This is a genomic window from Furfurilactobacillus milii, assembly GCF_009863985.1.
Taxonomy (GTDB): domain Bacteria; phylum Bacillota; class Bacilli; order Lactobacillales; family Lactobacillaceae; genus Furfurilactobacillus; species Furfurilactobacillus milii_A.
Genome location: NZ_WEZT01000001.1, coordinates 1 through 47147, shown reverse-complemented (window position 1 = coordinate 47147; position 47147 = coordinate 1). Strand labels below are relative to the sequence as shown.

Here is a 47147-nt window from a genome sequence, read left to right as displayed (position 1 = left end):
TAATCACTCCTTATAGCTGGTTGGGATTAACTACTATCATTGTAAGAGATTGCTTTGGGCCTTTTTTTTTTTTTGTTCGGATTAATTATAGAATTTGCCAGACATAAAAATAGTGATCATCCAAAATTTCTGGATGATCACTATTTTCAGTTACTACTCAATTTCGAAAAACTCTTACTAAAGTTTATTTAGCGTCGTAAGCTGCTTGGAATATCTTGATGATATCTTCTTTAGTACCTTTACGAGGGTTGGAGAAGGCGTTCCCATCCTTCAAGGCGTTTTCAGCCATCAATTCAAAGTCTTCAGGCTTTGCACCAATTTCCTTGATGGACTTTGGAATACCAACATCTTGTGACATTTGCTTCATGGCCTTGATGGACAATTCAGCGGCGTCACGAGTTGACAAACCATCAGTGTTTTCGCCCATGATCTTAGCTAATTCAGCAAACCGTTCTGGGTCAGCAACGATGTTGTATTCTTCAACGTAAGGCAATAGCAATGCACAGCAGACACCATGTGGGGCGTCATATTGACCACCAAGTTGGTGAGCCATGGCGTGAACGTAACCTAAGTTGGCATTGTTGAAGGCCATTCCGGCTAACATTTCAGCTTCGACCATCTTAGTCCGTGCTTCTAGGTTATGACCGTTTGCAACGGCTTCACGTAAGGAAGTTTCGATCAATTTGATCGCTTCCATACATTGTGAGTCTGTGATTGGGTTGTGGTCAACGGAAACGTAAGGTTCGATGGATTGAACGAAGGCATCCATCCCAGTTGCGGCAGTTAAACCGGCTGGTACGTCCAACATCAAAGTTGGGTCGTTGAAGGAAACCAACGGAATGTTACGCCATGAAACAACAACGAACTTCAAGTGTGTTTCTTCGTTCGTGATAACGGCGTGACGGGTCAATTCTGAACCAGTTCCGGCAGTCGTGTTAACGGCAATCAATGGTGGCAAAGCCTTGTCCAAGGTTTCAATACCGGCCAATTTAGTAATGTCGTCACCGTTTGTCAGGATGATACCGGCACCTTTACCAGTATCATGAGCAGAACCACCACCAACAGTGATGATTGAGTCGGCACCAGATTCTTCATATAACTTCTTAACTTCTTTGATGTTACGGATCTTCGGGTTTGGTTCAACATTGTTGTAAACAACGTAATCAACGCCAGCTTTGTCCAATGAAGCCAAAGTTTGTTGAACGGCACCATCTTTCAAACCTTCCAAAAACTTGTCAGTGACGATAACAGGTTTCTTCATGCCTAACATCTTGGCACGGTCACCAATCTTTTCAATGACACCAGGGCCAAAGAAATTAACACTTGGCATTAAGAAATCGTAACTACGTTCAGCCATAACTGAAAAACCTTCTTTCATTATTTGTGAAAACATTTAACAACTCATTCACAAATAAACTATAACTATAAAAGTTACAATTATCAAGACCATTTTTAATGATTCACAAACTCGATTATTGCAAGGATTATATGCTAGTTATTATCTTGCTGTTTTCACGGAATCGCTTTCATAGATAATAAACAAAATTCACAAGCGTGACTATTTATTTGTTGCGTAATTTAACTGTTAATAAGCACTACACATTTGAAATAGCGACGCGATTTTTAAGAAACAAGCTGTTTGAGACCTCTTAATGTTGAAATGATTTGGTATTTTGCTGGTCGTAAAATCTTGGTAAATTCACCAATTTCTTCCGCTGGATAACCATTAAATCCTTTTTTGAACTCAAACACGCCATCAGAGCCATCGAACTCACCGGCAATACCAAGAAAATTGTACGTTTGGATGTGCTGCCGGATTGCCTCGTGCATCATGGCATCCTGAATGAGAAATGGGCCACGAAACATCTTGAATTCTTCGTTTGTGTAACTGAAAACATAGTCCATTTCTTGTGGTTGGATGATAAACATTGCACCGGCGATATTTAACGTCGTGCCATATTCGTCAGCAAACATTTTAGCCTGGGCGATTTTTCGCGTGTGATTGTTTGATTGACGTTTGAGTTCAGCAATCTTGGCTTCGTTGTAACCTTTATGCTTGGCAGTCAGTTCGTTGATTTGTGCATCGTTGTGCGTGATTTTTTTCTGATAAATGGCAATATAATTATCCAAATTCAGTTCCGCAACGACAAACTGAACCCGGTTGCCATACGTTTCAAAAGCATCTTGGTAATAGGTGAGTGGCTTGTCTGCAAAGTGTAACCGCTCAGCCGTTTTATTAGTGTTGTATTTAAACTCACTGAGTTCATCAAATGGAATTTGTCGGAGGGTGACGCCAAACTCTTTGGCTTTATTGAGGCTATAGCGCGTTTTAGACCCGTAACTTTTAGTCAGAGTATCAGCGTTCAAGTGACTTAGATCCTTTTTATAAACGTAGTGATTAGCGTGCATAGCGGTCTTATACCCAACTGACTTGAAGTCAGCGTATCGGTAGCCGATTTCAGAGAGTGCTTGCGCTAGTGCTTCATTTTGCGAATCAATGATCGTGCCGTTGTTGTCTAGGATGTGAAAGTCTAAATTCGGTACTAGCTTCAATTCGAGTCCTTGATGCTGGAAGGCATATTGCTCCAAGTCGGCAAGAAAGACGCGCAATCGATCGGCGCTGGCTTTGTCCGGTGCAATTACTGGTCCACCGTATACTTCGAACCGATAACCGAAATGAATTTTTCGACCAACCAACAGTGCGGCCATAACTAATTCATCGTCTTCATATAGGCCACGAAACGTGGTGAGGTTATGCTCCCGTAATAAGAGTCGTTGTTGCCAGACGGTTTGATAAAAATTGCCGGTCGGACAATGTTGTTCAAACGACATAAATTCGGTAGGATCAATTTCTTTTACAGTTAACATAGGCAAACCTCCATCAAATCAAGATTAGACTCACTATCAGGGTTCGACCTTTAAATGGCCTTAAAGTTGATTATTAAAACGGTAACAAGAAATTTTCTTAAGAAAATTATCTGTAGTTTTAAAAGATGGTGACCTAACTATGCACCAGAAATATTAATACTGTTATTTATTGAAATGAAAACGTTTTTAATGCGAGCGCCGTTTGCTGCGGTTTAGCATGTGTCTGAAAAGATGATTGTTAAACATATCTGACAAATGGGGTGGGAAAAATGAAACAATTTAAAGTTGATGAGGCTTTTGTCGATCAGTTAACACTGGCTGAAAAGGCCGCCTTCGTTTCTGGTAAAGATTTTTGGTATACCGCTGGCGTTCAGCGTCTCAATGTTGGGCGGATGATGATGACAGACGGGCCTTCCGGATTGCGCAAACAGGAAGAAGGAACAGATGCGACGGGCGTTAATAAGAGTGTAACGGCCGTTAATTTTCCTGGGTCGGCGTTGGCCGCTAGTACGTTTGATCGCGAGATGATGCATGACACCGGTAAAGCGCTCGGAACTGCCGCCAGTCACGAGCAGATCAGCTTATTGCTGGGGCCAGGCATGAATATCAAACGAAGTCCGTTGGCTGGCCGCAACTTTGAGTACTTCTCTGAAGATCCATATTTGACGGGAGAAATAGCGGCTGCATATGTGCGCGGTGTTCAAGAGATGGGTGTCGGTGTCAGCATCAAACACTTTGCGGCTAATAATCGTGAAAGCCAACGCTTTACCAACTCCTCCAACATGAGTGAACGAGTATTGCGGGAAATTTACCTGGCGGCGTTTGAAAAAGTCGTGGTCGAAGCCCATCCAGCTAGCGTAATGGTGTCGTATAACGCCATTAATGGGACATTAAATTCCCAAAATCAGTGGTTATTAACAGATGTTTTGCGACACGAGTGGGGATTCGATGGTCTAATTCTGTCGGATTGGGGCGCCGTGGTTGACCAAGTGGCGGCCCTGAGAGCTGGTTTGGATTTAGAGATGCCAGGGCACTCACCAGAATCAGAAGATGCTGTAATTAACGGTGTCAAAAGTGGTGAGCTAACCATGGCAACGTTGAATCGGGCTGTGCTGTACGTCTTAAAAACCGTTGAAAAGTGGGGCAGTACTCAAGAAGTCTCGCCGTATCCCATGGACGAGCAACATATTAAGGCCCGTGAAGCGGCCGACGATGGGCTCATTTTGTTGAAGAACGAGTCGGACATGCTGCCGATCAAACCGCAAGATCGGTTAGCTATCATTGGTGCGTTTGCTAACCAACCGCGTTATCAGGGCAGTGGTAGTTCCCACGTGAATGCTTATCAGGTCGTCACACCATTGGATGTCGCCCGCGCATTGCCAAACGACATCACTTATGCACCCGGATATGCAATTGAAGGCGACGGTGCAGACCAATCCATGATAGATGAAGCGGTGGCCAATGCTCAGGATGCCGATAAGGTCGTGTTCTTTGCCGGTTTTCCAGAATCCATGGAATCTGAGGGATTCGATAAAACGACGATGTCCTTGCCGGAAGCACAAGTAAAGTTACTTAACCAGATTTTGAGCGTCAACCCACATGTCGTTGTTGTACTTCAAAACGGGTCTGTTGTTGAAATGCCGTGGGCCGATCAGGTACCCGCTATTTTGGAAACTTATTTAGCTGGTGAAGCGGTTGGCGAGGCAACTTGGGATATTTTATCCGGAGCAGTGAATCCATCTGGTAAATTAGCGGAAACCTTTCCGTTAAAGCTAGCGGACAATCCAACCTATGGCACGTTTGCGCGGAGCTACAGTGAAGAAAATTATCATGAAGGGCTATTTGTCGGTTATCGCTATTATGACGTAAAACAGCAGCCGATTAGATTTGCGTTTGGGCACGGCCTTAGCTACACGACTTTTAAGTACTCTGGATTGAAAATCGTGGACCAGGGTGATTCAGTGGCCGTGACGTTTAAGCTCACGAACACTGGCAAACGAAGTGGTCGCGAAGCTGTTCAAGTTTATGTTGCCAATCATGCCAGCACCGTTGAAATGCCAGTTAAAACGCTGGCAGGGTTTGAAAAACCAATGCTGGCCGCAGGTGAAAGTCAGTTAGTCAGCATAACGTTGCCACGTCGTGCGTTCAGTTGGTATGACGAAAGTAAGCCAGGGTGGCGGGTCGACAATGGCAGTTACGACATTCTGGTCGGCTCTGCCTCAGATGACATCCGCATGCAAAAGACGGTTCGGTTGAACTGGGCTGCCGCACAGGACCGGGTAACATTAGATAGTTACATCAATGACGTGATGGATGATTCGTCACTGGCCCCGGCTGCTACCAAGTCAGGATTAGATGCCGTGTTTGAAAAGTTGCGGGCTGCTGGTCCAGGAGCGGCATTTCTGATGAATATGCCAATACGGCATGTACTGACACTCGGCGCTACAGGTGATCAACTATCGCAATTTTTGAAGCTTGCTAATCGTTCAACCCACAGTAAAAGGGAGTGATTCTGATGGCAAAGAAGAAAACGAAATTTGATTTTGATCCCGTCATTTCCGCACTTGGTGGGCGGGATAACGTGATGTCGGTCTCAGCGTCGACAGATTTAATGAAAATCACCACGAAGACCAAACTGACGGATGAGCAAGTTGCAGCGTTAAAAGCAATCCCCGTCTGGGACGATGTTAGCTTTAAGGGCCCGGACCTAAAGTTGGTACCGAATGACGACATTGAATTTGATGATTATGGCAGCCAGTTGACACAAGCGTTAACGCGGAACAACGCTAATATTAAAACGAAAAATGTGGTTGGCAGAGTACTCGACTTTGTTTCCCAAATATTCATTCCAATTATTCCGATGTTTGCTGGTTCCGGTATTCTGCGTGGTTTACTGGTTCTCTCAACTGAACTCCACTGGCTAAGCGCGAATAGTAGTACTTACCACATTCTGTATGCGGCTTCTAATGCAGTATTCTACTTTCTTCCAATCCTGCTGGCATTTTCAGCAGGACGAGCTTTCAAGGTTGACCAGATTAGTAGTGCTGTGATCGTAGCGGCATTGATGGAACCGAATATTGTCAATCTCCTTCACCACGGTGCGACCACCGGGATAACACACTTCTTTACCATTCCGGTGGTTCTGCAGCAATATTCTTCAACCGTGATTCCTGCATTCTTAGCAATTTGGTTATATGGTAGATTGTAAAATTAATCCGAACGCTGTTCGGACAAAAAAGATCAGCTTCCTTTAAAATGGTGTTTACCACAAACCCATCTTTTAGGAGCTGACCAGCGACCGCTTAAAATACTCGACTGGCAAACACCGTATCAGGTTATGCTGACAAATTTGTCCAAAAATTCGGATTAAATTTGCAATCTACCATATAGCTATGCTGAAAAAGGTCTCAAACGTATTATTACGCCTACCTTACAAGTTATCTTTGTGCCGCTGCTAGCACTAGTTGTCGTTGTGCCTTTAGTCTTGATCGTTGTGGGCCCAATCGGCATATATCTAGGACAAGGATTAGCTGCAATTATGGCTTGGCTGGTAAAGGCAAACTCCACGATTACTGGAGCAGTGATCGGTGGATTGTGGCCGGTCTTCGTTATCTTTGGTCTACATTGGTCAATCATTCCGATTATCTGGGGCAACTTAGCTAGTGCAGGGCACGACTTCATCATTCCGATGGCGGCCACCTCTAACTTTGGTATTGCCGGTGCCGCAATGGGTGTGCTGATTCGAGCACGGATGGCTAAAACACGTTCCCTAGCCAGTTCAGGTTTGATCTCACTGCTAGTAGCCGGAATTGGCGAGCCAACTATTTGGGGATTTGCCATTCCAATGCGCCGTCCATTTATCGCCGCCTGCTTAGGTGGAGCTTCCGGGGGTGCCGTTATCGGATTTTTCCACGTTGATGGCGTCGCCGCAGTTTTCGGTGCTTTGACTACGCTCCCCGGTTTCGCCACACCAACTTTCATTTGGTACATTGTTGGCATTTCAGTGGCCTTTGTCGTCAGCACCTTATTGACGGTAATCTTTGGCTTCGATGAGACGAAATTAGGCGTTAACAAATAGCTAATAGTGCGAAATATGCTGTGTTGGGTTGGTACATTTCCTGGGAAATAAATAGAAGTGCCGGTTGAATGCTGGCGCTTTTTTCATGTTTGCAGCGCCACAGTGGAATACCCTAAAAGCGTGGAAAGCTGAGCAACAACCACCAACAAATGGCAGTGTAAAAACGATTTAGAGTGACTGATAAACATCTTAGATGGTAAAATTTGAGTATCCTGAGACAATTCAAAATGAGAGGTGCCAACATGCATATTGGTAAGCAGATTCAGTCTCATCGTCAGCAACTAAGATTAACCCAAGATGAGCTTGCCGAGCGACTATATGTGTCGCGACAAACGATTTCCAACTGGGAAAATGGGCGACATTACCCAGACATTGAAAATCTGCTATTGCTTAGCAATCTGTTTGACACCTCTCTAGATGAATTAGTGAAAGGAGATGTGGCGGTGATGCAACATAAAGTGTATACCGACAAAACAGATCGTGATGTGAAATGGATGTTTGGATTGACGGCTGCTGGGTTTATTGCGATAGTGCCATCGATGTTCTTACCAAGAGGAGGATGGGTGCTTCTAGCTCCCGGATTTTTCTTCGTTGCGGCTTTCCTGGTCAGTTGCCATATAGATTATCTAAATCGCAAAGCTGATGTGCACACATATAAAGAAATTATCGCTTATATGAATGGCGAAAATGTTGATCAGTTACGCCAGCAACGTAATCGGCGGCGTGATGGATGGGACAAAACAAAAATTGTCCTGGCCTTCACGCTGAGTTGTGCAATTTTAGCGTTAGTTGCTATGGTTCCATATTTTATTTATCGTTTTATCGTTCAGCTAAGTTGATTACTGAGTGTTTAACTTTTCAAATTTCGAAGTCTCATAAAAAAATCGTTGACGTGCTGAACTGAAATGGTTATGCTTACTTTCAGTTAGTCATGGGCTAATAAATTTTAAGCAAAAGGAGTGCCAAACATGTCGTTAAAACAATTCTGTTGTTGTCAAAACTGTTTATCAACCAAGTCGATGACCATGGTGAACAATGTCTGTTGACACAACGGGATTTCTTTAATGACGATGGCACGCTAGTTTGAAGTTTGGCGGTCAACGTAAAAAAGAATCATGTGACAACGCATTTTGTCCATTCGTGGATAAGATGCGTTTTTTGTGCATGCTGGACGATTTAAAAATATTGTCGTTCATGTTTCACTGATGCAAATCTTATCCACATCAATTAATAAATTTGAGGGGTATGACAAGCATGAAATTACATTTAAAGCGACGTGGACGAGTTCTCACGTTAATGACGGTATTACTGGCACTTATGGCATTGGTACTAACGGCATGTGGCAAGAAAAACACTAGCAGTGATCGGCAGACTCTTAAACTGTCGGCCCAAGCACCGCTAGATACAATTGATTTGTCTAAAGCCACTGGTTATGGTCAAACCGGTAACGTATTCGAGAGCTTTTATCGGTTAGGTAAGAAGGGTAGTCTTACGCCCGGTTTGGCAAAGTCCGCTGAGGTTAGTCAGGATGGGAAAACTTACACTTTCCATTTGCGACCAAACTTAAAGTGGAGCAACGGCGATGCGCTGACGGCAAAGGACTTTGTTTATTCATGGCGGCGCACACTAACACCATCAACTAAGTCGCAATACGCATACCTGTTTGACGGCATTAAGAACGCAAACCGTGTAAATGCTGGTCAAGCGTCCGTCAAATCGTTGGGGATTAGTGCACCGAATAAAAACACGGTTGTTGTGCAGTTAGAGCGGCCAATTGCGTATTTTAAACTGTTGATGGCGTATCCGCTATTTGCGCCGCAGAACCAACGAATCGTTGATAAATATGGTAAGAAGTATGCCACCTCTTCAAAGCATATGGTATACAGTGGTCCGTTTAAGATGACGGGTTGGAACGGTACCGGTAACCATTGGCAATTCGTCAAGAACAATCAGTACTGGGATAAAAAAGTCGTTAAGTTGCACAAAATTACGTACCAAGTTATTGGCAACAACACGACTGGTGTAGAAATTTTTGATCAAAAGAAATTAAGTTTGACGTTATTGTCTAACCAGCAGGTTAAAAACTACAAAGATGACCCGCGATTCCGTCAGTATCCATATTCTTACATGACGTATTTGAAATGGAATTTTCATGATTCTGATGCCACAAATAACAAGGCAACAAATAATTTAAACATTCGTCAAGCGATCGCGCTGTCTGTTAACCGAGCTCAGTTGACTGAAAAGGTTTTGGGTGATGGTTCACGCGTGCCAACTGGGTTTGTTCCAGGTGGATTAGCCACTGATGCCAAGAACAAAAAGGACTTTGCTAGTGAGCAGAAAGTTGCCCATACAGTCGCTTATGAACCGGCATTAGCCAAGAAGAAGTTTGCCACAGGTTTGAAAGAAATTGATCAGAAAAAAATCACACTTACCCTGCTGTCAACGGATGACGATGGCACGAGTCCGATGGTGGCACAATTCCTTAAGAGCCAGCTTGAGAAAAACTTGCCCGGACTGACATTGAACATTCGCTCAATTCCTTCTAAAGCTGCTAACCAGCAAGGTCAAAAGGGCGATTTCGATATCATGCTTTCAGGTTGGGGCGGTGATTTTAACGATCCAATTACCTTTTTACAAATTCCTCAGACAAATACGGCGTATAATTACGGTAAGTGGTCAGACACAAAGTACGATGATTTGATTGATCGCGCCCAAAATATAGATGCTAACGATTCTGAGAAGCGGTGGCAAGATCTGATTCAGGCCAGTCAATATTTAAATCAGGTACAAAGTTTCACACCACTGTATCAGGCAAACTATGCTTATTTGCAACAAAACAACGTTCAGGGAATCATTCATAACACGGCTGGTACTCAGTGGAACTACAAGTACACTAGTATCAAGTAACAAAAGTCTGGCAAATGTCATGAATGATTCTCAATTATGTAACTGGATTTTTAAGGGTCCTGTGTGATAGTCTTGTTGATATTAAAAAGGATCTTTAAGTGGCATTGTAAATGGAGGAATCACCATGGCAGCAGACGTTAAACCACGTTTGATCGACGACCAGCTTTGTGTCGCCGTTTATAACGCGAATAAATTATTTAATCATTTTTATATTGAAACACTGAAGCCTTACGGACTAACATTCCCACAATACATTGCCCTATGCGTGTTATGGGAACAGGACAAGTTAACGGTCAATGAAATTGGTGAACGTGTCAGCTTGGACAGCGGTACTTTAACGCCGCTATTACGTCGTTTGGAAGCCAATGGTTGGGTCAAACGGACACGGTCAAAGGTTGACGAACGTCAGGTTGTCGTTAAATTGACGGCTAAGGCGAAGTCCAAACGCGATGAAATTTACCAACATGTAACTGACTGTCAGGATTTGCTGAATTACGATGACGATACTTACGTAAACTCACGTTCAGCAATGTTCGATTTGTCAGATCGGTTAAAAGCTGTCGAAGGCGAAGATTTGTCCGCCAAGTAGTTGTTGCCGACAGTCAGAAATAAGTTATACAAAAACGCTGTGTAAGAAAATGGGTCACTAATGGCTCATTTGCTTGCGCAGCGTTTTTTGTGGAATCGAGCGATAGGCGAAGCTGTTTCAGACTGCTACTTTTCAACTTTTTGTATTTTGACTACCCTTGAGGACTGATGGCAACGGCCTTATTTGATCGGTGTAATGTGATTCCCAAAATAATTAGCCACGCCACAGTAATTAAGAAGTTGCCCCAACCAAATTTTGGAATTAAAGCGACTGCATTAAGACCAACACCGGGGATGAGGACTAACACGGTTATAAACGAGTTGGCTAGGCCAAGACTACTGGATTGACTGGCTGTATATACAGCAGCAAACGGCAATTTCATGCTTTGCCCAGCAATAATTTGAGAAATTAATAGCGAATAAAGCGTTGCATTAATATCCGTGATTAAGGCTTGCCAACCAAGTAATGGGGTTAATAACACCGCAAGCAACAGCGCTTGTGGGATTAATAATCTAGCAACAACCATCCAAATAGTTGTTTGACGAAAGACCTGTGCATGAAACTCAGGAATTACTTTAAAAACTTTCACAGCTTCGGGGGTACTACTGTATCGAAGATTAATGATCAGTTGTGGAATACTAAAAGACATTGCGTAAACAGTCAGCGTTAGCCAACGATTCTGCAAAAGTGCTTCCCAATGACCGCCGTCGATACCGAATTCGACAAGAAAAACGAATACGATGACCACGGTGAGCCCTAAAACAGGATATACCCGCAGATGATAGTCTCGTTCTGTTTGGTTGAGCCGCCAGGCCAGGTTGAAATACTCACGTTTGCGAAGGTTGTGACGGTATGGCAAGGCCATTAGCCGTTGCCAAACGCCAATACGTGGCGTTTTATCCGAATGAACGCCCAATTTTTCTAACATAACTTCAAATTGACTACTGATGTGAAGGTAGTAGACGACACTTAAGATTAATCCCAGGATAGCAAAGCCGGTGAAGATGATTAGACTTGGCGTCCATGCGCTTTGCCACGCAGCTAATGGGGCGGCAAACCAAAATGGAAAAGCGATGACGCTCCACCAGTGCCATATTGGTGAAATCGTAAAACTGACATTGAGATTATCCAGCAAGTTTGGCAACTGGGCAGCCGCATAGATTAAAATCATAAAAGCAATTTGAAAGACGTTAATCATATTGCGTAGCTTGTCGCCATTAAACGTATGAAGAATGACAAAGTATAGCAATAAGGCAACAAACGATGTGAAGATTGTGAATAAAACGACATCGATTAAAAACAAGATGGCAAATACTGGGGATGCTCGCCAAATCAATATCAGAAACGCTGGACCAACGAGTAGAAAAGCAATAGTACCAACATAGTAGCTGATGTGAATCAAACGCGCTGCATTCAACGTTTGATTGTTAACGCCACGAACGCCAATAATCTGTCGATCTCGCGGATCAAGTAATACGGACGAAAAACTCGATAAAATAGTGGTGAATAATATCATGAAATAGGCGAGAAAAAAGTAGCACATGGTCGAAAATGAAGTTCCGAATAATAGCAATAGTCCAAAAATTACGCCATAGATACCGTAATACCACAGTGATCGTAAAAGTCCACGCGCGGTGGGAATCTCGTCATCTTTCTTAGTGTTGTCTGTTTTCATCTGCATAAAGACAGTGAAAAATGAAGTGTCACGAGTGTCGAGTAATAGCTTATATGTCAAAATGAGTCGTAGTTGCCTGTAATTGACGTTGTGTTTGGCAAATAGTGATTGAAAGCGATCCAAAAAAACAAGTAGCCCACTTTCTTTGTTGGTTTTACTTTTTTTATAGAGCATTTAGGACACCCCCAATACGTCAATGAAGGCTTGGGCCTTTTCACCATGTTCTTTGAAACCGGTCATGTCGTTGAACAACTGCTGGAGGGTAGTGTCAGCGCTATTAGATAGGTCAGCAAACGTTCCGTGGGCCGCTACCTGGCCATCATGAAGTAATAAAATTTGGTCACTAACGGCCTGAACGACATCTAAAATATGAGACGAGTAAAAGATGGTTTTGCCTTGATCCCGAAGTTTGCCCAAGACCTCTTCAATAATTAGGACGGTATTGGCGTCGAGTCCATTCAATGGTTCATCCCAAAACAGTAAATCGGGATTGTGTAGCAGACTCGCGATAATCAATACGCTCTGCCGCATGCCTTTCGAAAAACTGCTGATGGGTTTATTGAAGCTGTCCCCATTGTCTAAAATGGTGAGCAACTGTTGCCCTTTGTAGCGAGCATCTGCCTCCGTTAATCCATAGAGTTGCCCAATAAAACTAAGGTATTCGTTGGCGGTGAGCGCTTCGAAAATATCAGCATTCTCGGGTACATAACCGATTCGCTGCATAAGTGCATCACGTTGATCGTGCAGCGACTGGCCCAAGATAGTTATTTCGCCGTCACTAGGTTCCTCTAGGCCAAGAATGATTTTTAAAGTGGTACTCTTACCAGCACCATTTTGACCGATATAGCCGACAATTTGACCAGCTGGAATTGCAAACGTCACGTCTCTTAGCACCTGATGATTTTCAAAATGTTTAGCCACATGGTTCAACGATAAAACATCTGCCATTTTAAACGCCTCCTATAAAATAACTTTTCTCTTATTTTACCGTAAGACAGATTTTAAATGGCAAAAAGAGAACTGGCTAAAACTGCTATCTAAAAAATATGAATTGAAGATTTGACAGTTCGCTCATTCTGTTTCACGTGTAACAAATTGCTAAAATTTGTGAAAACGCGATAAACGGATTACTCTCACAAATAAAAAGATGCGTTCTCGTCATTAGTTACTGATTTTTATGAAAAGTCATGTAAATATTAATATGACAACAGATTCAATGCACGCATTGTTCATGTTTTCACAGCTTGACAGATGAAAAAGATACTCCTACATTAATCATCGAAAGCGATTTCATTTTTCACAAAGTTTCGATATTGGAAATTTGTGTTGAAACTTTGATAAGCAGTAATTAAAAAACTGTCATGATTTATGAAAAAAGACCAGATATGGCCAATAAGATTAGTGGTTCAGATGCAGTATTGAAGGTAATTGAAGCGTGGGGCGTGGATCATATTTTTGGTTACCCTGGTGGTTCGTTTGATTCAACAATGAACGCTCTATATAACCAGAGTAATAAATTGAAGTTCATTCAGGTTCGTCACGAAGAGGCTGGCGCATTAGCTGCCTCAGCGGAATCAAAGTTAACTGGTAAGATTGGGGTTTGTTTTGGATCAGCAGGCCCCGGTGCCATCCACTTAATGAATGGCTTATATGATGCTCGTCATGACCACGCACCGCTGCTGGCCATTGTGGCCCAGGTGCCTTCAAGTAACATGAACCGGGATTTCTTCCAGGCCATGGATGAGGAACCTGCCTTCAACGATGTTGCTGTTTGGAATAAAACCGCAATGAACGCTGAAGGTTTGCCACAGCTGGTCGACGAGGGGATTCGGCACGCTTATAAGTATCACGGCGTTGCTGTGTTGACGATTCCTAAAGACTTTGGCTGGGCCATGATTGATGATACGTATGAATCAAACGCAGTTAATCACGTTGCGCCACTATATCCAGAGCCAGACCCGCAAAAAATCGATGAAGCCGTTAAATTGATTGAACAGGCTAAGGCGCCCATGATTTACTTCGGTAAAGGTGCGTTTGGTGCCGCTGATGAATTAAAGGCCGTTTCCGAAAAGTTTAAGATGCCATTGGTTTCATCTGTTTTGGGTAAAGGTGTTTTGGATGAAACGTATCCAGCCTACATGGGCTCAACAGGTCGGGTTGCACCTAAACCTGGTGCCGACCTCGGTTTTTCTACTGACTTAATTGTTTGGGTCGGTAATGATTCACCGTTTAGTTCGATGCTGTTTACTCCAAAGGCGAAGGTTATTCAGATTGATGTAGACTCGGAAAAGCTTGGCAAACGTCATCATATCGATGTGCCAGTTCTCGCTGACGCTAAGAAAGCATTGGCCGCCATCGCAGCTAAAGGTGAACAGCAGGAACCAAGTGCTTTTTACAAGGCTGCGTTAGCTGATAAAGAAAATTGGCGCGCTTGGCAAGACAGTTTCAAAGATGACGAAGAAGTACCGCTTCGTCCAGAACCAGTCTTTAACGTGCTGAACCAGACGGCTAGTGATAAAGCTGTCTTTGCCGTTGATGTTGGTAACGTCAACATTAATTTTGAACGGTTAGTTGATATTCATGGTGATCAAAAATGGACGACTTCCGGTCAATACGCAACCATGGGTTATGGTTTGCCAGCTGCGATTGCCGCAAAAGTCAATTACCCACACCGCGATGTATACAGTCTGAGCGGTGACGGTGCGTTTGCCATGCTGATGGAGGAAATTCTGACTCAGGTTAAGTATCACCTGAATATTGTGAACATCGTCTTCAGCAATGAAACGCTGGGCTTTATCGAAGCTGAACAAAAAGATGACAGTAATCAACCACTCTCCGGTGTTGATCTGCCAGCAACGGATTGGGCCGCTATTGCCCGCGGAATGGGTGCCGAAGCTTATACTGTTAAGACACTGGATGACTTCAAACAAGCCATGGCTGCCGCAAAGCAGGCGAGTGCGCCAGTTGTCATCGACGTGAAGTTTACTCACGAGATGCCATTGACGACGCAACACATGTTCCTTGATCCGAGCTTCCAGCCTAAGGACAAAGTGGATGCCTTTGTTGAAAAGTATCAAGCTCAGGCACTGAAGACCTTTAGCTACTTTTTGAAGCAAGCCTCCGGTAGTAGTGATGATGAAGCCGATGCATCGACAGGTGCTTCGGAAGACACGGAGGAGGAAACACCTGCTGAAGCTGACACGCAGTCAGGCGATATTGATGCTTCAACTGGGGCTTCTGAGGAAGATTAGTTGTCAATTTAATCATTGAGTTTGTTCGCTAACCGATAAATATGAGATTGAATGTCAGCGAATACAAAATGCCATGTGCTAAAGTCGCCACAAAAAGTGGGGATGATAGACATGGCATTTTTGTTTAATTGGGCAGAAGTAGAGCCAGACGAATACGCAATGACAACGACCGATGGCAGTATTGTTGATTTGGGTGAACGAAATTATCTGCGTATCGATGGCAATGGGGATGAAGATAGCGTCGAATTTCGTCGTGATGCGACCAGCATGATTGCTTTAGGCGAGTTCTTGTCCGAGGCGCCGAAACATGATATCACGATTGCATCATTTCGCAATTTCATTCATTACCCACTGATGGTTAACTGGTATGGTGATTTGCACGCACCTCACGAACGTTTTCAGATGAGAATGAAACAACCTAACTTTATGCCAAACGAAGCTGTTACAGCGGCAATTGATCAACTACGTGGCAAAATTCCCGTCGTTGGTGATGTAACCTATGAGCGATTTAAAGAAGGCCTGGAAGCTCAGGTGAGCCAAACTGGTCTAGCCACACCGGAATTAGTCGAAAGATTACAAATGTTTATCGGCAATAGCCCGTTTGTTATTGAACATGGCGATGATTGGCACCGAGAGCTGTATTTGAACGATGTGTCGACGTTGCCACAATCCCAATGGCAAATTATTTTGCGCCAACAAATTAGTGTTGCTGATCCAGTAGCGGCGCGCAATTTCCCGATCATCACAAATTGACTTGGGATAATTTTCACATTGACAAACAATTTGAAAACTAATATCTTTATGCCAGTTGAATAAATCATTTCTTCGGGGCAGGGTGAAATTCCCGACCGACGGTGACAACAAGGTGTTGTTTGACAGCTTGTTGAAGTCCGTGACCCGCGCAAGCGGTTGATGCAGTGTGAATCTGCAACCGACAGTACAGTCTGGATGGGAGAAGAAATTGGCGATGATCATTTGCGGCCGACCGGTTAAGTAGGCAGTACGCTTTTTTAATTGGCGCAGTCTCAAAATGATCATCGTTACAAAAGTTGATGAAATTACTTTCATCAGGGTTTGTTTACCTAGGCAAATTTACCGCCCCGTGAATTTTTATATTCGCGGGGCGTTTTTTTGTAGAGTGATGCCGAAGCCCTGGGCGACAGGTGCACGTTTAGGTAGAGTGATGCCGAAGCTCGGGAAGAACCGAGTAATTTTCAACACATTTAGAAACGGGGGGGTTGGATGATGCAGTCGGACTATATGGCTCAAGCGATTGCTGCAGCACGCTTGGGCACTGGTTTAACGTATCGCAACCCACTGGTGGGTGCCGTGATTGTGAACAACGATCGGGTACTGGCCGTGGGACATCACGTTGGCTTTGGTCATGCTCATGCTGAAGTTGACGCGTATCAACATGTAACACACCCCGAAGATGTGATTGGTTCAACGATGTATGTCACTTTGGAACCGTGCAGTCATTATGGCAAAACGCCGCCATGCGCACAGCAATTGGTGAAGTGGGGCGTTAAGGAAGTCTTTGTTGCGCAACAAGATCCGAATCCCTTAGTTGGCGGTAAAGGCATTGCTTATTTGCGTGATCACGGTGTGCAAGTTCACATTGGCTTGATGGAAGTGGCAGCTCGGCAATTGAATCGTGCCTACAACTTTTACTATGAGCATCAGCGACCATTGGTGACCGTCAAAGTTGCTCAAAGTTTGGATGGCAAATTGTCATTGAACGATGGCAAACGGACGTATTTGACCGACACGGTAGCCAATGCTGACGTCGATCACTTACGTGCGAGCCAGCAGGCAATTTTGATCGGCAGTCAAACGGCAATCGATGATGATCCACGTTTGCTGGTCAAAGAAAAAGTAGCCTACCCGCCTGTTCGCGTCCTTTTGGATCGCAGAAATCGGGTATCTCATGAATCACGTTTGTGGCAAAAGAATAAGACGCCCCTATGGCACTTTGTGACAGGGAAAGAGTCGACAAAAGGTATTGAAGACGACATTGAAGGCAAAGATACACGGCGAACTTTTATAGCGCCAGAGTGGTCGATTGGCAAGGTTATTCAAACGTTATCGGATAAAGGGATTCAATCCGTGCTAGTTGAAGGTGGCACTCATATTCAAGATGCTTTTCTTCGTGCTGGATTGGTCGATCAGCTTATTATTTATCAGGTTCCAGAGATTTTCGGTGGCCAATCACTGGCATCTTTCACCAGTAGTGCAAATTCAATGCGAACGAGATTTACCCCAGTGACGATAGAAAAGTGCGGGAATGCCACTAAAATGACATTCATCCGGCCATCACTGGCGGCAGATTGGGGGCTGGACTGATGTTTACTGGAATTATTGGTGGTCTTGGCGAGGTCGCACAAATTCATCGTCAGGGCCATACCTTAATGCTAGAAATCACGATACCGTCGAATATTAGAACGGGTTTACAGCCAGGCGACAGTTTGTCAGTAAACGGCGTTTGTCTGACGGCGACATCGGTGAGTAACTCAAACGTAACCCTTGATGTAATGCCAGAAACATTCAAACGAACGACGCTGTCCTCGATGAATATTGGTCAGACTGTCAATCTTGAGCGAGCGCTTTCTGCAGAAGGTCGGTTTGACGGTCATATCGTGCAGGGACACGTGGATGGCGTCGGCCGCATTATTCGAGAATGGCAGGATGAAAACGCACGGTTTGTTCAGATTCGATTGCCACAAGCGTTAACCAATCAAGTGGTGACCAAAGGGGCAATTGCCGTTGATGGCACCAGTCTGACGGTCGTTCAGGCGAGGACTAACTGGTTCACTGTCAGTCTTATCCCACAAACACAGTCTGCGACTACCCTTGCGACTAAAAGAGCGGGCGCTGAAGTGAACATAGAAATCGACGTCATTTATCGCTACTTACAGAACATGAAGGGAGATAAAACACATGGCAACACTTACTGAAAAAATAACAACAGCTTTAACAGCTTTGAAGCATGGCAAACTGATTCTAGTGGCCGATGATACCAACCGAGAAGCCGAAGGGGACTTGATTGGACTGGCCTCATTAGCAACGCCGGATTCAGTTAACACAATGACGAAGGATGGTCGCGGTTTGATTTGCGTGCCTATGACAGCTGCAAAAGCAGCGCAGTTAAACCTGTCTTTGATGACAACGGCAAACACAGAACATTTTCATACTGCGTTCACAGTTAGCGTGGATGAACGTCACACGAGCACGGGTATTTCAGCATATGAACGCGCAACGACAATCCGCCGTTTGGGTCAGGCTGACGCGACTGAAGCTGACTTTGAACGACCAGGACACATTTTCCCGTTGATTGCCCGTGACGGTGGTGTGCTTGTCCGGCGTGGACATACAGAGGCAGCAGTTGACTTAGCCCGTCTAGCAGGCGAGGAGCCAGCGACCGCGTATATTTGTGAAACATTAACCACTGATGGTCACATGCGACGTTTGCCAGAACTAAAACAGTTAGCGAAAGAGTTAGGAATTCCGTTGATCACAATCGATGACTTAGCCCGATATCGTTACTTGATTAACGACGGCGCAGTCACGGGTGACGTACGAGTTAAGCTACCCACACAGTATGGCGAGTTTACGTTAACCGATTATGAAAGTGCAACGGATCAACGGCTGCAATTGCTCCTTCATTCAACGACGGCAAGTGCGACTGATATTCCGTTAGTACGTTTGCACTCGGAGTGTTTTACAGGGGATGTGTTGGGGTCCAAACGTTGTGACTGCGGCCAACAACTTACTACAGCGATGACAAAAATCGGTGCAGAAGGTGGTTACTTGTTGTATTTACGCCAAGAAGGTCGCGGAATTGGACTGAAAAACAAACTGCGTGCCTATCAGTTACAAGAACAGGGGCTCGATACCGTGGAGGCAAACGAACATCTCGGTTTTGAACCGGATGAGCGCGACTATGGGATTGCTGCAGCAATGTTACATGATCAGGGTGTCGACAGAATTCGTTTGATGACCAATAATCCGGATAAAATTGCTGGTCTACAAAAATATGGCATCGAAGTGGTTGAACGTGTGCCACTTGAGGTGCCTGTGTACGTCGAGGATCATGATTATTTAAGAACAAAGCAGTTTAAATTTCATCATGCCCTACACGTTGATTAAACGATATGTAAATTCAAAAAACGATTAATAATGGAGGATAAGAAAATGACAGTTTTTGCAGGGGAGTACTTAGCACATCCGGGTAAAATTGCGATTGTCGTAAGCCGTTTTAACGAGGCGGTAACAGGAAAGCTGCTGGGTGGCGCACAAGATATGCTACATCGGCACGAGGTAAACGACGATGACATTGATGTTGTCTGGGTACCAGGTGCGTTTGAAATTTCAGGGATGGTCAGGCAATTACTAGCAACAAATCGCTACGCAGGGGTAGTTACACTTGGTGCGGTGATTCGTGGCGAAACTAGCCATTATGATTATGTTTGTAATGAAGTGGCCAAGGGCGTTGGTCAATTGGCTTTGAACAGTGATGCGCCAGTTGTATTTGGTGTATTAACAACGGATACCTTAGAACAGGCGCAACAACGTGCTGGTGGTAAGGCTGGTAACAAAGGGAGTGACGTGGCAGCGGACATTCTTGAACTGATCGATTTGCACCAACAATTAGCTAATGCGTAGGTAACGTGTTGTTCACATGCGAATACAAAAAATCACGAGCCAACGGGACTCGTGATTTACATAGATAATTATTCAGCTTGGCTCAATGCGTCCACAATGTCCGCTTCAAACTTCTCAGGTTTTGTCTGTGGTGCATAGCGTTTGATAACCTGGCCGTCACGACCTACTAAAAATTTGGTAAAGTTCCATTTTATTCGACCATGACCAGCAGCATCCTTTAAGTAGGTGAATAACGGATCTTCATCGTCACCATTCACAGCAACACGTTTTGTCATCGGAAAGGTTACACCGTAGTGAACTTGGCAGAAGTCATCCGTCTCTTCATCTGTCGATAGCTCCTGGTGGAATTGATTTGATGGTAGGCCAAGAACATCGAAGCCCTGGTCATGATACTTTTTGTACAGGTTTTCCAATCCTTCAAGTTGTGGTGCAAAACCGCATTTGCTAGCGGTGTTTACAATCAAGAGAACTTTACCGCGATAGTTGTCTAATGGGATGGTTTGTCCGCTCATTTCAGTTTCCGAAAAATCATAGATTGATGCCATTAAATGCGCTCCTTTCTAATTGCTTGATAGTGTTACATCATTACTTGTGGTTATTGTGCGTCAATTTCATAAATAATGCGAGAATCGGGATTTTGCAGTTTCGAGGAACATGATGAACGTTTCACGTGAAACGGAGAAGATGGAAGTATCCTTCCAAAATCAAGAATTAGTCAAATACGGAAATATACTTTCATTTCCCGAAAGGCAACTCATAGAAAAAGCCATCCCAAAAGAGGATGGCTTTTTCTATGAAACATCATTCTTTACGTTTGCGCATGCCGAAGATTGCTGAAACAATCAATACCAGAATTACCGCTCCAATAATGGACGGGAAGACTGCCATGCCGGCAAGCATTGGTCCCCAGTGACCGAAGATCATTTGACCCAGCCACGCTCCGACCAGACCGGCAATAATGTTACCGATGATGCCCGCTGGCAAGTCACGATTTGTGATCATCCCAGCAACAACACCGATTAATCCACCAACAATAAGTGACCATAACCATCCAAACATAAGCATGCTCCTTTCTTATGAAAACAATAAGGTTTTGCGTTGATTTAAAGGTATCAAGAAATGATGAATAGCTCAATTTTTATGCTTAAAATAATTCACATTTGTGGTACATTTACACTTGTGGTACATTTACACTTGTGCTACATTCACAGATGTGATATAGTATTTATCGAAGGGAGGTTACCGAGAATGTCATGAAAATTGATGTGAAGACGTATTTGGTCGAGCATGACTTGACCATCTATGAGGTGGCTAAGCGCAGTGGCTATGGGTATACCACCTTACACAAGTCGTTTAATAAACGGCAAACTGATGCGACCCCGCTGAACATAAGAGATCTTGACGCATTAGCGCGTGCACAGCACGTTCAAATGTGGGAAATCCTAAGGGATCTGGAGTCGCATTATATGAACTAGCCTTTAAAGAGCTTTGAACTGAAACATTGGTACAGAGGAGGAAATTAAATATGGCACAACAAAACTTTTCTAACGATCCATTTGGCAACAACATGGACGATATTTTTAATCAATTAATGGGTAACATGAACGGCATTAACTCAGAATCACGTTATCTAGTCAATGGTCGCGAGATGACACCAGAAGAATTTGCGGAATACCGAAAGAATGGTCATTTAGCAGCGTCTGAACAAGGGCGTGGCAAACAGGCGGTTCAAAACGGAAAGAAGCAAGGTATTCTGGAAAAACTGGGTCGTAATTTAACTCAGGAAGCTCGCGATGGCAAGCTAGATCCAGTCATCGGACGGAATAAGGAAATTCAGGAAACGGCCGAAATTTTAAGCCGTCGTACTAAGAACAATCCAATTCTTGTCGGAGATGCTGGGGTTGGTAAAACGGCTGTTGTTGAAGGACTGGCACAAGCCATTGTGAATGGCGATGTGCCAGCAGCCATCAAGGACAAGCAGATTTGGTCAATTGATTTGTCTTCATTAGAGGCGGGTACACAATATCGTGGTAGCTTCGAAGAAAATATTCAAAATCTGATCAAAGAGGTTAAAAAAACTGGCAATGTCATCTTATTCTTCGACGAAATTCACCAGATTTTAGGCACTGGCTCAACTGGTGGCGAAGATGGTGGCAAAGGTATGGCCGACATCATCAAGCCAGCACTGAGCCGTGGCGAATTAACAGTCATTGGTGCAACAACGCAGGACGAATACAGAAATACCATCATGAAGAACGCAGCACTTGCTCGCCGTTTCAACGATGTTACGGTTAATGCACCTAGCGCTGAAGATACCGTGGCGATTCTGAAAGGAATTCGCAAGTTGTATCAGGATCACCATAACGTTGACTTGCCGGATGATGTTTTGAAGGCCGCTGTTGATTACGCGGTTCAGTACATTCCACAACGCTCATTGCCTGACAAGGCGATTGACTTGCTGGACATGACAGCCGCACACTTGGCTGCACAACATCCAGTTACTGACAAAGTTAGTTTGGAAGCACAGTTGAAGCAGGCTGAACAAGACAAACAGGCTGCCGCTGATAAGGAAGATTTTGAAGCCGCTGGTAAAGCGAAAGCCAAAGTTGATGCGTTAACCAAACAGTTGAAAGACGGCGGTCACGAAGAACGCCCAGTTGCAACTGTCAATGATGTCGCCGCTGCTGTTGAACGGTTGACTGGGATTCCAGTTTCACAAATGGGCGCCAGTGATATTGAACGGTTGAAGACCATTAACAAACGCCTTAAGGGTAAGGTTATTGGTCAGGATGAAGCAGTTGACATGGTTGCTCGGGCAATCCGTCGTAACCGTGCCGGTTTTGATGAAGGGAACCGACCAATTGGTAGCTTCCTGTTTGTCGGTCCAACCGGTGTCGGGAAGACGGAATTGGCTAAACAACTCGCCTTCGATATGTTTGGCAACAAGAATGCGATTATCCGTTTGGACATGAGTGAATATACGGATACGACCGCTGTTTCCAAACTAATTGGGACGACTGCCGGGTATGTTGGCTACGAAGACAACGCCAACACGTTGACGGAAAAGGTTCGTCGTAACCCATACTCCATCGTGTTACTTGATGAAATTGAAAAGGCCAACCCACAAGTGTTGACTTTATTACTTCAAGTCATGGATGATGGGCGTTTGACGGATGGTCAAGGGAATGTGGTCGACTTCAAGAACACGATTATCATTGCGACGTCTAACGCCGGCTTTGGTAACGAAAGCTTGAGTACCGATGAGAATCAGAACAAGAGCTTGATGGACAAGTTGGCACCATACTTCCGTCCAGAATTTTTGAACCGGTTCAACGGAATCGTTGAATTCAGTCATTTAACTAAAGATGACTTAGGTCAAATTGTGGATTTGATGATCGATGACGTTAATGCGACATTGGCTAAGAAACAAATTACCTTGAAGGTAACGGATGACGCCAAAGCTTGGTTGATCGATCAGGGTTACGATGAAGCGATGGGCGCACGTCCATTACGTCGGGTTATCGAACAACAAATTCGTGACCGCGTCACTGACTTCTACTTGGATCACTTGGATGCCAAACATCTGGAAGCGGACTTGGTTGACGGTGAAATCAAGATCAAGGATTTGGACAAAGACAGCGTTACCGAATAGTGTTTGACCGCATAAAGACCCAGTGCCACATGCTGACACTGGGTCTTTAGTACATATGTTAAGTTTTTTACAGTGAGTCGTCTGCCGTTGCGGCAACCAGAGACGCCGTTCCATGAGGGCCGGACTCAACCCGCTAAGATCGCGGTTTTCGTCCTCGATTTTGAGCCGAAGTTCCGTCTCAAAAGTCGTCCCACACTACTAAATGGCCAAAAGCGTGCCATTAAGTAGTGTCGACACGGAACTATGTCTCTGGTTGCCTTCACTACCACATGCTTATGGATATAGGAGTAACTCGTCCAAGGTATTTACAATAGTTCAGAGTTTCTTCACAACTATTTTTTGAGGGATGAGTATACGAAATTAGATTGCTAGTAAAATTGATACACAGGACAAAGGAGAAACAAATAACAATGAGGACAGAACTGGAAGGTTTCAGGGTCAAGTCAGATAAGCACGCAGAAGCTCAGGAATGGTTAAAGTTTCTGGCAGATAATCAGCGAGCATTCTTGACGACGTTACCCGCAGAAAAGATGTTAGTAGAATCAGTCTTTTCGACAATGATTGGCAGTGACCTGTATCTGTGCTGGTATTCTATTCAGGGCGATAATCCAAGGCCGGTTGAGGATTCAGAGAGCGAGCTGGACAAACGGCATGTCGCATACTGGGAGGACTGTATTGATGAAAGTGTGCCGTCGCTAAAATTTGATCATGTAGTGAACTATGTTCCGGATGAGTTGACGCAGAAAATGTCACGACTGTATGAGAATTAAAGCTTGATTGTTGCTAGTGCGTGCATGATGTCTACGGCGTTTTGCATTTGCGTGTCATCGAAGGGTGCCAGCACTTTAGCGTAAAGGTCACGCTCCGTTTGGTGCATGTCGGCGTGCAGTTTAGCAATCAGTTGACCAAGGTCGGTTACGGAAACGTAAACGGCCTTTTTATTATCCGCCTGGTGAAAGCGCGTCAATAGTTCTGCTGATGCCAGCTTTTTAACGTAGCGTGAAAGCATTCCTTGTGAGAAGGGAACTTTGCCGACTAAATCCTGATAAGCCAGTGTTCGTTCAGGTGCTTCTGTCACAAAACTGAGGATTTGCATTTCCGAGTGTGTCATCTGCATTTTACGAAGTTTAGCGGCAACTTGATCAGTCAGTTGATCTTGAAAATGGTCAATGGATGTTTGCCAGAAGGCTTTTTTAAAGTCTTCATGAACATCATTTAAATCATGGATAGATTGGTATATTTGCTGCATTTGCGAGTTAGTCATGCGATGTCTCCTAAAATAAATTACCGGTAATCTATTGTATTTTAATATCAAATGGTTATACTCAATTATAAATTACTGGTAATTAATAATCAAAAAGAAAGTTGGCAATAATATGAAAGCAGCAGTTGTAAATGATTTTAAAGAGGCACCAAAAGTTAGCGTAATCGAGACGCCGAAGCCGGCCACAAGCGAACAGACGATCCATGTACTTGCCGCCGCAGTGTATCCCCGTGTACGCTCACAAGCAAATGGCACACACTACACAAGTACCGGCGAATTACCGTTTGTGCCAGGACTATATGGTGTTGGGCAAACGGAAACAGGCCAGACGGGATACTTTATCACGTCAAACGCCAAATATGGCGCGCTGGCCGAGCAAACGGTGATCGATCACCACCGTTTTATTCCCTTAGGTAATGATATTGATGCAGCAAGAGTTGCAGCAGGGATGAATCCAGCAATGTCCGCCTGGATGTCAATTAAGGTTCGCGTGGGAGATTTGACGGGCAAGAAAGTCATGATTTTAGGCGCAACCGGAGCAGCTGGCCAGATGGCCGTTCAAATTAGTCGTTATCTCGGCGCAAGCGAAGTTATTGGTGTCGGCCGTGATCAAACAAAGCTCGCAGCATTATCTGAACTAGGCGCAACACAGACGATTTCTCCTCGAGATGATCAGGAATCATTAAGAGCAGCGTTTACAGCAGCTGCCGATGTGGATGTTGTGTTGGATTACTTATGGGGCACTGTGGCGTCCACGGCGATGAAGGTGATGTTGCCTGCACGTCATAACCACAGTCAGCAATTGCTATGGATTGAAATTGGCAGTATGAGCGGCGCCGATATGGTACTCCCAAGCGCAGCCTTGAGATCTGTAAACTTAAATTTAGTTGGAAGCGGTCAAGGCAGTATTAATGCCAGACAATATTTAGCCGAACTGCCCGAATTGGCGCAGTTAATCAGCGCTGGCCAATTCAAGATTGCCTCGACAACGATGCCATTAACAGATTTAAGTGAAGCCAACTGGAATGATGTCACGAAACGTGTTGTTTATATGATGGACTAGTTATTTTGAATGACTGCAGAACAGCACTTCTTTTTGATATTCACTTGATTCAGCAAACTTGTTATATCAGTTGAATTTTTTTGTGGACAAGGATAAAGAAGGCTAACGAGTAAAATTGGTTTCTAGCGAAAGTAGTGTAGTCAGGCAGAAACAGAGTTCCGTGAAGGTAATACTTAATGGTATGGTCTTGACCATTTAGTATTACAGGACGAGCTTGAAGACGATGGTTTTGCGGCTTCAAGTCGAGGGCGAAGACCGTGTACTTCGGGCTGAGACCGGTCCCATGGAACGGCGTTTCAGCCTGACGAAACGACAGTTTAATTCGTTTGCAAAACACATATCTGAAGAATAAATGAGGAGAGTGTCACATCAACATTGGTGTGGCATTTTTTATCGTGCAAAGTGGTCATCACCCCCAATTGACACACTGAAGGTAAACAGCTATATTGACCTTTGTAAAGCTAGGTTAAACGTTTACCTAAAAAGGAGATTTTCTCATGAAAACTTTTGATAGTAGTTGGTTTCGACTCGATGATAAGGTGGCAATCGTGACTGGCGGCGCTTCTGGACTTGGTGCGTTTTACACACAGGCGTTACTCAAGTCTGGTGCCAAAGTACTGGTTGTCAGCCGTTCACAGAAGGGTTGGTCAGAACTTAAAACATTTGCCACCGACAATCAGGCGGACGTTGCGTTTATTCAGTACGATATTACGGAGACTGATGCGCCGCAACGAATCATGGACGCTGTTCAATCAACGTTTGGACAACTCGATATTTTGATTAATAATGCTGGTCTACAGCGACGTGCTACCTGGGACAAATTTACGGACGAAGACTGGCGTGCCGTGATCGATGTGAACTTAAACGCGCTCTATTACTTATCACACGCGGCAGCTAAACAAATGGCACCGCAACATCACGGTAAGATTATTAACGTCGCGTCGATGCAATCATATAGAGCAGGTAAGTTTATTTTTCCATATACCGCTAGCAAGCATGGTGTTGTTGGTTTGACCAAGGCATATGCCGATGCGCTCGCGCCCGACAACATTCAGGTTAATGCCATTGCGCCTGGCTACATTGACACACCAATGACGAAGGCGTTGCAGAATGATCTAGAACGGAATGCAGAAATCTTAGCGCATATTCCGGCTGGTCACTGGGCGGATCCGCGGGAGCTGATGGGCACCATCGTATTTCTGGCCAGTGAAGCGTCTAACTACATTACTGGTGCGACGATTCCAGTCGATGGTGGGTACCTCTTACGATAGAAAGGAAGACTTTATGACAAAACGAGTTGTTGTACCGGAAAATTGGCAGCAGTCCGGCAAGGATTATTTAACTGAGCATGGGATGACCCTCATTGAAGTGCCAAACGAACATGCGGACACGTTGCGTCAACTTGGTGATCAGGTTGATGGTATCGTTTATATGCTTGACCCGTTTACAGAAAACTTATATCAGGCATTGCCGAACCTCAAGGTGATCGCTAGACATGGCGTTGGTTACGATAATATTGATCCGCAGGTAGCCGCAAAACAGGGTGTATATGTCACTATTACGCCACAGGCGAATGCATCGACGGTAGCTGAAACAACCTTGGCAGATATTTTGGCTCTATCGAAGAATCTGTTTCAGGATTCTCAACACATGCGTCAGGGCGATTCTAATTATCCGCAAACGCACCGTGGCTTTGACATGGAAGGTAAAACACTTGGCATTTTCGGCTTTGGCAGAATCGGTCAGCTCGTGGCACAGAAGGCTAGTGCCTTAGGAATGACGATTTTATACACGAATCCGCATCCACGTGAAACAACGTTTGCTAAGCAAGTGGCCTTTGATGAACTATTGCAACAATCCGATATCGTGACTTTACATGCAGCGGTGACACCGGATACACGAAAAATCATGGATCAGCAAGCATTTGCCAAAATGAAACCTGGCGCGTCCTTAATCAATTTAGGCCGGGGTGCGCTGGTTGATGAAACAGCGCTGATTGATGCTTTAAATTCCAAACGGTTACGTGCGGCTGCTCTCGACGTTTTTGACGAGGAACCATTGCCGTTAGATAGCCCGCTATACCAATTTGATAATATCCTCCTGACGCCACACATCGCTTCAAACACAACTGAGTCGATGAATCGCATGGCGATTGGTGCTGCAAGTGAAGTGGTCCGCGTATTGAGTGGTGAACAGCCACAATGGGCGGTCAATAAGGTACAGTAAGGAGTATTCAAATGGCCAAAAAACCACTTACAATCAATGACATTGCCGCGCAAGCCAGCGTTTCAAATGCCACAGTATCACGCTATCTGAACGGTCATTACGAAAAAATGTCGGCGGCCACACGGGCACGCATTCAGCAGGTCATCGACATGACTGGCTTTCATTTGAATCGGCAAGCTCAGTCGCTCAAACGTCGGTCCAGTCATCTGATTGGGATGGTCGTCGCCGATGTTGAAAATCTATTTTCGTCACTCTTATTTAAGGGCACGGATCAAATTTTAGCGGCGGCAGGTTATCAAATCGTTTTGATGAATGCCGATAATGACCTTAAAGTTGAACGTCAACAATTACAACGTTTGCTAGAACTGCAGGTCGATGGCATTATTTTGCAGCCCGTTAGCGCTACAGCAGCCAACTATGCATTCTTAAAACAAACGCAGCCGGTTGTTGATATTGTTGATCGCCAGTTAAGGGGGACAAACTGGCCTCAAGTCACAACGGATAATTATCGTTACTCAGCTCAGTTGACGAAGACAGTCGCTAGACGCGGCTACAATCAACTGGTCGTTGTGACGCCGCCGTTGGGCGATAACACTGCGCGTGATGACCGCTATCGGGCAGTCACTGACCTTTGTGAGGAAAAGAAATTTAGTCGACCGCTACAGACATTAACTATTCAGCCGGATACCACAAATGCGAAGCTGTATCAGCAACTTATTGCGATACTGAAAAAACGGACTGGCCACACGGCGCTTTATGTACTTCAGGGTCACTTGCTACTCCAAGTGATGACGGTGTTGGCCGAAAATCAGATCAAAATTCCAGAGCAAATTGGATTGGTGGCTTATGATGACTGGTCATTATCACAATTGATGCAACCCGGAATTACCACGATTCAGCAACAGCCACGAGCCATGGGCCAGCGGGTTGCGACAAACGTCCTCCGTCAACTAGCCGGTCAGTCCGTTGAACCACTCACGATGGTTGAAAGTGCACTTCATGAACGCGATTCTCTAGGTACGTTTGCCAAAAAATGACCGCTCACGCAGCAAAAATGACCGCTCATTCAAATACTATTTCATTTATTATCGTTTCGACGTTTAATTAGTCTTGTTCATAAGGGAGGGATGTCCATTGAAAGTTCATGTTGAAATTGATCCGGACTGCCAAGAACCGGAAGTCATTATTCGCACGGCAAACGTAAATGATGAAGTTAAACAACTTGAACAACGTTTAGTGGGCATCCACACAAGTGAAAATACCCTTGCTTGTTTTCAAGGGAACACACAATACTTCGTTTCACTGGATGACATTTTGTTTATTGAAACCGCTGATCGGTTGCTGCAGGTGCACACAGCCTTGGACATCTTCAATAATAAGCAACGGCTGTATGAACTAGTCGATGAATTGCCTGGATTTTTCCTACAGGTTTCTAAATCTACCATTATCAATTTGCACTATGTCAGCGCACTGAACAAATCACTATCCAGTTGTCTGGTTTCGTTTGCCGGGAGCCACAAAGAAGTTTATGCGTCACGTCGTTACACAAAACAACTACAGGAACGATTAAATGAAATGAGGTCTTTGTCATGATGAGTACGAGAGTAAAGTGGGGTCGCTGGTTCTGGGGATTATTCTTTTTGATCAGCGCGGGTTTATTATTAGCAGTTAAGATGGGCTGGTTAACTTACCAGCTCGGGGCCTGGACAATCGTCGGGACATTGGTATTGGCGGCGTTGGCAATTAAAAGTATCGCTTATTTTAGCGTCAGCGGTGTTATTTTCAGTTTAGCGTTTATGAGTATGCTGTATGCTAAACCGCTTGGTATTACTGGGCTAGTGCCGTGGACCATTCTTGGCGTCGCGTTGTTACTCAGCATTGGCTTATCGCTCGTGTTACAACCGTTGCGTCACCGTTTCTACCGCCGGCATGCTTACTTTATGGCAAACCGCTGGGCCAGTCATCATGGCCGGACATTTCAGGGTACAACATCAACGGAAACGGACCATGAATCGTCGGTCAATGTAAACGTGCGCTTAGGCAACGCTGTCCGTTACGTGCAGTCTGAGGATTTTAAGCAGGCTAATATCAATGTGACGATGGGCGAAGCGAAGGTTTACTTCGACAAGGCAAATATCAATGGTGACCAAGCAACGATTTTTCTAAACGGCAATATGGGCGAAGTGGACCTTTACTTGCCGCAAGATTGGAGTGTGGATATTGAAATGGATGCCACAATGATCGACATTAACGAAAAAGGTGTGAAGCCGACTAAAACGGGTCCGGACGTCTTGATTACGGGTGCGTTTAAAATGGGTGACATTGATATTATCTATACAGATGTTCCGACATCAGCTAACAGTTAATCTTAAAATGTTTTGAAACTGACTTTAGTTGGGCACTTTATTTCTGAACTTTGGGAATAGAGTGCTTTTTTGATTATGTTGAATTTTACCCGGATTGAGACGATAGCATTCACACCGTCTGCTGCTACTAAGATAAAGTCACTCGCATACTGAAGCAATTTTTTATAGATAGGGATGATTTGAGCAAATCAAAAAAGACTGATTGATTAACGAAATAGATGATGAAAAGATGATACTAATAGATTAGTAATCGCTTACAAAAATTGCTATACAAATTCGAAATGCAGTGCTAGAATTTACAGTTGTAAAGAGTATGAAAACTAAATCACAAGGGGTGCATTACATAATGAACAAATTAGGTATGAAGGCAGCCACAGTTGCTGCAGCATTAACCATGGGCAGTTCATTAGTAGTATTACCATCAGGAACTGCTAAGGCTAGTTCAAATAATAACCAAGTTGTCATCAAACAATTGGATGGCAGTCCTCACAACAACGAATCATTTGGTGTTACGACTGTTGCCATGAAGGGTAAGAAGATCTTGGCTGCTAAGGTTGATGAATTCCAATTCATCAAGACATCACAGTCAAAGGGCTTTACCAGTGTTCCTAACAGTGATAAAAAGTTTGGTCAGGAAGGTTACAAGAAGGGTGAAACCTTAATTTCCAAAGCTAACAACGACAAAGCATACTCTGCATTAATGAAGAATATTGCGCATTCAACTAAGGGCCGTGAAGAATCTTTGACTGCCATTGAGAACTATGTCAAGGGCAAGACCGCCAGTCAACTTTACGCTGCTGCTAAGAAGAACAAGGCAATGCAGAAGAAGGTTATCTCTGGTGCTACTTTAACCAGCACCAACGGTTACGTTAAGGCTATCGCTGATGCAGCTACCAAGGGATACACCACTAAGGGTGCTAAAGTTTCCGGCGACAACGTTGTGTTGAAGCAAACCAACGGTGCACCACATGGTAATGAATCATTTGCTGTTACGACTGTTGCCATGAACGGTGACAAAGTTGCTGCTTCAAGCATTGACGAATTCCAGTTCATTAACACAAAGCAAAACAAGGGCTTCAAAGGTGTTCCAAACAGTTACGCCAAGTTTGGTAAAGAAGGTTACAAGAGTAACGAAATCCTGATTTCCAAGCAAGCTAACGACAAGAAGTACTCTGCTTTGATGAAGAAGATTGCTAAGTCCAAGCAAGGTCGGATGAAGTCAATCAACGCCATCAACAAGTGGGCTGCTGGTAAGACTGCCGCACAAATCACGACTCAAGCTAACAAGACTGTAAGCAAGAAGAGTAACCTTGTTTCAGGTGCTACGTTAGTCGACTCCAACAACTACTTGAAGTCAATTGCCAGCACGGCAACTTCAAATCAATAATAATTGAATTACGACGAAAGCTTCCGTTTGCACAAAACGGAAGCTTTTTTTGTGCCTCAGCAGTTTAGACGCGGAGACAAAAATGTGATAATCTAGAACAACTTAAACAACACTCTATAAAGCTGTGGCATGAATATTTTTATGACGCGGCTTTTTCTTAAAGACGAGAGGATATTAATGTTAACAGTAAATAACGTCAGCATGCAGTTCGGCACCCGAAAGCTGTATGAGGATATCAACCTTAAGTTCACCGCGGGTAATTGTTACGGTGTGATTGGGGCAAACGGCGCTGGAAAATCGACCTTCTTAAAAATTATTGAAGGTAAATTAAAGCCAACGACAGGGACTGTTTCGCTCGGACCAAACGAACGAATGTCCAGTCTGAACCAGAACCACTTTGCCTTCGAAGATGAAGAAGTCATGAACACGGTCATTCAGGGGCATGCTAAGTTATATGCAATTATGCAGGAAAAAGATGCCTTATATGCTAAGCCAGACTTCAGTGATGAAGATGGTATGCGCGCCGCTGAATTAGAAGGCGACTTTGCTGAAATGGACGGCTGGAATGCCGAAGCGGAAGCTAGTCAAATGTTGCAGGCGCTTGGTATTGATGAATCTATGCATCACATGAAAATGAGTGAATTGACCGAACCACAAAAGGTGAAGGTGTTACTTGGTCAGGCGTTGTTTGGCAACCCTGACATTCTGTTGTTGGACGAACCGACAAACGGACTGGATGTCCAATCTATCGCTTGGCTGGAAAACTTCTTGGCTGACTACGATAACACTGTGATTGTGGTTTCACATGACCGGCATTTCTTAAACCAAGTTTGTACCCATATCTGTGATGTCGATTTTGGTAAGATTACGCTCTTTGTGGGGAACTATGATTTCTGGATGGAAAGTAGCGAATTGGCTGCTAAGCTGAAGTCCAGTGCCAACCAGAAAAAAGAGGAACAGATTAAGGAACTGCAAGACTTCATTGCCCGGTTTAGTGCCAACGCGTCGAAGTCTAAACAAGCGACTTCGCGTAAGAAACAGTTGGACAAGATTACGCTAGATGATATTAAACCGTCCACACGGAAATACCCATTCATTCAGTTCACGCCAGAACGTGAACTCGGGAACGATTTACTACGTGTTGAGGATGTTTCGAAAACCATTGAAGGCGTGAAGATTCTCGATAACATTACCTTCACACTGCGTCCTGGCGATAAAACGGTGTTGATCAGTCGCAATGAACTGGCTACCACCACTTTGATGCAAATTATTTCCGGGGAAATGAAACCTGATACGGGCACGGTCACTTGGGGACAAACAGTTAAGAAAACGTACTTGCCACGTGATATCAACAGCGAGTTCACGGATTCTGATTTGACAGTCATTGACTGGCTTCGGCAGTATGCGCCGAAAGGTGAGGATGACAACACGTTCTTACGTGGGTTCCTCGGGAAGATGTTATTCTCCGGCGAAGATGTCATGCGCCAGGTAAGCGTCATGTCCGGTGGTGAAAAGGTCCGTTCAATGCTGTCTAAGATGATGCTGAGTAAGGCGAACGTCTTATTGATGGACGATCCAACTAACCACTTGGACTTGGAATCAATTACAGCCTTGAACAACAGTCTGATTGATTTTAAGGGCTCTATTGTGTTCACGTCACATGACCATGAGTTCATTCAAACGATTGCTGATCATATCATTGAAGTGACCAGCAAAGGATTAGTTGAACGATTTGACACGAAGTACGATGACTTCTTGGAACATGAAGTTGTTCAAAAGCAGGTTCATGATTTGTACGACTAGAATTTTTTGTCTACTCAGGTGTTTGAGGGATAGCCTCGTTTGCCGCCTACGGTTGTCAACATTGACACGCTCGCCGTGGGACCGGTTCGAGTCCGAAGTTCACGGTCTTTCACCTCGTCGTAAAGCCTCATGAAGACCGCGAGTCTTCGCGACCGTCCGTAACCTAAATTCGGGAAACCACCGAATTAACGTTACTTGCACGGTTCGGTATCAATGTTGCCGCCCATCGGCTGATATGTACGTACCATGTAAACTTAGTAATCGAAAAACGTCTATTTCTATCGCACCTCAATTTTTGAGGTATGGATAAAATAGACGCTTTTTATTTGGATCAACATTGTTTGTTTTTAACCTGATTTCGGCAATTAGGCGGTGGCGTCGATATTCCAACGGACACCAAATTGATCCGTGACAATGCCAAAGAGGCCGCCCCAATCTTTTGGAGTGAAGTCAATGACACGCTGGCCATTTTTGGATAGTTGGCTGTAGATGTCGGTTGCTTGTTTTGCGTCGTCAAAATGGAGGCCCATTGATACCGTTGCTCCTGGCTGGACATCAGGTGCGCCGGGGATCACGTCCAGTGCGGTGATGTGAAAATCTTCATCGATGGTTAACACGCCATGCACTACCAGGATGGCTGTTTTGTTATCGTTTGTTGAAAATAGTTCGCCTGCGCGTTGAATGTCTAAGTGACCGCCAAAAACTGATTGATAGAATTTTAGGGCATCATTTGCCTGACCGTGAAAAGAGAGATAAGGTAAGAATTTCATTGTAAACAGACCTCCTGTTTTGTGGTGCTGATATTAAGTTCAGCTTACCATATTAACAAAATTAATTAATTCACAAACGTTTGACTATGATTAGGAACATCGTTTATGCTTACGACGTAAGTGATGTGTCATTTCTTTTATTTGCATTAGTGAATTACAGAGCAAAGTTTGATCGATAGCACATCCAATTCCTAAATAGAATCAATTTTAGTCACTCATTTAGCAAACAAATAAGGAGCGTCAATTAAAATGGCCGAAAAATTTCGTTTTCAACCAACTGATATCAATGCACTTCAAGACAGTTATGATGTTGTCATCATCGGTTCAGGAAGCACAGGGATGGTAGCTGCCATTCAGGCACATGAACTTGGTTTGAAGCCGGTTATCTTTGAAAAGATGCCAAAAATTGGTGGTAACACCATGCGGGCATCTTCAGGAATGAACGCTGCTGAAACCAACGTTCAGTTGCATCATGGTGTTGTTGATAGTTACGAGGACTTTTACGCTGAAACCCTTAAGGGTGGTGGTGATTTAAACGATAAAGAATTGCTCGGCTACTTCAGTTCACACGCTGCTTTATCAATTGATTGGTTAGCTGATCATGGCATTCGTTTGGACGATATCACCATCACTGGTGGGATGAGCAAAATGCGGACTCACCGTCCAGCCAGCATGGCGCCAATTGGTGCGTTCTTGGTTACTGAGCTATCTAAAGTCGTTCAAAAGGACGAATTGCCACTGTTCACTGGCGTAACGGTTAACAGTTTGGTGAAAGATGCAGATGGTAAAGTTACAGGCGTTAACGCAACATTGCCTGATGGTAGTCAAAAGATGGTTGGCGGTAAAGCTGTTATCTTGGCAACAGGTGGTTTCGGCGCCAACAACGACATGATTGAAAAGTACCGTCCTGATTTAAAGGGCTACAAGACAACGAACCAACCCGGTGCAACTGGTGATGGTTTGAAGTTAGCGACAGACGCCGGCGCTGCTTTAGTTCAGATGGATCAAATTCAGGTACACCCAACTGTTCAGCAAGATAACCCACATGCATTCTTGATTGGTGAAGCCGTCCGTGGCGAAGGTGCCATTTTGGTTAATGCCCAAGGCAAACGGTTCGTTAACGAATTAACGACGCGTAAGGTGGTTTCAAACGCTATTACAGCCCTACCAGAGCACAGCGCTTATCTGATTCTGGATCAAGGTATTCGTTCACGTGTTAAGGCCATTGAGTTCTACGACAGTATTGGTTTGGTCGTAACAGGTTCAAGTCTGTCAGAATTAGCTGGCAAACTGAATATGGATGTTGATACGTTGTCATCAACTGTTTCCACGTGGAACACTGCTGTAGCTGATCACGATGATAAAGAATTCGGTCGCTCAACTGGGATGGATCGTGATATTTCAGCTGAACCATTCTTTGCTATTCATATTGCGCCTGCAATCCACTACACAATGGGCGGCATCAAGGCCAACCATAAGACACAGGTATTGGACGAAAGCGGCACTGTTATTCCTGGACTCTTTGCTGGTGGTGAAGTTGTCGGTGGACTGCACGGGAACAACCGGATCGGCGGAAACTCGATCGCTGAAACGGTAATCTTTGGTCGTCAGGCTGGGGAACAAGTTTACGATTACATCAAAGGCTAAATCGTGTGTTAATAATACTGAAAAAAGTGGTTCGAGAGTTATTTTCTCGAACCACTTTTTGGTTTGGTATAAAATTTGCTCGTTTGAGTCACTGAACGTTGGTGCTGGTGAAACGAAAGCAACAGTATGTCGGCTAATGCTAAGAAGGGTGAAATCAGCATAATTAATGTGTCAATCACAAGGTTTACACTCAGATTGCTGAAGGACTCTGTAAACATGAAACTAAACGGCACAGCAGGCGTTATGATCTGATGCGAAGGCATATTAACTTCACGTGGGTGAGACTGTCGTGAAAGATGAAGAACGTGAAATAAATTTGGGAAGAATTGGTGAGCAAACGGAAAACTCAGGTAGGCGAGGACGAGATAGCCATCAAGTGGGGTGAAAGACAAACGCGCGCCAATTCCAGGTTGCAATGAAAACAGTAATAACAAAAACAACGTTGGTGGTAAGCCAATTAAATAACCTCGAACAATCTGTTTCAAAAAAATCCCCCCAAGACCCGGATGAACGAATTGACGCATCATGTTTTGGAGGGATTATACAATATTATTTTTGTTGTCGTCGAGTGAATAAGCTTCGAGAAATCATCTAATTAATGTAAGCTAATTGCCCATTTTGTAGTTAGTGTGTTTATCTAATTTAAACTTAGTCTTTAGGCCGTCTGTAACGTAGATCTTTTTGTCGTTTGTAATAAAGATAGCCTGAATTTTGGGCTTCTTATTCATGTATGCTAAGCCATCTTTTAGTCCCTTATCAAACGCAGCATTGGATAAGGCGTCGCCGTCAATCGACTTTTTAGAGACAATCGTGACACTGGCGAGATTGTTTTCATACGGGTAGCCAGTTTTGGCATCAAACAAATAAATGTATTTATGACCGTGGGACATAAGGTACTGCTCATAGGTACCAGCAGTCACAATTGACATGTCAGATTCTTTAATGGTTCCAACAGCGTCGCCCCGAGGCTTGACCGGATTCTGAATGCCGACTTGCCAAGGTTTGTTATGCCCTTCTGGTGAATTACCCATCACAATGATATTCCCGCCTAAGTTGATAATACCAGAGGTAACGCCGTTTTCCTTGAAGACCTTTTTGACTTGGTCCGCAATATAACCTTTTGCAATTCCACCAAAGTCGAGCCGCATGCCTTTCTTGGTGAGATAAACGGTACGGTTCTTATCATTCAGTTGAACGTCGTGGTAATCAACAAGCGGTAGTGCCGCATCAATTTCTGACTGAGCAGGGACTCGTGCACCCGGCAAACCGATTTTCCATAGATTGGTAACGGCACCAATTGCCATGTCGAAACTACCTTCAGAATTTTCTGAAACGTCGAGGGCCTTTTGAACCATTGGGTAAAAGTCAGCAGGTACTTTAACAGGTTTGATGCCGGCATTAGCGTTGATTTTATCAAGTTGTGATCCGCCACGAGTCAACGTTGATTCATCGTCCATGTGATGAATTTCCTTAAAACCTTTATCAATGACTGACTTCTTACCCTTGTCGTAAATTGACAGGGTGCAGACAGTGCCCATCACCATCTCAGTTTTCTCATAAGGATTTTTTACCATCGTGTGCTTTTGAGGTTTCTTTGCACAGCCACTCAATACTGCCAATAAGGCAATGGTCATGCTACCCCAAATCAGCGCTTTTTTCATAATTGCCAAACTCTCCTTAAATGCCAAAATTTATAGTTAATAATAAACTTTGATGGCACACTCATATGTCTTGTGAGAACTTTTACATTTTACCGCAAAAAGGGTTCGTTGTGGTGTCGATTTTGAAAACGATTACAAACGGCGGTAAAATTAACCAAGATAAGTCTAAGTAGATTGTTAACCTGGAATCAATGGAGGAACAAACATGAAAAACCATGGCAAATTGAACGCAACGCTTTTAACTCCTGCATACTGGGAAAAGTATCATCTGTCGGACGGTGTTGATTTCGCTAATCAGTTTCAAGCAATTGACGCACAAGATTTGGGCGAAAATGATCGTAAGCAAGCGTTGGACGAGTTGCTAAAGAAGATGGCAGCCAAAGGGTATAACAATCCAGCTAATTCAATGTATGTTCTGTATTCAGCTATTTTGGTTCAACGAAACTGATGATCCGTTTTGTGGGCTGGTGGTGGGGGCCGCTTCCGGTTGTCAACATTGATACGCTCGCCGTGGGACCGGTTCAAGCTCCCTGAAAACCGGAATCTTTCACCTCGCCGTCAAGCCTCGTGAAGCCCGCGAGTCTAGACGACCGTCCGTAACCTAAATTCGGAAAACCACCGAATTAACGTTACCTTCACGGCTTGGTATCAATGTTGACGCCCTTCAGCTACACAGTGGCGAACCATCCGCTAACATCAACATCATTTGATCTAAAAGTGGTCTGTAAGTATTTTTATCATTTGTCCTCATTTGTCCATAGAATAGAAAATTGATAATGTTTATTTCCTGCTATAGGAGTGGAGCTGGTCTGAAACATAGTTCCGTGTCGGCACCATTTGGCGGCATGAATTTGGCCGCTTAGTGGTGCGGGACGACTTATGGGACGTGATTTTCGGCCCATAATCGAGGTTGAAAACCGCGTTTTTGCGGGTTGAACCCGGGTCCTCATGGAACGACGTTTCAGGCCAGCGCAACGGCCTTTAAACTACACAAAATATTTATCTGAACAATCTGTAAGGAGATTTCAATGATCAAAAGAAAATAGGTGTCTTCACTATCGCTCATTTACGCAATGGAGCAGTGAAGACACCTATTTTTATACACAATTGAGTTGAATTAATCTGTAGTCGGCAACGTTAACCGCTTTTCCAACCAGTTTTGACCGACAGTCAGTAATGAACAGCAGGCCCAATAAATGAGTGCTACCAATAGATAGACGGTCATGTAGTCAAACTGTTTACCACCCTGGATTTTAGCGCGCATGAACATTTCGGAAACGGTGACCATCGCGGCCAGCGAGGTTCCCTTGAACATATCTAGCAAGATATTGCCCAGTGCGGGGATGGCAATCCGGAATGCTTGCGGCAAGATGACATAATGAACGGCCTTGCCATATGACATGCCAAGCGAATAACTAGCAGCCCATTGCCCATCTTCGACACCCATAAAGGCAGAACGGAAGACTTCAGAAACAAACGCAGCTGCATTCAAAATGAACGCGATGGCTGCAGCTACAAAGGCGTCTAGCTGAATGCCAGTGTATGGTAGCCCGAAATAGAGGATGAACAGCAGAACCAACGAGGGGACACCGCGCATAAACGAAATGTAGGTCCGTGTCAGCCAATGAAGCCAATGACGTTTGCTCATTTGACCAAGGGTGAGGAAAAAACCAAGTACCAGTGCGCCGACAAAACTGACGACGGTTAATTCCACAGTGAGCGGTAAGCCACCAAGAATGTAGGGCAGCGCATGCCACGCAAAGTGGGCATTGAAAAAGTTAGGAATAGTCAGCCAATTTAGCAATGAATTCATGAGCGTCCCTTATTTGATCTTGAAGTAAGTTGTCTTAACGTTAGGCTTTTTGGAGACGTCCTGACCGCCATAAAATTTCTTCGATAGTTTGGTGATCGTACCGTCTGCTTCTAGCTTCTTGATTTCTTTATCGACTTCCGCAGTCAACTTCGTGTTGCTCTTCTTCATGATGATACCTGTACCGTTTTTATCATTTTGAGTGGTGAAGTAGAGGTTCTTTGGAATGGTTAGAGGTAAGTCAGGCAATGCCTTGAGCGCCATGGATTGCAGGTAGTAATCGTTCAGGATGACATCGGTTCGACCGTTAACAACATCGCGAAGATAAACATCGTTTGATACGTTGTCGTAGTTAACTTGCTTAGCGCCGAGCTGGCTGGCCAAACGTTGATAGCCGGTACCTGCTTCACCGGCAGCCTTTTTACCCTTTAAGTCAGCGAAACTGTGAATCCCTGATTGATCTGATTTGCGGACGACCATGCTGTCGAAACTGAATTTATAAGGAGTGGAAAGGGCAAATTGCTTTTCACGTTGTTTGCTGATGCTAAAGTCGTTAGCAGCCATCTGAGCGGTGCCATTGTTAACGGCTGTCAACATTCCATCGACGTCCATTTCTTTGAAGGTGACTTTCTTATGGAGTCCCTTAGCAACAGCCTTAACGACTGCAATGTCGTAGCCAGTTAAGGCACTCTTTTTATTGGCGTGAAATGAAGTTGGATACAATGTCCCAGATGTTGCGACGATCCAAGTTTTTTGGTCGGCCACCTTTTGGTTAGTTGACTTGGCCGTCTTGCCACAACCGGCCAGCGTGGAGACTAAAATGAGTGCCATGGCCGATGCCAAGGCCGTTAAACGAATCGATTTTTTGGAATGAAACACAACAATCGCCCCTTTAATTAGATTATCCTAAGCATAAATGTTTATGTGAAAAATGTAAACGCAATCATTAAATAAAATATCGTTGCTATGCGGCGATATTTTTGAAAATATGAATATAAATTTCACAAACTATTTAAACGAAGGTTCAAGTTAGGGACTACTATTGTTAATATGCTATAGTTTAAATTAGGTAAATAGCAATACAGCTATGTTTTAAAGGTATTCACAGGAGGATTGAGTCGTGACGAAAGTTTATAACGTTGGTGTCGAGGCAACATTGGATGTGATCGGTGGTAAATGGAAGCCGGTTATCCTTTGTGATTTGCACGAGGGGCCAATGCGGACAAGTGAACTGCGTCGGGCCATTCCAAACGTGACTCAGAAGGTTTTAACAGAACAGTTACGTGATTTGGAACATGACGGCATTGTGACACGAAAAGTGTTTAATGAAGTACCGCCACGAGTAGTCTATGGATTAACTGAACATGGTCAGAATTTAAGCGGCCTACTGGAGCAGATCTGTCAATGGGGCGAAGAAGACGTTCGCCGTCGGGCGGCCAATGGTGAAAGTGTGGTCATTCGTCATCTCGGTGAGACTGCACCGAGCCGAGAAGAACTGCTTGGTTAATTTTCGTTTGCAAGGTACTTATTGGTAACCTAGGCACCTGTAAGTACCGTCTTGTTTTACTAAACGAACGCGCTAGTATTGATTGTGAAAGCAAGTTGAGGAGGAATTTCAATATGGATGAATTAACATTAAACAACGGACAAAAGATTCCCCAGTTAGGGTTGGGTGTTTTCTTAGTGCAGGACGCAACTGACTTAAAGCGTTCTGTTGCTGATGCTTTAAAGGATGGTTACCGTCATTTTGATACGGCGGCTATTTATCATAATGAAGCTTGGGTTGGCGAAGCCTTAGCTGAAAGCGATGTTAAGCGTGAAGACCTGTTCATTACTTCAAAAGTTTGGGACAGTAACACGACTTATGACGAAACAATAGCTGCCTTCAAGGAGTCACTGAAGAAGTTGCAAACGAATTACCTGGACTTGTACCTCATTCACTGGCCAAGTGAAGGGTATACGGAAAAGTGGCGTGCCATGGAAGACTTGTACAATGATGGTCAAATCAAGTCAATTGGTGTATCTAACTTCGAAAAGCCACATCTCGATAAGTTATTGGCTTCCGCAAAGGTTAAGCCTGCTGTTGATCAGATTGAAACGCACCCATATTTCCAGCAAAAAGAGTTGCACGATTACTTAACAAGTTTGAACATTGCTCATGAAGCTTGGGGACCATTGGGTCAGGGCAAGAGTGGTGTGATGGAAGATGCAACATTGAAGCAGATTGCTGATGCACACAAGAAGAGTGTGGCGCAAGTTATCTTACGTTGGCACTTGCAACGCAACATCATCGTTATTCCAAAGTCCATTCATGCTGAACGGATTGCTCAAAACATTGATGTGTTTGATTTCAAACTTAGCGATGACGAAATGAACGCCATTGCTGGTATCGACAAGAACCGTCGTGGTTCAGAAGATCCTAACGACGAGGAATGGTTGAAGAAATCGTTGTCGATGAACTAAATTAATCATAATTTTTTTAAAAGCCTGAAATTCTCGGTTGAGAATTTCAGGCTTTTTCGTTTTTTAAGCATCGCAACAATATGCTTAAAAAGCAAATTTAGTCGCAATTATGTTCCTTGTTAGGAAAACGCCACAAGACTATGCTTTTAAAGGAAAGTCTTAATAAGTTTTTTAGGGGGAGTTAAATAATGAAATATTGTCCAAATTGTGGTGCTGAACTGGCACCGGATGACAAGTTTTGCACTAAATGCGGCTATACAATTCCAGAAGCAAAACAAGCAGGCACTCAAACAACTGCTAGAACGAACGCTACTCAGGTAACACAAAGTTCACAAGAATCTGCAACTGTGACTGCTGTTCAAAACTATGCCACAAATTATTTTAGCTGGTTTGCAACAGCATTACGTCATCCATTTAAAACAGATACTGAAGCACCAAAATATTTTGGGCTAATTAGTTTTTTAGCAATTATTATTCTGAATGGTCTGTCGTTCAATGAAATCACAGAGCGTTTACAAAAGTTAGCACCTAAAGACGTATTGAATGAAATTGGAATTCATGATACAACGGTCTCTTTTTGGATGTCATTTATACTAATTGGTCTGGCTTTTTATGCCGCTTACTTAGGCGTCAGTTATTGTTTTAGCCACTTTGCCTCACACAATTTTGATGTAACCTTTTTAGATTATTTAAATCGTGTTGGTCAATATACGGCCATTATCGTTATTCTGGCGATTATTCAATTCGTTGATTCATTCATGGTGACGTTAACAAATGGTGTGACCTTTTACTTTTTGGTTTGGGCATTGCAATGTGTGATTTTACTTGCTGGTTGCATATTATCCATCGCGCCACAGCAGGGCGCACAACCGGCCTTGGATCCGGCTTATTCAACTATTTTGGCGATGGTTATTATTGATGTGTTAGTTTTCATCGTGGTTGATATTTCTGCGCAGGCACTGATTGCAAACATTATGCATCAAATTCAACAGTTGACTTCTAACAGTTTGTTTTAGTGGTGCCTAAAATGAAAAATCAAACACAACATTTTTGTTCAAATTGTGGGAAAAAGATTTCTACTCAAGATCAATTTTGCCCTTTTTGTGGGACAGTCAATCAATTTTATGAACCGAAAAATATCAATGTGGGAGCTTCGCAAACTGCCGTACAGAAAAATGCGAGGATCAGTTGGTCACCGTTAAAATGGCCGCGAACTTTGCAGATTGTTGTAGTGCTGTGTCTAATCATTATCGGCTGGTTTTCGATCACACAATATCTTAATAATCGATGGGACAGCTATTCTACCTCATTTGGGGATAGCGAGTCTTTTAAAATGAATGGACAGGTACGAAATGATGTCGCTTTAGTTCAGGCTAACAATCATTTTGTTCAAATCTTGGTGGTCGGAGGCAATGGGGATAGTAATGAACTATCTACTTATTTTGTTCGTACACCGTTAATAAAAAGCCAAGGTCAATATGAACTCCAAAAATCGGCAACTACTGCAACGATTGCGCTGTACAAATTGAATGTTGTTAGTAATTCGATTGGTGTGCTACCGCAAAATCATGACGAACTACCGGCGTATCTTTCGAAGTTAAGCAAACTGAATCCTGTAGGTGGGGTTAGTTATCCTGATACAAAAAAATTATTTAATGAATCAAAGGATATTCCGACTGCCAGAAGTCTGTTTAATTCCAAAACTCAGGCAGCTGCATATTTGTATCAGTATGCATTTGGTAAAGAAAGCTCACTAGATACGGCCATTTTAAAAGACCATAGTTCGGTGATTGATGGCACTGCGATAACTCAAAACGAAAAGATTCGACATGAATCTTCGAATTCACAAAGTGAAGATGAATTAAGAAAAATCGAAAACCAACATTTTGATAATAGAAGGTAATCAGAAATTATGTCTGAACAAGAAAAATTAGAGTTTTGTCCAAATTGTGGTGCAAAGTTGAAACCTGGTGCTGTTTTTTGTGGTAACTGCGGGTTTGATATTGCCAAATATAAGGCAGCCCACAACGGAATAAAATCAACAGGAGAGGCTAACTCTTCAGTGGGCCGGCAAACGATGCCAAATATGCAGAATGCTCGCCAGCAAGTATCAATTAGCCCAACCAGGCCTGTGAAACCAATTAAAAAATGGCTTTGGATTGTGGCTGCGGTTGTAGTTGTAGCATTTGTTGGATTGTATATGTTTGGACAAAATTACTATTCGTCGGCCAATCAGTTAAATCGTGCAATTGCGGCTATAAAAAACAACGATAAAAATGTTGGTAGCTATTTCACTACCGATGATGGTGGCATGAAATTAAACAACAAATCGCTACAACCATTAATCAAACAAATGCAGGCTGATCCGAATGCATTAAAAGGATTTAAGAGTCAGCTACAAAATAACGGTAGCACCAATAATAATGGTTACAGTTTTGGACCATCTGGTCATATATGGTTACTGTTCACAAGATATAAGATTAATGCAAAAACCTTCACGATTACTTTGCATACCAACCACCCCGGTATTAACCTGTCAGTAAATAAGCGCAATATTCTTAAAACTTCGCAGGCCACAATTCAAAAGAAGAGTGGTCCTTATATTGCCGGACAATATCAACTTAAGGCTGAGGGGGATGTTAATGGACATCATATGATAAATGATGGAACCTATAATTTATCACCAGAATCAGCCAAAGATTTTGATCTTCAATTAAAAACGATATCGTTTACAGTTACAGGGTACGCAGGAGCTGACGTTTTAATCAATGGAAAGTCACAAGGAAAATTGGACAGTAATGGTTCACTTCAATTAAATGATATTCCGTGGTCAAACAATATGATGCTCACAATGACTTATAATGGGGCAGGCGGAAAGGTCACTTCGCGTAGTCATAAGATTACTGATAGTGATCAAGATTCTGAGGTTACAGTTGGTTATCCAGGTGTGATGTCGCATGATTCTGCTGATAGCTTAATTTCGGAGCTTTTTAGTGACGTTGATAGGATAAGTTCGAACGGTTCTATTCCAAGCGGATTTTCTGATTATTTTGTTAATGGTTCTGACAATACGCAATATAACGATATTGTGAAGATGGCAAAGGGGTACCACCAGAAAGATTCTGGCATTAACACTGTAAGTTACAGAGTCGAGGACTTACATGTGGTGCCAAATAAAGTTAACCAGTCCACTGTGACATATAATATTCGGTATGACTTTTTTAACAAGAACGATAGCGAACATATTCAAGTTTTCCAGTATGTAGCGACGATAGTAAAAGCCGGCAGTACAAATAAAATTCAATCCATTGCAGCCGCAAAGAAAATTAGTGATGTGACTAATGGTGGTGACGATGATTCGGATTCTGACAGTAATAACGATTCCGACAGTGATGATTCTAGTTCTAGCGATGATTCTGACAGTAATAGCGATTCAGATAATGATGATAACGATAACTCGGATAGTTCGGATAGTGATGAAGATGATAACGACAACGACGACACTGATGATGAAAGTTACCAAGTAAATTCTCAAAGAAATTTGAATTTGCAAAATATGTAGCCATTACAGTGTTCGTCCATTCGCTATGCATTAGTTCTGATTTTAAACTAAATGATAGATGATTTTTTGTACTTAAAACAGACTGTGAACCAAGGCCTTCATTCAAGGTTTGGTTCACAGTCTGTTTTTGCTGAAGGTTCAAGCATCTAGTAATTAACTGCTGTGTGAGTTGAAGGGCGTCAAAGATGAATGCAAGCCGTGTCAGTGGTGTTAATGAGGCGGTTTTCTGCCGAATTTACACCACAGGACGGTCGTGAAGACGTGAGTTTCGGCTTCACGACGAGGTGAAAGACTTCAGGTTTCAGAAGGCTTGAACTGGTCCCACGGTTGCGTTCATCTTTGACAACCGGAAACGTTAGTCGGCAATCGCGTCGATGCTTACAATCAGTGGTTAGATAAGTGTCCAAGGATAATATGATACTTGTAACCTTAATTATTTTAAAATTGCCTAGTGCTATTGCGCTCAACAATTTTAATTGGCAAAAACTTGGACTGGATTGGCTCATTGTCGCCAGTCAACAGAGCCGCACAACCAGCACGGCCGATTTGGAAGAAGTCCTGCGTGACACTAGTGATGGTCGGTCTGAAAATACGGGTCAGTTTGGTTCCGTCAATACTCATGACAGAGAGTTGTGCGGGGACTTCTAAGCCGTAATCGCGGGCCTGGTCGATGACACCGATAGCGGTTAGGTCACTGTTCGCGATAATTGCGGTAACCGCTGGTTGTTTGCCAAAATGCTGCATGGCCGCTTCACCATCTTCAAATGTGAAGTAACCAGGGACTAACCAGTCCTCATTGATCGATAGACCATGCTCTGCCATTGCTTCACGATATCCGTTCATACGCTGTGTACCGACAAATGATTGCTCGTCCATACCAACCAAACCAATTTTGCGGTGACCATGCTCGATGAGGTATTTGGTTGCTTCATACCCGATAGCATGATCGTCAGAGGCAATAAACGGACCGAGGTTTTCTTTGGCCGCGGTTGAAAGAAAAATGTGAGGAATACCACTCGTTTTCAGACTATTGAGCGATTCATCGCCAAGTTCCAAGGCAACAATCAAAACGCCCATGACGTCTCGTTCAATGACCGTCTTAATGGCTTTGTCCTGTAATGTGGGGTTATTTTCACCAGCATACAAAATCATGACACTATTGCCGTGTTTAGTCGCCACATCGTGAATACCGGCGATGATCTCATCGGCAAAATTTGATTTAGTGGCAGAAATCACAACTGCCAGTACGTCACTTTGATGGCTGGCCAAGTCAGCAGCGTAGGCATTTCGCTGATAACCTAGGTCGGCGGCAACTTTGCGGACATGGTCAGCCGTTTTTGAAGCTTGAATTTACACTTTAAGTGCAACACTAATTAAATAAAGAATGGCCCATGGCCAAATTTCTGTAAAATGATGTTTGCGAAAACAATCATGAAAGGA

43 protein-coding genes, 1 pseudogene and 1 riboswitch are annotated in these 47147 nt (G+C 43.7%); of the genes and pseudogenes, 31 read left to right on the top strand and 13 right to left on the bottom strand.

The window, feature by feature from the left end; all coding sequences use genetic code 11:
- Positions 1 to 184: 184 nt before the first annotated feature.
- Positions 185 to 1357 carry an iron-containing alcohol dehydrogenase gene (locus GB992_RS00220; RefSeq protein ID WP_161000712.1) on the bottom strand — a complete coding sequence of 391 codons (1173 nt, stop codon included), beginning with the start codon at positions 1355 to 1357 and terminating at the stop codon, positions 185 to 187.
- A gap of 266 nt (positions 1358 to 1623) precedes the next feature.
- Positions 1624 to 2868, bottom strand: coding sequence for a peptidoglycan bridge formation glycyltransferase FemA/FemB family protein (locus GB992_RS00215; protein ID WP_161000711.1), 1245 nt, complete (start codon positions 2866 to 2868; stop codon positions 1624 to 1626).
- Between the two features lie 269 nt (positions 2869 to 3137).
- On the opposite strand from GB992_RS00215, the gene GB992_RS00210 reads away from it, so the two are divergent.
- From GB992_RS00210 to GB992_RS00180, 7 genes and pseudogenes are all read left to right on the top strand, one after another.
- The gene (locus GB992_RS00210; protein ID WP_161000710.1) at positions 3138 to 5378 is read left to right on the top strand and encodes a glycoside hydrolase family 3 C-terminal domain-containing protein; all 2241 of its coding nucleotides are present in this window, start codon (positions 3138 to 3140) and stop codon (positions 5376 to 5378) included.
- Between the two features lie 5 nt (positions 5379 to 5383).
- Complete coding sequence (locus tag GB992_RS00205; RefSeq protein ID WP_161000709.1) at positions 5384 to 6076, top strand: PTS transporter subunit EIIC; 693 nt, start codon at positions 5384 to 5386, stop codon at positions 6074 to 6076.
- Between the two features lie 63 nt (positions 6077 to 6139).
- Positions 6140 to 6238 (top strand): annotated as a pseudogene (locus GB992_RS00200) (IS30 family transposase); the annotation flags it as partial.
- On the top strand, positions 6239 to 6946 hold the full coding sequence (locus GB992_RS00195) for a PTS transporter subunit EIIC (protein WP_431188822.1): 708 nt from the start codon (positions 6239 to 6241) through the stop codon (positions 6944 to 6946).
- Between the two features lie 242 nt (positions 6947 to 7188).
- The gene (locus tag GB992_RS00190; protein WP_161000707.1) at positions 7189 to 7785 is read left to right on the top strand and encodes a helix-turn-helix transcriptional regulator; all 597 of its coding nucleotides are present in this window, start codon (positions 7189 to 7191) and stop codon (positions 7783 to 7785) included.
- A gap of 415 nt (positions 7786 to 8200) precedes the next feature.
- Entirely contained in the window at positions 8201 to 9856 is a 1656-nt protein-coding gene (locus tag GB992_RS00185) for a peptide ABC transporter substrate-binding protein (protein WP_161000706.1), read from the top strand.
- Between the two features lie 124 nt (positions 9857 to 9980).
- Positions 9981 to 10445: a MarR family winged helix-turn-helix transcriptional regulator gene (locus GB992_RS00180; protein ID WP_161000705.1), complete on the top strand. Its 465-nt coding sequence runs from the start codon at positions 9981 to 9983 to the stop codon at positions 10443 to 10445.
- Between the two features lie 151 nt (positions 10446 to 10596).
- Here the strand turns inward: GB992_RS00180 and GB992_RS00175 are convergent, their stop codons facing one another.
- Positions 10597 to 12294: a hypothetical protein gene (locus GB992_RS00175; RefSeq protein WP_161000704.1), complete on the bottom strand. Its 1698-nt coding sequence runs from the start codon at positions 12292 to 12294 to the stop codon at positions 10597 to 10599.
- Positions 12295 to 13068, bottom strand: a complete 774-nt coding sequence (locus GB992_RS00170) for an ABC transporter ATP-binding protein (RefSeq protein ID WP_161000703.1) — start codon at positions 13066 to 13068, stop codon at positions 12295 to 12297.
- A 437-nt stretch (positions 13069 to 13505) separates the two neighbouring features.
- Here GB992_RS00170 and spxB point away from each other — a divergent pair, with 437 nt between their 5' ends.
- From spxB to ribH, 6 genes are all read left to right on the top strand, one after another.
- On the top strand, positions 13506 to 15371 hold the full coding sequence (gene spxB / locus GB992_RS00165; protein ID WP_161000702.1) for a pyruvate oxidase: 1866 nt from the start codon (positions 13506 to 13508) through the stop codon (positions 15369 to 15371).
- 111 nt (positions 15372 to 15482) lie between these two features.
- The gene (locus GB992_RS00160) at positions 15483 to 16124 is read left to right on the top strand and encodes a hypothetical protein (RefSeq protein ID WP_161000701.1); all 642 of its coding nucleotides are present in this window, start codon (positions 15483 to 15485) and stop codon (positions 16122 to 16124) included.
- 64 nt (positions 16125 to 16188) lie between these two features.
- Positions 16189 to 16335, top strand: a riboswitch (FMN riboswitch).
- Positions 16336 to 16613: 278 nt separating this feature from the next.
- A complete protein-coding gene (gene ribD, locus GB992_RS00155) occupies positions 16614 to 17714 on the top strand; it encodes a bifunctional diaminohydroxyphosphoribosylaminopyrimidine deaminase/5-amino-6-(5-phosphoribosylamino)uracil reductase RibD (RefSeq protein WP_161000700.1) in 1101 nt (366 codons plus the stop codon).
- Positions 17714 to 18325, top strand: a complete 612-nt coding sequence (locus tag GB992_RS00150; RefSeq protein ID WP_161000699.1) for a riboflavin synthase — start codon at positions 17714 to 17716, stop codon at positions 18323 to 18325. The genes ribD and GB992_RS00150 overlap by 1 nt, the downstream gene beginning before the upstream one ends.
- The gene (gene ribA, locus GB992_RS00145) at positions 18309 to 19517 is read left to right on the top strand and encodes a GTP cyclohydrolase II (protein ID WP_161000698.1); all 1209 of its coding nucleotides are present in this window, start codon (positions 18309 to 18311) and stop codon (positions 19515 to 19517) included. The genes GB992_RS00150 and ribA overlap by 17 nt, the downstream gene beginning before the upstream one ends.
- Positions 19518 to 19562: 45 nt before the next feature.
- On the top strand, positions 19563 to 20033 hold the full coding sequence (ribH, locus tag GB992_RS00140) for a 6,7-dimethyl-8-ribityllumazine synthase (RefSeq protein WP_161000697.1): 471 nt from the start codon (positions 19563 to 19565) through the stop codon (positions 20031 to 20033).
- Between the two features lie 68 nt (positions 20034 to 20101).
- On the opposite strand, the gene GB992_RS00135 is transcribed toward ribH, so the two are convergent.
- Together GB992_RS00135 and GB992_RS00130 are read right to left on the bottom strand one after the other, a co-directional pair.
- Positions 20102 to 20578, bottom strand: coding sequence for a glutathione peroxidase (locus GB992_RS00135; RefSeq protein ID WP_161000696.1), 477 nt, complete (start codon positions 20576 to 20578; stop codon positions 20102 to 20104).
- Positions 20579 to 20834: 256 nt separating this feature from the next.
- A complete protein-coding gene (locus GB992_RS00130; protein ID WP_161000695.1) occupies positions 20835 to 21092 on the bottom strand; it encodes a GlsB/YeaQ/YmgE family stress response membrane protein in 258 nt (85 codons plus the stop codon).
- Positions 21093 to 21286: 194 nt separating this feature from the next.
- Here GB992_RS00130 and GB992_RS00125 point away from each other — a divergent pair, with 194 nt between their 5' ends.
- The 3 genes from GB992_RS00125 (at position 21287) to GB992_RS00115 (ending at position 24455) form a co-directional block, all read left to right on the top strand.
- Positions 21287 to 21508: a helix-turn-helix domain-containing protein gene (locus GB992_RS00125; RefSeq protein ID WP_017261307.1), complete on the top strand. Its 222-nt coding sequence runs from the start codon at positions 21287 to 21289 to the stop codon at positions 21506 to 21508.
- A gap of 50 nt (positions 21509 to 21558) precedes the next feature.
- On the top strand, positions 21559 to 23685 hold the full coding sequence (locus tag GB992_RS00120) for an ATP-dependent Clp protease ATP-binding subunit (RefSeq protein WP_161000694.1): 2127 nt from the start codon (positions 21559 to 21561) through the stop codon (positions 23683 to 23685).
- A 410-nt stretch (positions 23686 to 24095) separates the two neighbouring features.
- A complete protein-coding gene (locus GB992_RS00115) occupies positions 24096 to 24455 on the top strand; it encodes a DUF6176 family protein (RefSeq protein WP_178941783.1) in 360 nt (119 codons plus the stop codon).
- Here the strand turns inward: GB992_RS00115 and GB992_RS00110 are convergent.
- Positions 24452 to 24949, bottom strand: a complete 498-nt coding sequence (locus GB992_RS00110) for a MarR family winged helix-turn-helix transcriptional regulator (RefSeq protein WP_161000693.1) — start codon at positions 24947 to 24949, stop codon at positions 24452 to 24454. The genes GB992_RS00115 and GB992_RS00110 overlap by 4 nt on opposite strands.
- A 112-nt stretch (positions 24950 to 25061) precedes the next feature.
- Here GB992_RS00110 and GB992_RS00105 point away from each other — a divergent pair, with 112 nt between their 5' ends.
- The 8 genes from GB992_RS00105 (at position 25062) to GB992_RS00070 (ending at position 33794) form a co-directional block, all read left to right on the top strand.
- Positions 25062 to 26012 (top strand): quinone oxidoreductase family protein, encoded by a 951-nt coding sequence (locus GB992_RS00105; RefSeq protein ID WP_161000692.1) that lies wholly within the window; start codon positions 25062 to 25064, stop codon positions 26010 to 26012.
- A 497-nt stretch (positions 26013 to 26509) separates the two neighbouring features.
- Positions 26510 to 27283 carry a glucose 1-dehydrogenase gene (locus GB992_RS00100; protein WP_161000691.1) on the top strand — a complete coding sequence of 258 codons (774 nt, stop codon included), beginning with the start codon at positions 26510 to 26512 and terminating at the stop codon, positions 27281 to 27283.
- A gap of 13 nt (positions 27284 to 27296) precedes the next feature.
- A complete protein-coding gene (locus GB992_RS00095) occupies positions 27297 to 28238 on the top strand; it encodes a phosphoglycerate dehydrogenase (protein ID WP_161000690.1) in 942 nt (313 codons plus the stop codon).
- An 11-nt stretch (positions 28239 to 28249) separates the two neighbouring features.
- Positions 28250 to 29275, top strand: a complete 1026-nt coding sequence (locus tag GB992_RS00090; protein ID WP_161000689.1) for a LacI family DNA-binding transcriptional regulator — start codon at positions 28250 to 28252, stop codon at positions 29273 to 29275.
- A gap of 97 nt (positions 29276 to 29372) precedes the next feature.
- Positions 29373 to 29831 carry a LytTR family DNA-binding domain-containing protein gene (locus GB992_RS00085; protein WP_161000688.1) on the top strand — a complete coding sequence of 153 codons (459 nt, stop codon included), beginning with the start codon at positions 29373 to 29375 and terminating at the stop codon, positions 29829 to 29831.
- Positions 29828 to 30604 (top strand): LiaF transmembrane domain-containing protein, encoded by a 777-nt coding sequence (locus tag GB992_RS00080; protein WP_161000687.1) that lies wholly within the window; start codon positions 29828 to 29830, stop codon positions 30602 to 30604. Before GB992_RS00085 ends, GB992_RS00080 begins: the two co-directional genes overlap by 4 nt.
- Before the next feature lie 346 nt (positions 30605 to 30950).
- Positions 30951 to 31991 (top strand): hypothetical protein, encoded by a 1041-nt coding sequence (locus GB992_RS00075; RefSeq protein ID WP_161000686.1) that lies wholly within the window; start codon positions 30951 to 30953, stop codon positions 31989 to 31991.
- Between the two features lie 177 nt (positions 31992 to 32168).
- Complete coding sequence (locus GB992_RS00070) at positions 32169 to 33794, top strand: ABC-F family ATP-binding cassette domain-containing protein (protein ID WP_161000685.1); 1626 nt, start codon at positions 32169 to 32171, stop codon at positions 33792 to 33794.
- 365 nt (positions 33795 to 34159) lie between these two features.
- Here GB992_RS00070 and GB992_RS00065 read toward each other — a convergent pair whose 3' ends face one another.
- A complete protein-coding gene (locus GB992_RS00065) occupies positions 34160 to 34564 on the bottom strand; it encodes a VOC family protein (RefSeq protein WP_161000684.1) in 405 nt (134 codons plus the stop codon).
- A 249-nt stretch (positions 34565 to 34813) separates the two neighbouring features.
- Between GB992_RS00065 and GB992_RS00060 the strand changes: the two genes are divergently transcribed.
- Positions 34814 to 36211, top strand: a complete 1398-nt coding sequence (locus GB992_RS00060) for a flavocytochrome c (RefSeq protein ID WP_161000683.1) — start codon at positions 34814 to 34816, stop codon at positions 36209 to 36211.
- A 38-nt stretch (positions 36212 to 36249) separates the two neighbouring features.
- Here GB992_RS00060 and GB992_RS00055 read toward each other — a convergent pair whose 3' ends face one another.
- Positions 36250 to 36696, bottom strand: coding sequence for a hypothetical protein (locus GB992_RS00055; RefSeq protein WP_161000682.1), 447 nt, complete (start codon positions 36694 to 36696; stop codon positions 36250 to 36252).
- Between the two features lie 120 nt (positions 36697 to 36816).
- Positions 36817 to 37872, bottom strand: coding sequence for an FAD:protein FMN transferase (locus GB992_RS00050; RefSeq protein WP_161000681.1), 1056 nt, complete (start codon positions 37870 to 37872; stop codon positions 36817 to 36819).
- 205 nt (positions 37873 to 38077) lie between these two features.
- Here GB992_RS00050 and GB992_RS00045 point away from each other — a divergent pair, with 205 nt between their 5' ends.
- Complete coding sequence (locus GB992_RS00045) at positions 38078 to 38320, top strand: hypothetical protein (RefSeq protein WP_017261288.1); 243 nt, start codon at positions 38078 to 38080, stop codon at positions 38318 to 38320.
- 669 nt (positions 38321 to 38989) lie between these two features.
- On the opposite strand, the gene GB992_RS00040 is transcribed toward GB992_RS00045, so the two are convergent.
- Together GB992_RS00040 and GB992_RS00035 are read right to left on the bottom strand one after the other, a co-directional pair.
- Positions 38990 to 39685 (bottom strand): amino acid ABC transporter permease, encoded by a 696-nt coding sequence (locus tag GB992_RS00040; protein WP_161000680.1) that lies wholly within the window; start codon positions 39683 to 39685, stop codon positions 38990 to 38992.
- A gap of 9 nt (positions 39686 to 39694) precedes the next feature.
- Positions 39695 to 40513, bottom strand: a complete 819-nt coding sequence (locus tag GB992_RS00035) for a transporter substrate-binding domain-containing protein (protein ID WP_161000773.1) — start codon at positions 40511 to 40513, stop codon at positions 39695 to 39697.
- A gap of 289 nt (positions 40514 to 40802) precedes the next feature.
- Here GB992_RS00035 and GB992_RS00030 point away from each other — a divergent pair, with 289 nt between their 5' ends.
- From GB992_RS00030 to GB992_RS00010, 5 genes are all read left to right on the top strand, one after another.
- Positions 40803 to 41189: a winged helix-turn-helix transcriptional regulator gene (locus tag GB992_RS00030; RefSeq protein WP_161000679.1), complete on the top strand. Its 387-nt coding sequence runs from the start codon at positions 40803 to 40805 to the stop codon at positions 41187 to 41189.
- 113 nt (positions 41190 to 41302) lie between these two features.
- Positions 41303 to 42145, top strand: coding sequence for an aldo/keto reductase (locus tag GB992_RS00025; RefSeq protein ID WP_161000678.1), 843 nt, complete (start codon positions 41303 to 41305; stop codon positions 42143 to 42145).
- 188 nt (positions 42146 to 42333) lie between these two features.
- Positions 42334 to 43161: a zinc ribbon domain-containing protein gene (locus tag GB992_RS00020; RefSeq protein ID WP_161000677.1), complete on the top strand. Its 828-nt coding sequence runs from the start codon at positions 42334 to 42336 to the stop codon at positions 43159 to 43161.
- An 11-nt stretch (positions 43162 to 43172) separates the two neighbouring features.
- Entirely contained in the window at positions 43173 to 44048 is an 876-nt protein-coding gene (locus GB992_RS00015) for a zinc ribbon domain-containing protein (protein WP_161000676.1), read from the top strand.
- Between the two features lie 9 nt (positions 44049 to 44057).
- Positions 44058 to 45707: a zinc ribbon domain-containing protein gene (locus GB992_RS00010; RefSeq protein WP_161000675.1), complete on the top strand. Its 1650-nt coding sequence runs from the start codon at positions 44058 to 44060 to the stop codon at positions 45705 to 45707.
- A 438-nt stretch (positions 45708 to 46145) separates the two neighbouring features.
- Here GB992_RS00010 and GB992_RS00005 read toward each other — a convergent pair whose 3' ends face one another.
- The gene (locus tag GB992_RS00005; RefSeq protein WP_238331015.1) at positions 46146 to 46976 is read right to left on the bottom strand and encodes a substrate-binding domain-containing protein; all 831 of its coding nucleotides are present in this window, start codon (positions 46974 to 46976) and stop codon (positions 46146 to 46148) included.
- Between the last annotated feature and the right edge of the window lie 171 nt (positions 46977 to 47147).

What these genes read in the sequence shown, in the direction of transcription:
- GB992_RS00220 (WP_161000712.1), bottom strand. Translation starts at nt 1,357, where the DNA reads ATGGCTGAACGTAGTTACGATTTCTTAATGCCAAGTGTTAATTTCTTT.
- GB992_RS00215 (WP_161000711.1), bottom strand. Translation starts at nt 2,868, where the DNA reads ATGTTAACTGTAAAAGAAATTGATCCTACCGAATTTATGTCGTTTGAA.
- GB992_RS00210 (WP_161000710.1), top strand. Translation starts at nt 3,138, where the DNA reads ATGAAACAATTTAAAGTTGATGAGGCTTTTGTCGATCAGTTAACACTG.
- GB992_RS00205 (WP_161000709.1), top strand. Translation starts at nt 5,384, where the DNA reads ATGGCAAAGAAGAAAACGAAATTTGATTTTGATCCCGTCATTTCCGCA.
- GB992_RS00190 (WP_161000707.1), top strand. Translation starts at nt 7,189, where the DNA reads ATGCATATTGGTAAGCAGATTCAGTCTCATCGTCAGCAACTAAGATTA.
- GB992_RS00185 (WP_161000706.1), top strand. Translation starts at nt 8,201, where the DNA reads ATGAAATTACATTTAAAGCGACGTGGACGAGTTCTCACGTTAATGACG.
- GB992_RS00180 (WP_161000705.1), top strand. Translation starts at nt 9,981, where the DNA reads ATGGCAGCAGACGTTAAACCACGTTTGATCGACGACCAGCTTTGTGTC.
- GB992_RS00175 (WP_161000704.1), bottom strand. Translation starts at nt 12,294, where the DNA reads ATGCTCTATAAAAAAAGTAAAACCAACAAAGAAAGTGGGCTACTTGTT.
- GB992_RS00170 (WP_161000703.1), bottom strand. Translation starts at nt 13,068, where the DNA reads ATGGCAGATGTTTTATCGTTGAACCATGTGGCTAAACATTTTGAAAAT.
- spxB (WP_161000702.1), top strand. Translation starts at nt 13,506, where the DNA reads ATGGCCAATAAGATTAGTGGTTCAGATGCAGTATTGAAGGTAATTGAA.
- GB992_RS00160 (WP_161000701.1), top strand. Translation starts at nt 15,483, where the DNA reads ATGGCATTTTTGTTTAATTGGGCAGAAGTAGAGCCAGACGAATACGCA.
- ribD (WP_161000700.1), top strand. Translation starts at nt 16,614, where the DNA reads ATGATGCAGTCGGACTATATGGCTCAAGCGATTGCTGCAGCACGCTTG.
- GB992_RS00150 (WP_161000699.1), top strand. Translation starts at nt 17,714, where the DNA reads ATGTTTACTGGAATTATTGGTGGTCTTGGCGAGGTCGCACAAATTCAT.
- ribA (WP_161000698.1), top strand. Translation starts at nt 18,309, where the DNA reads ATGGCAACACTTACTGAAAAAATAACAACAGCTTTAACAGCTTTGAAG.
- ribH (WP_161000697.1), top strand. Translation starts at nt 19,563, where the DNA reads ATGACAGTTTTTGCAGGGGAGTACTTAGCACATCCGGGTAAAATTGCG.
- GB992_RS00135 (WP_161000696.1), bottom strand. Translation starts at nt 20,578, where the DNA reads ATGGCATCAATCTATGATTTTTCGGAAACTGAAATGAGCGGACAAACC.
- GB992_RS00130 (WP_161000695.1), bottom strand. Translation starts at nt 21,092, where the DNA reads ATGTTTGGATGGTTATGGTCACTTATTGTTGGTGGATTAATCGGTGTT.
- GB992_RS00125 (WP_017261307.1), top strand. Translation starts at nt 21,287, where the DNA reads ATGAAAATTGATGTGAAGACGTATTTGGTCGAGCATGACTTGACCATC.
- GB992_RS00120 (WP_161000694.1), top strand. Translation starts at nt 21,559, where the DNA reads ATGGCACAACAAAACTTTTCTAACGATCCATTTGGCAACAACATGGAC.
- GB992_RS00115 (WP_178941783.1), top strand. Translation starts at nt 24,096, where the DNA reads ATGAGGACAGAACTGGAAGGTTTCAGGGTCAAGTCAGATAAGCACGCA.
- GB992_RS00110 (WP_161000693.1), bottom strand. Translation starts at nt 24,949, where the DNA reads ATGACTAACTCGCAAATGCAGCAAATATACCAATCTATCCATGATTTA.
- GB992_RS00105 (WP_161000692.1), top strand. Translation starts at nt 25,062, where the DNA reads ATGAAAGCAGCAGTTGTAAATGATTTTAAAGAGGCACCAAAAGTTAGC.
- GB992_RS00100 (WP_161000691.1), top strand. Translation starts at nt 26,510, where the DNA reads ATGAAAACTTTTGATAGTAGTTGGTTTCGACTCGATGATAAGGTGGCA.
- GB992_RS00095 (WP_161000690.1), top strand. Translation starts at nt 27,297, where the DNA reads ATGACAAAACGAGTTGTTGTACCGGAAAATTGGCAGCAGTCCGGCAAG.
- GB992_RS00090 (WP_161000689.1), top strand. Translation starts at nt 28,250, where the DNA reads ATGGCCAAAAAACCACTTACAATCAATGACATTGCCGCGCAAGCCAGC.
- GB992_RS00080 (WP_161000687.1), top strand. Translation starts at nt 29,828, where the DNA reads ATGATGAGTACGAGAGTAAAGTGGGGTCGCTGGTTCTGGGGATTATTC.
- GB992_RS00075 (WP_161000686.1), top strand. Translation starts at nt 30,951, where the DNA reads ATGAACAAATTAGGTATGAAGGCAGCCACAGTTGCTGCAGCATTAACC.
- GB992_RS00070 (WP_161000685.1), top strand. Translation starts at nt 32,169, where the DNA reads ATGTTAACAGTAAATAACGTCAGCATGCAGTTCGGCACCCGAAAGCTG.
- GB992_RS00065 (WP_161000684.1), bottom strand. Translation starts at nt 34,564, where the DNA reads ATGAAATTCTTACCTTATCTCTCTTTTCACGGTCAGGCAAATGATGCC.
- GB992_RS00060 (WP_161000683.1), top strand. Translation starts at nt 34,814, where the DNA reads ATGGCCGAAAAATTTCGTTTTCAACCAACTGATATCAATGCACTTCAA.
- GB992_RS00050 (WP_161000681.1), bottom strand. Translation starts at nt 37,872, where the DNA reads ATGAAAAAAGCGCTGATTTGGGGTAGCATGACCATTGCCTTATTGGCA.
- GB992_RS00045 (WP_017261288.1), top strand. Translation starts at nt 38,078, where the DNA reads ATGAAAAACCATGGCAAATTGAACGCAACGCTTTTAACTCCTGCATAC.
- GB992_RS00040 (WP_161000680.1), bottom strand. Translation starts at nt 39,685, where the DNA reads ATGAATTCATTGCTAAATTGGCTGACTATTCCTAACTTTTTCAATGCC.
- GB992_RS00035 (WP_161000773.1), bottom strand. Translation starts at nt 40,513, where the DNA reads ATGGCACTCATTTTAGTCTCCACGCTGGCCGGTTGTGGCAAGACGGCC.
- GB992_RS00025 (WP_161000678.1), top strand. Translation starts at nt 41,303, where the DNA reads ATGGATGAATTAACATTAAACAACGGACAAAAGATTCCCCAGTTAGGG.
- GB992_RS00020 (WP_161000677.1), top strand. Translation starts at nt 42,334, where the DNA reads ATGAAATATTGTCCAAATTGTGGTGCTGAACTGGCACCGGATGACAAG.
- GB992_RS00015 (WP_161000676.1), top strand. Translation starts at nt 43,173, where the DNA reads ATGAAAAATCAAACACAACATTTTTGTTCAAATTGTGGGAAAAAGATT.
- GB992_RS00010 (WP_161000675.1), top strand. Translation starts at nt 44,058, where the DNA reads ATGTCTGAACAAGAAAAATTAGAGTTTTGTCCAAATTGTGGTGCAAAG.